This window comes from Candidatus Tumulicola sp., assembly GCA_035601835.1.
In the GTDB taxonomy this organism is placed as follows: domain Bacteria; phylum Vulcanimicrobiota; class Vulcanimicrobiia; order Eremiobacterales; family Eremiobacteraceae; genus DATNNM01.
Map to the genome: position 1 here is coordinate 56,869 of DATNNM010000003.1, position 57,671 is coordinate 114,539.

At 64.3% G+C, this 57,671-nt stretch carries 50 protein-coding genes (2 of these 50 only partly in view); 11 read left to right on the plus strand and 39 right to left on the minus strand.

Annotated elements, in window-relative coordinates:
• Nucleotides 1-174 carry the 5' portion of a type IV pilus twitching motility protein PilT gene (locus tag VN934_00680; protein HXM17306.1) on the minus strand. 960 nt of this gene lie to the left of the window's left edge, so the window shows 174 of its 1,134 coding nt (coding positions 1-174); it begins with the start codon at nt 172-174; the stop codon falls past the left edge of the window.
• A 153-nt stretch (nt 175-327) separates the two neighbouring features.
• On the opposite strand from VN934_00680, the gene ispE reads away from it, so the two are divergent.
• The 6 genes from ispE to VN934_00710 all read left to right on the plus strand — a co-directional run bounded on the left by ispE (nt 328) and on the right by VN934_00710 (nt 6,186).
• Complete coding sequence (gene ispE, locus VN934_00685; protein HXM17307.1) at nt 328-1,218, plus strand: 4-(cytidine 5'-diphospho)-2-C-methyl-D-erythritol kinase; 891 nt, start codon at nt 328-330, stop codon at nt 1,216-1,218.
• A 3-nt stretch (nt 1,219-1,221) separates the two neighbouring features.
• Nucleotides 1,222-2,010: a nucleotidyltransferase family protein gene (locus VN934_00690; protein ID HXM17308.1), complete on the plus strand. Its 789-nt coding sequence runs from the start codon at nt 1,222-1,224 to the stop codon at nt 2,008-2,010.
• A 35-nt stretch (nt 2,011-2,045) separates the two neighbouring features.
• Entirely contained in the window at nt 2,046-2,561 is a 516-nt protein-coding gene (locus VN934_00695; GenBank protein ID HXM17309.1) for a hypothetical protein, read from the plus strand.
• A 108-nt stretch (nt 2,562-2,669) separates the two neighbouring features.
• Nucleotides 2,670-4,355, plus strand: a complete 1,686-nt coding sequence (locus tag VN934_00700) for a methylmalonyl-CoA mutase family protein (GenBank protein HXM17310.1) — start codon at nt 2,670-2,672, stop codon at nt 4,353-4,355.
• 3 nt (nt 4,356-4,358) lie between these two features.
• On the plus strand, nt 4,359-4,772 hold the full coding sequence (locus VN934_00705; protein ID HXM17311.1) for a cobalamin B12-binding domain-containing protein: 414 nt from the start codon (nt 4,359-4,361) through the stop codon (nt 4,770-4,772).
• A gap of 4 nt (nt 4,773-4,776) precedes the next feature.
• Nucleotides 4,777-6,186 (plus strand): AMP-binding protein, encoded by a 1,410-nt coding sequence (locus VN934_00710; GenBank protein HXM17312.1) that lies wholly within the window; start codon nt 4,777-4,779, stop codon nt 6,184-6,186.
• 10 nt (nt 6,187-6,196) lie between these two features.
• Here the strand turns inward: VN934_00710 and VN934_00715 are convergent, their stop codons facing one another.
• The 8 genes from VN934_00715 to minC form a co-directional block, all read right to left on the minus strand.
• Nucleotides 6,197-6,739 carry a gamma carbonic anhydrase family protein gene (locus VN934_00715; protein HXM17313.1) on the minus strand — a complete coding sequence of 181 codons (543 nt, stop codon included), beginning with the start codon at nt 6,737-6,739 and terminating at the stop codon, nt 6,197-6,199.
• An 11-nt stretch (nt 6,740-6,750) separates the two neighbouring features.
• Nucleotides 6,751-10,110, minus strand: coding sequence for an Rne/Rng family ribonuclease (locus VN934_00720; protein HXM17314.1), 3,360 nt, complete (start codon nt 10,108-10,110; stop codon nt 6,751-6,753).
• Between the two features lie 302 nt (nt 10,111-10,412).
• The gene (locus VN934_00725) at nt 10,413-10,925 is read right to left on the minus strand and encodes a hypothetical protein (protein ID HXM17315.1); all 513 of its coding nucleotides are present in this window, start codon (nt 10,923-10,925) and stop codon (nt 10,413-10,415) included.
• Nucleotides 10,925-12,043, minus strand: coding sequence for a rod shape-determining protein RodA (rodA, locus tag VN934_00730; GenBank protein HXM17316.1), 1,119 nt, complete (start codon nt 12,041-12,043; stop codon nt 10,925-10,927). The genes VN934_00725 and rodA overlap by 1 nt, the downstream gene beginning before the upstream one ends.
• 42 nt (nt 12,044-12,085) lie before the next feature.
• Nucleotides 12,086-12,487: a cell division topological specificity factor MinE gene (gene minE / locus VN934_00735; GenBank protein HXM17317.1), complete on the minus strand. Its 402-nt coding sequence runs from the start codon at nt 12,485-12,487 to the stop codon at nt 12,086-12,088.
• A gap of 5 nt (nt 12,488-12,492) precedes the next feature.
• On the minus strand, nt 12,493-13,419 hold the full coding sequence (gene minD / locus VN934_00740; protein HXM17318.1) for a septum site-determining protein MinD: 927 nt from the start codon (nt 13,417-13,419) through the stop codon (nt 12,493-12,495).
• On the minus strand, nt 13,416-14,207 hold the full coding sequence (minD, locus tag VN934_00745; GenBank protein ID HXM17319.1) for a septum site-determining protein MinD: 792 nt from the start codon (nt 14,205-14,207) through the stop codon (nt 13,416-13,418). The genes minD (VN934_00740) and minD (VN934_00745) overlap by 4 nt, the downstream gene beginning before the upstream one ends.
• Nucleotides 14,208-14,217: 10 nt before the next feature.
• Entirely contained in the window at nt 14,218-14,958 is a 741-nt protein-coding gene (gene minC, locus VN934_00750; GenBank protein ID HXM17320.1) for a septum site-determining protein MinC, read from the minus strand.
• Nucleotides 14,959-15,147: 189 nt separating this feature from the next.
• Here minC and VN934_00755 point away from each other — a divergent pair, with 189 nt between their 5' ends.
• Both VN934_00755 and VN934_00760 read left to right on the plus strand, forming a co-directional pair.
• Complete coding sequence (locus VN934_00755; protein ID HXM17321.1) at nt 15,148-17,127, plus strand: M48 family metallopeptidase; 1,980 nt, start codon at nt 15,148-15,150, stop codon at nt 17,125-17,127.
• A gap of 133 nt (nt 17,128-17,260) precedes the next feature.
• Nucleotides 17,261-18,298: a hypothetical protein gene (locus VN934_00760; GenBank protein HXM17322.1), complete on the plus strand. Its 1,038-nt coding sequence runs from the start codon at nt 17,261-17,263 to the stop codon at nt 18,296-18,298.
• Nucleotides 18,299-18,330: 32 nt separating this feature from the next.
• Here VN934_00760 and recR read toward each other — a convergent pair whose 3' ends face one another.
• From recR to dnaX, 3 genes are read right to left on the minus strand one after another with little or no spacing between them, the layout of a single operon-like run.
• A complete protein-coding gene (recR, locus tag VN934_00765; protein HXM17323.1) occupies nt 18,331-18,930 on the minus strand; it encodes a recombination mediator RecR in 600 nt (199 codons plus the stop codon).
• A 16-nt stretch (nt 18,931-18,946) separates the two neighbouring features.
• Nucleotides 18,947-19,249, minus strand: coding sequence for a YbaB/EbfC family nucleoid-associated protein (locus VN934_00770; protein HXM17324.1), 303 nt, complete (start codon nt 19,247-19,249; stop codon nt 18,947-18,949).
• An 8-nt stretch (nt 19,250-19,257) separates the two neighbouring features.
• Nucleotides 19,258-20,886 (minus strand): DNA polymerase III subunit gamma/tau, encoded by a 1,629-nt coding sequence (gene dnaX / locus VN934_00775; protein HXM17325.1) that lies wholly within the window; start codon nt 20,884-20,886, stop codon nt 19,258-19,260.
• Between the two features lie 93 nt (nt 20,887-20,979).
• Between dnaX and VN934_00780 the strand changes: the two genes are divergently transcribed.
• A complete protein-coding gene (locus tag VN934_00780) occupies nt 20,980-21,111 on the plus strand; it encodes a hypothetical protein (protein HXM17326.1) in 132 nt (43 codons plus the stop codon).
• A gap of 72 nt (nt 21,112-21,183) precedes the next feature.
• On the opposite strand, the gene VN934_00785 is transcribed toward VN934_00780, so the two are convergent.
• The 4 genes from VN934_00785 to VN934_00800 are packed head-to-tail and all read right to left on the minus strand — an operon-like array spanning nt 21,184 to nt 23,661.
• A complete protein-coding gene (locus VN934_00785; GenBank protein HXM17327.1) occupies nt 21,184-21,816 on the minus strand; it encodes a zf-HC2 domain-containing protein in 633 nt (210 codons plus the stop codon).
• On the minus strand, nt 21,813-22,355 hold the full coding sequence (locus VN934_00790) for a sigma-70 family RNA polymerase sigma factor (protein ID HXM17328.1): 543 nt from the start codon (nt 22,353-22,355) through the stop codon (nt 21,813-21,815). The genes VN934_00785 and VN934_00790 overlap by 4 nt, the downstream gene beginning before the upstream one ends.
• 47 nt (nt 22,356-22,402) lie before the next feature.
• Nucleotides 22,403-23,311 carry a metallophosphoesterase gene (locus VN934_00795; GenBank protein ID HXM17329.1) on the minus strand — a complete coding sequence of 303 codons (909 nt, stop codon included), beginning with the start codon at nt 23,309-23,311 and terminating at the stop codon, nt 22,403-22,405.
• Nucleotides 23,308-23,661, minus strand: coding sequence for a cupredoxin family copper-binding protein (locus tag VN934_00800; GenBank protein HXM17330.1), 354 nt, complete (start codon nt 23,659-23,661; stop codon nt 23,308-23,310). Before VN934_00800 ends, VN934_00795 begins: the two co-directional genes overlap by 4 nt.
• Before the next feature lie 261 nt (nt 23,662-23,922).
• Here VN934_00800 and VN934_00805 point away from each other — a divergent pair, with 261 nt between their 5' ends.
• Both VN934_00805 and VN934_00810 read left to right on the plus strand, forming a co-directional pair.
• Nucleotides 23,923-25,587, plus strand: a complete 1,665-nt coding sequence (locus tag VN934_00805; protein ID HXM17331.1) for an ATP-dependent DNA helicase RecQ — start codon at nt 23,923-23,925, stop codon at nt 25,585-25,587.
• On the plus strand, nt 25,587-27,350 hold the full coding sequence (locus VN934_00810) for a hypothetical protein (GenBank protein ID HXM17332.1): 1,764 nt from the start codon (nt 25,587-25,589) through the stop codon (nt 27,348-27,350). Before VN934_00805 ends, VN934_00810 begins: the two co-directional genes overlap by 1 nt.
• A 205-nt stretch (nt 27,351-27,555) precedes the next feature.
• On the opposite strand, the gene VN934_00815 is transcribed toward VN934_00810, so the two are convergent.
• From VN934_00815 to VN934_00925, 23 genes are all read right to left on the minus strand, one after another.
• Nucleotides 27,556-28,593 carry a glycosyltransferase family 1 protein gene (locus tag VN934_00815; protein HXM17333.1) on the minus strand — a complete coding sequence of 346 codons (1,038 nt, stop codon included), beginning with the start codon at nt 28,591-28,593 and terminating at the stop codon, nt 27,556-27,558.
• Entirely contained in the window at nt 28,590-29,381 is a 792-nt protein-coding gene (locus tag VN934_00820; GenBank protein ID HXM17334.1) for a hypothetical protein, read from the minus strand. The genes VN934_00815 and VN934_00820 overlap by 4 nt, the downstream gene beginning before the upstream one ends.
• 67 nt (nt 29,382-29,448) lie before the next feature.
• On the minus strand, nt 29,449-32,070 hold the full coding sequence (locus tag VN934_00825; protein HXM17335.1) for an S-layer homology domain-containing protein: 2,622 nt from the start codon (nt 32,068-32,070) through the stop codon (nt 29,449-29,451).
• A 279-nt stretch (nt 32,071-32,349) separates the two neighbouring features.
• Complete coding sequence (locus VN934_00830; GenBank protein HXM17336.1) at nt 32,350-32,754, minus strand: hypothetical protein; 405 nt, start codon at nt 32,752-32,754, stop codon at nt 32,350-32,352.
• Entirely contained in the window at nt 32,751-33,680 is a 930-nt protein-coding gene (locus VN934_00835; GenBank protein HXM17337.1) for a DUF3084 domain-containing protein, read from the minus strand. The genes VN934_00830 and VN934_00835 overlap by 4 nt, the downstream gene beginning before the upstream one ends.
• 1 nt (nt 33,681) lies before the next feature.
• On the minus strand, nt 33,682-34,767 hold the full coding sequence (locus VN934_00840) for an LptF/LptG family permease (GenBank protein HXM17338.1): 1,086 nt from the start codon (nt 34,765-34,767) through the stop codon (nt 33,682-33,684).
• Nucleotides 34,764-35,516 carry an LPS export ABC transporter ATP-binding protein gene (lptB, locus tag VN934_00845; protein HXM17339.1) on the minus strand — a complete coding sequence of 251 codons (753 nt, stop codon included), beginning with the start codon at nt 35,514-35,516 and terminating at the stop codon, nt 34,764-34,766. Before lptB ends, VN934_00840 begins: the two co-directional genes overlap by 4 nt.
• A 10-nt stretch (nt 35,517-35,526) precedes the next feature.
• A complete protein-coding gene (gene lptC, locus VN934_00850; protein ID HXM17340.1) occupies nt 35,527-37,377 on the minus strand; it encodes an LPS export ABC transporter periplasmic protein LptC in 1,851 nt (616 codons plus the stop codon).
• Nucleotides 37,377-38,570, minus strand: coding sequence for a lipid-A-disaccharide synthase-related protein (locus tag VN934_00855; GenBank protein HXM17341.1), 1,194 nt, complete (start codon nt 38,568-38,570; stop codon nt 37,377-37,379). Before VN934_00855 ends, lptC begins: the two co-directional genes overlap by 1 nt.
• The gene (locus tag VN934_00860) at nt 38,567-39,298 is read right to left on the minus strand and encodes a hypothetical protein (GenBank protein HXM17342.1); all 732 of its coding nucleotides are present in this window, start codon (nt 39,296-39,298) and stop codon (nt 38,567-38,569) included. Before VN934_00860 ends, VN934_00855 begins: the two co-directional genes overlap by 4 nt.
• Nucleotides 39,295-40,437, minus strand: coding sequence for a hypothetical protein (locus VN934_00865; GenBank protein HXM17343.1), 1,143 nt, complete (start codon nt 40,435-40,437; stop codon nt 39,295-39,297). The genes VN934_00860 and VN934_00865 overlap by 4 nt, the downstream gene beginning before the upstream one ends.
• A 1-nt stretch (nt 40,438) precedes the next feature.
• A complete protein-coding gene (gene lpxA / locus VN934_00870) occupies nt 40,439-41,311 on the minus strand; it encodes an acyl-ACP--UDP-N-acetylglucosamine O-acyltransferase (protein HXM17344.1) in 873 nt (290 codons plus the stop codon).
• The gene (fabZ, locus tag VN934_00875) at nt 41,311-41,784 is read right to left on the minus strand and encodes a 3-hydroxyacyl-ACP dehydratase FabZ (GenBank protein ID HXM17345.1); all 474 of its coding nucleotides are present in this window, start codon (nt 41,782-41,784) and stop codon (nt 41,311-41,313) included. Before fabZ ends, lpxA begins: the two co-directional genes overlap by 1 nt.
• A 170-nt stretch (nt 41,785-41,954) precedes the next feature.
• The gene (locus tag VN934_00880) at nt 41,955-42,215 is read right to left on the minus strand and encodes a hypothetical protein (protein HXM17346.1); all 261 of its coding nucleotides are present in this window, start codon (nt 42,213-42,215) and stop codon (nt 41,955-41,957) included.
• Nucleotides 42,216-42,236: 21 nt separating this feature from the next.
• Nucleotides 42,237-43,070: a UDP-3-O-acyl-N-acetylglucosamine deacetylase gene (gene lpxC / locus VN934_00885; protein HXM17347.1), complete on the minus strand. Its 834-nt coding sequence runs from the start codon at nt 43,068-43,070 to the stop codon at nt 42,237-42,239.
• 11 nt (nt 43,071-43,081) lie between these two features.
• Nucleotides 43,082-44,119 carry a UDP-3-O-(3-hydroxymyristoyl)glucosamine N-acyltransferase gene (lpxD, locus tag VN934_00890; protein ID HXM17348.1) on the minus strand — a complete coding sequence of 346 codons (1,038 nt, stop codon included), beginning with the start codon at nt 44,117-44,119 and terminating at the stop codon, nt 43,082-43,084.
• An 11-nt stretch (nt 44,120-44,130) separates the two neighbouring features.
• Nucleotides 44,131-44,571 (minus strand): OmpH family outer membrane protein, encoded by a 441-nt coding sequence (locus tag VN934_00895; GenBank protein HXM17349.1) that lies wholly within the window; start codon nt 44,569-44,571, stop codon nt 44,131-44,133.
• Nucleotides 44,572-45,951 carry a hypothetical protein gene (locus tag VN934_00900; GenBank protein HXM17350.1) on the minus strand — a complete coding sequence of 460 codons (1,380 nt, stop codon included), beginning with the start codon at nt 45,949-45,951 and terminating at the stop codon, nt 44,572-44,574. It lies immediately after the preceding gene.
• Nucleotide 45,952: 1 nt separating this feature from the next.
• The gene (locus tag VN934_00905; GenBank protein ID HXM17351.1) at nt 45,953-46,747 is read right to left on the minus strand and encodes an OmpH family outer membrane protein; all 795 of its coding nucleotides are present in this window, start codon (nt 46,745-46,747) and stop codon (nt 45,953-45,955) included.
• Nucleotides 46,748-46,849: 102 nt separating this feature from the next.
• Nucleotides 46,850-49,066 (minus strand): POTRA domain-containing protein, encoded by a 2,217-nt coding sequence (locus VN934_00910; GenBank protein ID HXM17352.1) that lies wholly within the window; start codon nt 49,064-49,066, stop codon nt 46,850-46,852.
• Between the two features lie 252 nt (nt 49,067-49,318).
• Nucleotides 49,319-54,577, minus strand: a complete 5,259-nt coding sequence (locus tag VN934_00915) for a translocation/assembly module TamB domain-containing protein (GenBank protein ID HXM17353.1) — start codon at nt 54,575-54,577, stop codon at nt 49,319-49,321.
• Nucleotides 54,578-54,829: 252 nt separating this feature from the next.
• Entirely contained in the window at nt 54,830-56,746 is a 1,917-nt protein-coding gene (gyrB, locus tag VN934_00920; GenBank protein ID HXM17354.1) for a DNA topoisomerase (ATP-hydrolyzing) subunit B, read from the minus strand.
• A gap of 39 nt (nt 56,747-56,785) precedes the next feature.
• A protein-coding gene (locus VN934_00925) for a DUF721 domain-containing protein (protein ID HXM17355.1) crosses the window boundary here: on the minus strand, nt 56,786-57,671 show its 3' portion. The gene runs 38 nt beyond the window's last position; the window shows 886 of its 924 coding nt (coding positions 39-924); its start codon lies beyond the right edge, outside the window; its stop codon occupies nt 56,786-56,788.

The window sequence follows — 57,671 nt, forward strand, 5'->3', positions numbered from 1 at the left end:
CTCCGGCAGGGAGAGCGGCCGTTCGCTCAACGGCGTCAGTTTGCCGTGCACGCGCGCGATCGGCGGCGCTGCTGCTTTGAGGTGCAAGTCGGAAGCGCCCATGGCCAACATTTGGCGCAACAAGCTGTCGAGGTCCAGCGACTTCGCCGGACGGCCGTTAGGATTGTCAACCATGTCGAGATTTAGCTCCGAGGGTGGTGCTGAACCGGACCATAAGGGCCCAGCCTTACATCAATTATATCGGCCTTTTTCGCGGCTTTCGGGAGGACCATCTTAATTCTCCAGAGCGCCAAAGGACGCCCTTTTCGCCCGTGCGAAGGCCTCGCGGTGACTTCGCCGCTTGAGACCTTGACGCTCGCCGCGCGGGCCAAACTGAACCTGCGCCTCAAGATCTTCGGGCGCCGCCCCGGCGGGCTGCACGAGTTGTGTTCGCTCATGGCAGACTTGGCGCTGTCGGACGAAATGTCGGTCTTGCCGTCGACCGGCGGCCCCTTCTCTTTCGAATGCGAAGGCGCGCTCATCCCACAGCAAGAGAACCTGGCGTGGCGGGCCGCCAAGGCCCTTGGGGCGGACCTGTCCGGCTTACGAGTACGTCTGCGCAAGCGCATTCCGACGCAGGCCGGTCTCGGCGGCGGCAGCGCCGACGCGGCGGCGATGTTGCGCATCGTCGCGGAGCGGGCGCGAGAGCAGCAGCATGCGATCTCCGATGATGCGCTCGTGCGATTCGCCGCCCAACTCGGCTCTGACGTGGCCGCGTGTCTGTTCCCGGGCTTCAAGGTCGTCGAGGGGGCAGGCGAGCGCGTGCGTCCGCTCACAGTTCCGCCGCCGCCGTGGGGAATCGTGCTGCTCCAACCCGGCGTGCGGATAGCGACATCCAACGCCTACCGTCTCCTCGACGAGTCTCGCGGGGTCGACGTTCCCGGCCGCGAGGACGACGGCATCGATGCGCTCGCCTCGGCCCTGCGCGCCGCCGACTTCTCCCAGGCCTGCGCGTTGTTGCATAACGATTTTCAAACGGTGATCGCGGGAGCCTTTGCGCCGATCGCCGGCGCCGCCGATCGGCTGCGCGCCGCAGGCGCCGCTGCCACGTTGCTGTGCGGCAGCGGATCGTGCGTCGCCGGCTTCTTCGAAACGATAGAGGCGGCCCAGCGCGCGCACGCGACGCTGAGCCTCACACCGCAAGAGTGGTCCTGCGCGACGACCTTCGCCGATGCATAACGTGTGCTGACCGCGGTCGCGCTAGCGGGCGGCGTTCTCGAACCCGACTTCCGCGGCGCCGGTTACGACGTTCCCAATAAGGCGTACCTGCGCATAGGTGAAGAGACGATGCTTGAGCGCGTCTTGTCAGCGCTGCGCGGCGCGTCCTCGGTCCGTCGCATCCGATGCGTGACGCCGCCTGAAGCGTACGATGCGGAATTCGGCGAGCTTGGCTGGGAGCTGTGCGACGAGGTCGTCGAGCCGGGCGCGGGCTTGATCGACAGCTTGCTCGCCGGCTTTGCGGGTCTTGCGGACGATGAGCTCGTCCTCGTCGCTGCGACCGACATCCCGCTCGTCACGTCTAGCGCGATCGACGCGTTTGCCGAATCCGCGCTCGCGAAGGATTGCGACGTCGGCTACGGCTTCGTGAGCCGGGCATCGCACGAGCGAAAATATCCGCAGGTACGCCATACCTGGGTGCGGCTGCGCGAAGGCGTCTTTTGCGGTGCAGGGGTGAGCTTGCTTCGAGCCGGCTCGGCGTCGCGCATCGCAGCGATTCTGCAAAAGGTCGTGGCGTATCGCAAGTCGCCGTTGCGGCTTGCATCGCTGTTCTCTGTGGGACTCGTGCTGAAGGTGGCTCTGGGCTACGCGCACGTCGCCGACATCGAGCGCCGTGCGGACGAACTGACCGGGCTGCGCTGCCGCGGCGTGCTCTCGGATGACCCGGAGCTAGGCGTGAACGTCGACGAACTGTCCGACTTGCGCGCAGTCGAGGCTATCCTGGCCGGTTCCGATCAGCCCGCCCACCGATGAAGACCCGGCCTGCTTCCAAGCGATTTACAATAGCGGTGTGGGTCGCCATTATCGTTTTTCTTTCGGCCATCTATCTGCCCATTTTGCTTGTTTTTTCGCCGTTTGGAGATCAACGGTTAACCAAGGGTTTAGCCCTTTACTACATGATCATCTTGGTCATGTATTTCACCTATAGGGTCGTCACCGCGATTGTCTTCTCGGCAGCCGGCTTGGTTGGCTACACGCGCGATGTTCGGAAGTTTCGAGCATTGGGGGAAGTGCCGCCCACACGCACCGCCGATCAACGGTCCGACGCTCAACTCGACCCAGGTCACGTCCAGTCGGCGCTTCGAGACCTCAATGTGGTTTGTGGCACGTGTCCTCGTTGGGTCAGTGAGGGCGTCGATGCGGTACTGGCACTTGCACCTGGTCCAGACCGTCGTGAAAAGCGTGCCGAGCTTCTTTCGCGACTCTACTGGCAGGCCGGGTTTTCTTCGGACCCTTTTGAGGTCCGCAGGGCATACAACCGCTTGCGCATCGCGATCAACCCAAACGTGGACTCGCCGGACTAAAGTCCGGCATACCACATTAGCCTAGGACCGCCTAGCGAGTCCCTATAATAGCTGGGACCCGGGCACGTCGCCCCGTGCTCGTTTCAAAAGGGTCAAGGAGTTCGGCTGATGAGCGCACAGACTCTCAAGCACGTTCCCCTTTCAGACGCGACGCGCGCTTGGGAGCAGATGACGCTGCTCCCCTTCATCGAAAAGCGTCCGGAGCGACGACAAGTCTTCCGCTCCTTCAGCGGCGTTGAGATGAAGCGCCTGTATACGCCTGAGGACCTCGGCGATCACGACTACCTCGCAGATGCGGGCTTCCCGGGTCAGTATCCGTTCACGCGTGGTCCATATCCCACGATGTATCGCGCGCAGCCGTGGACGATGCGTCAGATCGCAGGCTTCGGCACCGCTGAAGATACCAACGCGCGTTTCCGCTACCTCATCGCGCAGGGCCAGACGGGCATCTCGACCGACTTCGACATGCCCACCCTCATGGGCTACGACAGCGACGACCCGCTCAGCGAGGGCGAAGTGGGGCGCGAGGGCGTCGCCGTCGACACCGTCGACGATGTGCTCGAGCTCTACCGCGATATCGACCTCGAGAAGATCTCCGTCTCGCTGACCATCAATCCGACCGCTTGGATCCTTCTCGCGATGTATCTCGTGGCTGCGCAAGAGCGCGGCTTCGATTGGAAAAAACTTTCAGGCACGACGCAAAACGACATCATCAAGGAGTACGTCTCGCAAAAGGAATGGGTCTACCCGCCCAAGCCCGCGATCCGCATCGTGCGCGACACGATCGTGTTCGGCGCACGCCACCTCCCTCACTATAATCCCGTGAACATCAGCGGCTACCACACGCGCGAGGCCGGCAGCACCGCCGTCCAAGAGGTCGCGTTCACGCTTGCGGCCGGGATCGCATACGTCGAGGAAGTGCTCAAACTGGGCATCGACGTCGACAGCTTCGCGCCACGCCTATCGTTCTATTTCGTCTCGCAGATCGATTTCTTAGAAGAGGTCGCGAAGTTCCGCGCAGCGCGGCGCCTTTGGGCGCGCATCATGAAGGATAGATTCGGAGCGAAAAGATCCGAATCCATGAGGTTGCGCTTTCACTGCCAAACCGCGGGCGCCTCGTGCACGGCGCGCGAACCGCTGAACAACATCTCGCGCACGGCGCTCGAGGCGCTCGCGGCCGTGCTCGGCGGGGCGCAATCGTTGCACACCAACGGCTACGATGAGGCCCTATCCATTCCCAGCGAGGCTGCGATGAAGATCGCGCTGCGCACGCAGCAGATCATCGCGGAAGAGAGCGGCGTCGTCGGCACCATCGATCCGCTTGCCGGATCCTATGCCGTCGAGCGGCTGACTTCAGACATCGAACGCGCCTGCCGCGATTATTTCGAGGAGATCGATCGGCGCGGCGGTGTGGTCGCTTGCCTCGACGCCAATTTCTTCCAGACCGAAGTGGCCAACGCCGCATACGAGCTGTATGGGCGAAAGGAGCGGCACGAATTCGAGTTCGTCGGCGTGACGAAGTATCGCGACGATAGCCCTAGCCCCGCGCTCGAAGTGCACCGCGTCGACGAGTCCGCGGCGAATCGTCAGCTGCAGCGGTTGGCCGCCACCAAAAAGCGGCGCCGGCAGCCGGCGGTCGACGCGGCGCTCGCAGAGCTCGTGCGCGTCGCCGCCACGGATGAGAACATCATGCCGGCGACGATCGACGCTGTGAGGGCACGTGCCAGCATCGGCGAGATCGTCCGTGCGTTAAAGCCGCTTTTCGGCGTCTATGTCGAGAAGCCGGTCTTCTGACCGATGCCGATCAGAGTTCTCGTCGCCAAGCCCGGACTTGACGGTCATGACCGCGGCGCGCGCATCGTGGCCCGCGCGCTGCGCGATGCTGGCATGGAAGTCATCTACACGGGGCTCCACCAGACGCCGGAGATGATCGTCAACGCGGCTATGCAGGAAGACGTCGACGTCATCGGCGTCAGCATCCTGTCCGGTGCGCATATGACCGTGTTCCCCAAAGTGATGGGCCTTCTCAAGGAGCATGGCGCGGACGACATGATCGTGATCGGCGGCGGCGTCATCCAAGCCGAGGACATGCCGAAACTCCAGGCGCTGGGCGTGCGCGCGCTCTTCGACGCAGAAGCCACGACGCAGGATCTCGTCGACGGCATCACGCGATTGGTCGCCGAGCGAGAGTCGACACGGGAGAAGACGTAAGAACGTGACCGAAGCGGGATCCGCGCCGCTAACCGCGGCCTGGCCGCCCGTCTACGACTCCGGCTATCGTCCTCAAGCCAAGGAGCCTTATTGGGATCGGCGCCGAGAGACGATGTCGGCAGACGAGCGCGCATCGGTCGTCCTTTCGAAAATCCAGGCCGTTATGCGCTGGGCGTACGATCGAGCCCCCTTCTATCGCCGCCGTTGGTCCGAAGCCGGGTTGCAGCCGGGCGACATCCGCTCGCTCGCCGACTTTGAGCGCGTGCCGACGATCAACAAGGCCGATCTGCGCGCTGACCAGTCGGAGCACCCGCCCTACGGTTCGTATCTCTGCATCGAACCGCTTGAGATCGCGCGCATCCACGGCACCTCTGGGACGAGCGGCCGGCCGACAGCATTCGCCTGGACGGCGGATGATATGGACCGCATCGCGGAGGCGCATGCTCGCATCATGTGGAGTTTCGGTCTGCGGCCGAGCGACACGGTGTTCGTCGGCTCGATCTTCTCGCTCTACGTCGGGTCCTGGGGGACGTTGCTCGGCGCGGAGCGCCTGGGTGCGGCGGTGTTTCCGTTCGGGGCCGGCGTCGCAGGCCAAACATCGCAGGCGATCCAGTGGATGAGGCAGCTGCGTCCGACCGCATTCTACGGAACACCGTCCTATGCGCTGCGGTTGGCGGAGGTCGCTCGCGCTGAAGGCATCGACCCGCGCTCGCTCGGCTTGCGCATCATGTTCTTCTCAGGTGAACCGGGAGCCGGAATCCCGTCCATGAAGCGCTTGATCGAATCGACGTTCGGCGCGAGTTGCATCGACTCGGGCAGCATGGGTGAAGCGACGCCTTGGATGAACATCGCCGAATGCGCTCAGCGGACCGGCATGCATCTTTGGCAGGATCTCGTCTACACGGAATTGCTCGATCCGCGAACCTGGCAACGCGTGCCATACGGCGGCACGGGTACGCCCGTCTATACCCAACTCGAGCGGCGTTGCCAACCGATGATCCGGCTCGTCTCCGGTGATCTCGCCGAATGGACCGACGCGCCGTGCGCGTGCGGCCGGACCTACCCGCGTTTTCCGCGGGGCATCATCGGCCGGATCGACGACATGCTCACGATCCGAGGCGAAAATGTCTATCCGAGCGCCATCGAGGATGTGCTGCGCAGCTTCACCGGGCTCGGATCAGAGTTCGAGATCGTCGTCACGCGCGAAAACCAACTCGATGATCTGCGCGTTCGCGTCGAAACCACGCCAATCGGCGGTGCGCCCGACGATCTGGCGGGACGCGTAACCGCGGCGCTGCGCCGGGTGCTTGGCATCCGGCCGACGGTCGAGCTCTGCGAACCGAATTCACTCAAACGAACAGACCTGAAATCGCGCCGCGTCCGCGATGAACGTCGGCTCAATACACGGACCTAAGGGTCCGTGGCTACACTAACGTCTCGTCGACGATGCCGATGCCTTGCTCGCGATAGTCCTTTGAAAGCCGGACGTACGCGTCGGCCGCGATCTCGATCCAGTGAGCCGCGCTGCCTTCGAGTTTCTTCTTCACCTTGGCCGGCGCGCCGGCAGCCAAACATGCCGGGGGTATTTCTTGGTCCTCCAGCACGACCGAGCCCGCGGCGATCAACGCACGTTCACCGATCTTGGCGCGGTCGAGGACGACCGCGTTCATGCCGATGAGCGCACCGCGCCCGACATGGCAGGCTTCCAAGATAGCGCCGTGCCCGATCGTGACATGGTCTTCGATCACGGTGTCGTGACCTTCGTACACGTGGATGACGACATTATCCTGAACCGAGGTCTTCGCGCCGATGCGGATGCCGGCTTCATCGCCGCGCAGCACGGCGCCGAACCAGACGCTCGCGCCATCGCCGATCTCCACGTCGCCGATCAAGGCGGCCGTGGGCGCGATGAACGCGCCCTTGCCGATCTTGGGCGTCTTGCCGTTGAACGTCAGAATGCACGCCATTGCGTTTAGCCCTACTCCTCGGTCTCGTCGATGAACGGCTCGCCAATAGGCGCCCGGAAGTGCGGCGCACCCTCGGGTGGTCCTCCGTCGGGGGCGTCCTCGCGTCGGCGTTCCTCCGCGCGTTCGCGCGCGCGCAGGCGGCGCTCGTCGAGATCGTCTTCATCCGTGACGAAAAGCGAGCTATCCGGGGTATGCGCTTCTGGCCTCTGCGATGCCATCGGCGTTTCGAATTCGTCATCGGGCGGCGGTGGATACAGCTGCCGGATCTTGCCCTTGGGCGGCGGCGCCGCTCCCGGCTGCCGCTTCATGGCGCCATGCGAAGGCCTGCGACGCCCCATGGGCGGGTTCTTGGGCGCGGTTCCGCCCTCCACGACCGGTTCCGGCTCGCTTCCGGGCGGCGGATAGAGTTGCTTGACGGTGCGCGGCGTGCCGTCGCTCCGTCCGCGTCCTCGACCGCGACCGCCCCGATCCTCGCGGCCGCCTCGCCCGCCTGGCGGGCGTTCCGGACGATCGCCTGGCCCACGCCCGTCGCGCGGTTCGCGCGGTCCGCGATCTTCGCGTGGTTCGCGCGGTCCGCGATCTTCGCGCGGTTCGCGCGGTCCGCGATCTTCGCGCGGTTCGCGAGGCCGCATGCGCGGCGGCGGCGCTTCCTGGAATTCGACATCGATCGCGGCCGGCTGTGATGGGCCGATGACGACGTCGAGTTCGTCTTCGTCGAATTCGTCTTGCGGTGGCCGCGGTGCACGCGGCGCGGGCGCCGTTCGCTCGCGCTGATCGCGCGCGCGTGGTTCGCGCACGCGCGGTTCGCGCTCGCCCTCGCGGCGCGGTCGCTCGCGTATCGGCGCATTTGCTGATTCCAGGTCCACCGGTGCGCCATACAATTGTTTCACCGGCCCGAAGAATCGGCGTGGGCGGCGCGGTTCGGGCGCGTCCGAATCTCTCGGACGAGCTTCCTCTTCGTCGTCGATCGCCGGGGTATCCGCCACAACCAACTCGTCTTCGGTCTCTTCGTCGCCCGCAGCCGTCTCGTGCGACGGCGCAGCCCTGCCTCCGCGTCCGCGACGACGGCGACGGCGACGGCGCGCGGCTTCTGCGCTCTCTTCGGTTTCTTGCGCCGCAGCCGGCGCGGGAAGTCCGCTTTGGCGCTTCTCCGGCACGATCACGACCGCCGAGTCGTCATCGTCATCGTAATCGATGTCGGATTCGCCGCCGACGATCAACGGTTGGAATCCACCGCGCGTTTCAGGGGCACGGCCGGGCCGGCCGCCGCGCGCAGAACCTGGTCGTCCTCCGCGCGCCGGCGGGCGTGTGCCGGTGCGCCGGCTCTCGTCGCGGCGTCCTTCATCGCGCTTGGCTTCATCGCGACGGGGTGCTTCACGGCGCGCATCATCGCGCCGGGGTGCTTCGCGGCGCGCATCATCGCGCCGGCCCGTTCCGGCCGCTCCGGCGCGCGCGACCGGACGATCGCGCCGCGCGCTGCCGCGCCCGGCACCGCCGGCCTGACGGCCGCCGCGCAGCGTATAATCCTCTTCTTCTTCGTCCTCTTCCAAACCGAACACGTTGCGCGGCATCGCTATCCGGTCGACGCGAGCCGGTGCCGGAGTCGCCGGCGGACGCGGCATCTCCTTGGTCTCCTCGCCCTCTGCGGCGGCACGGCCGCTGCGACCGCGCCTGCGGCGCCGTTTTGCGACCTGCAGCGGTTCTGCCAACTCGGCGTGCGCGATGTTCGCGTCAACCGATGTGATCTTCAACTTCGCCGTAAGACCCGCGCCGCTCGCAGCATCCTTGACTTCGATGAGCATGCCGTCCACCACGGCGATACCGGAGGACGGATCGGGCATGCGCACGGGCAGCAGGTCGGCCTCGATGTCTTTGCCGACCAGCACCGGGCGGCGCTGACGATGCGCCGGCTCGAAGACGATCTGCTCGCGATGGCGATGCGGCTGCACGAACAGGCGCAGCTCCGCGTTCATGCTCTTGGCCAGCTTGTCGAACTCTTCGCGATACCAGCCCATCAACTGCGTGGCGACCGAAGGATCGATCACGATGTCGTAGTTCTTGTTGTTGCCCCCGTCGATGCCGGTTTGGCGGATCTGGCGCAGCAGCGCGATCGCCAGCGTCTCGCTCGACATCACGGTGCCGAGCCCGGCGCAGTACGGGCACTCCGAGCGCAACTGACCTGCCAGGTCCTTGCCCACGCGCTTGCGCGTGAACTCGAGCAACCCGAGATTTGAGAATTCTTGGATGGTGCTGCGCGTGCGATCGCGCCGCAAGGCATCGGACAGCGTGGCGATCACCTGCGCGCGGCTCCGCTCGTGCGCCATGTCGATGAAGTCGACCACGATGATGCCGCCGATGTCGCGCAGCCGCACTTGACGTGCGACCTCTGCCGCAGCCTCGATATTGGTGCGCACGAGCGTGTCTTCAAGGTTCTTGCCGCCGGTGAACTTGCCGGTGTTGACGTCCACCACGGTCAGCGCTTCGGTGGATTCGAGCACCAAATGCCCGCCCGAGGGCAAGAAGATCTTGGGCTTCAGCAGTTTTTGCAGCTCTTCATCGATGCCGCGCACCGCGAATAGGTTGCCCGGCCCCTGCCACAGCTTGAGCCGGCTCAGATATTGTGGGCCGAAGAGCGCCATGGTATTGCGGATCTCTTCGTACTGCTCTTTGGAGTCGATGAGGACTTCTTCCACGTCGCTCGTGAGGAAGTCGCGCACGGCCTTGAAGACCAGGTTCAGATCTTTGTGCAGCAGCGAGGGCGCGCTAGCGCGCTTGTACGATTCGAGGATGCTGTGCCACAGGCGCAGCTGCACGCCGAGGTCGGCGATGAGTTCGGCTTCGCTGACGTTCGTCGCGGCGGTGCGCACGATCGTGGCCATGCCCTCGGGACGCACGCGGCGCATGATCTGTTTGAGCCGGTTGCGCTCCTGCTCGTCTTCGATGCGCGACGACACGCCCGAGTAGCGGCCGGTCGGCATGAGCACGAGGTAGCGCCCCGGCAGCGAGATGTTCGTGGAGACGCGGGCGCCTTTGAGCCCGCGCGGTTCTTTGACGATCTGGACGAGGATCTCGTCGCCGACCCTGAGCAGTTCGCCGACCGTGCTGCCGCGGCGGCGGTCGGTGATCTCGGTCTCCCCGATGTTGATCGGGTCGCGGCGGATGTCGTCTACATAGAGGAACGCATTGCGGCCGAGCCCGATGTTGACGAAGCACGCCCCCATGCCCGGGAGGACGTTCTCGACGCGGCCCTTATAGATCGAGCCGATGACCTTTTCTTCGCGTTCGAAATAGATCTCAGCAAGGGCGCCTTCTTCGAGCACTGCGACGCGGTTCTCCCAATCGTCGCATGAAATGAGTATCTCGGTTTTCAAAAAAGTGTACCTGTTCTAAAGGAAAGCAAAAACGAGCGCTTTGCATAGTAGCAAAGAGCTCCGGCGCAGCGTCAATCGAAGCTGCGCGCTTTGTTCTGGGGAAGGATTGTAGAATCTGTACGTTGCTCCGGATCGTAGTCCACCGGGTTGTTCCGCGAGCCGCGGCGGCCCTAGTCTAGTGCTGCCTGCTCAAGCGGGGCCCGATGAGTCGAAAAAACTTTCTCAGATGGCGGCGTCCGTTTTATCGTGTGGACTGCGGCGCCAACATCCATGGTATTCGCCGAACCGCCCTCATCCGCCCTTTATCGCGGGACAAGCAGTATGGCTGCGGACGTCAGCCAGAGCACCATCCCGCACGCCAGGCACGTCACAGCCTGCCGCTGCCGGCGCTCTCGCAAAGCAAGCGCTGCTAGCGACGCGGCGGCGATCACCCCGCCGGTCAAATAGTACAGCTTCGCGCCAAAGATCCAGGCCAACGGCAAGAAGTGCAACCCCACGATGAGCGCGATGAGCGACACGATGAGATCGCGCCTGCCTTGGCGAGCGACGAGAATGATGGCGCCGATGATGAGGATCCATTCGAGGCTCACGATGGTCCAAAACCAGGCGCTCGTTGCCGAGGTCGCCGCAGCCGGGACCTGAGGCAGATGCTGTGCGATCAGCATCTGTTTGACTGCGCCGGCTGCGAGCGCCGCCGTGCCCAGGCCGACCCCGAGCCAGGCGCGCCAATCGAGGACGCTTGCAAAGTTCGCCGCCATCAGCAACCAGAGCGCGCCGAATCCAGTAAGCAGGAGGATGCCGATCGCCTCAACCATCAGCCTGATTCTGAAAAGGACATCTTGTCGCGTTGCAGATGGATGTTCAGCAAGATGCCGACCGCCATGAGAGACGTGATCAGGCTGGAACCGCCATAGGAGATGAAGGGCAGCGGGATGCCCGTCACCGGCATGATGCCGATCGTCATGCCGATGTTCACCAGCATGTGGAAGGTGAACATAGCGATGATGCCCACCGCCACGAGCAAGCCGTACTTGTCGCGTGCCGCCGTGACCGCGAACATGGCGGACCCGAGCAGCAGCGCGTAGAGCCCGAGCAGCGCCAGCGCGCCGAGGAAGCCGAGTTCCTCGCCGATGACCGAGAAGATGAAATCGGTCGCGTGCTCCGGCACGAAGCCCAACTGCGTTTGCGTGCCCTGATACAGACCTTTGCCTGCGAGACTGCCGGAACCGACCGCGATTTTGGACTGGATGAGGCTCCAACCCGCGCCCTGGGGGTCGTGTTTGGGATCGAGAAACACGAGCAGCCGCTGGCGCTGGTAGCCCTTGAGGAAATACGGCGTCGCCACCGCGATGAAGCCTCCGAGCGTCACGGTTACGGCGTACGCCGCGAAATGAAGAATCTTCGGCAGCGCAAAGAAGAGCATGACGGTGAGAATCGCCATGAGAACGAGCGCGGTGCCGAGATCCGGCTGCTTCATCACGAGCGCCGCCGGCACGACCACCGCCGCGATCGGCAGCCACATCTCCCAAATGTGCTGGTACGAGCGCTTGGGGCTTGCCAGGATCGCCGCGAGCGAGAGTATCATGAACAATTTGGCCGGCTCTGACGGCTGGAAGACGAAGGGCCCGATGCCGATCCAGCGCTGAGCGCCAAGCGCTTGATGCCCCGCGACCGCCACCGCTCCCAGCATCAGGATGTTCAGAAGGTACAGCGGCCATGCCAAACGCTGCCAGAGATGATAATCGACGAAGGCGAACGCGAGCATGAGCGCCGCGCCGACGATGAGGAATGCAAGCTGGTGGGTGAAATCGCTACGGCCCCCCGGGATGTGCAGCGCGGCGCTCTTGATGACGATCAAGCCGAAGACCGAAAGCGCAATAGCCGCTGCGAGCAGCGGATAGTTCAGCGATTGATACCAGGGCCGTTCCAGCATGGGGTTAGGGTAGGTTGGACAACCGGGGCTAAAGCCCCGGCACTACAAGGACGTGTCCGGCTCCACGGGCGCGTCCGGCTCTACCGATGGCGTTTCCGCGTCAGGCGCGACCTGCGGCTTGCGGCGCCGGCGGCGGCGCCGAGGCATCTTCTCTGAGACGAGCGCTGCGTGTCCATCCCCATTGGGTTTCGGACGGATGCTGAGCACCGGGATGTTGGCCAGCAGCATGAAGCGCCGCTCGGCGCTTTCAAAATGCACGTCCAAGCCGCCCTCATCGATATCCAGGTAGCGGCGCACGACCGAGATCATCTCACCCTTCATCGCGTCGAAGATCTCCGGAGCCAGGGACACGCGGTCCGACATCAGCACCAAACGCAGCCGCTCCTTGGCCTGGCTGCCGCTGGCTTCTTCGCGCCGGAAGAACCTCGTGATGAAATCCAACATGCTTTCTATCCTCCGCGCGTGTCCGGCCGCTGCAGGCCGAGCGTCATTTTCAGACGTGTCAGGAATCCGTCCGCCGCTTGGAACGTCGGAATCGGTATGGATTCCCCAAGCAGCCGTTGCACGATGCGCCGAAAAGCCGCGCCGGTCTCCGAGCCTGGGATGTCGATGACCGGCGTGCCGCGATTCGCCGCGATGATGATATCCTTTTCGTCGGGCACGACGCCGATGAGCTCGAGCCGCAAGATGTCCACGACATCGCTGACGCTCATCATCGTGCCTTTCTTGACGAGCGCCGGCCGCACGCGATTGACGATCAGCCGGGACTCGACGTCGGGCGGCAGCAGCCCGATGATGCGATCGGCGTCGCGCACCGCTGAGACCTCGGGCGTCGTGACGATGATAGCTTCCTTCGCGCCCACCACCGCGTTCCGAAAGCCTTGCTCGATGCCCGCCGGGCTGTCGATCAACACGAAATCGAACCGCTCGGCGAGCGTGCGCACGAGCGCGGCCATCTTGTCCTGCGGCACGTCGTCCTTTTCGCGATCCTGCGCCGCCGGCAGCAAGAACAACGTGCGCCGCGCGCGATCGCGCACGAGCGCTTCGTCGAGCGAGCATTTCTCTTCGATGACGTCGAGGAGATGTTTTCGGACGCGGTTCTCAAGCCCGAGCGTGACGTCAAGATTGCGCAAGCCGACGTCCGCGTCCACGACGACGACGTTCTTGCCCGCTTCGGCCAGCCCGCTGCCCAGATTCGCGGTCGTCGTCGTCTTGCCGACGCCGCCTTTGCCCGACGTGACGACGATGGTGCGGCCCAACGAGACCTTCTTGTCGGGGCGTGCGATGGCTTCGCGGGCGGTTTCCGCCGGCGCCTCTTGATTCGAAAGGCTCAGCGCTTCTTCGACGGTCATCTCTTCGCGATTGATATCCGTCATTGGCCGGTTCCGGTCACGAGGCGCCGCAGCCGGCCCCACAGACCGTCTTCGGAGAGATTGGTGAGCGGCACGTTTTCGCCGAGCAGGCGCCTGGCGATCGCGTTATAGATGCGCGCGAGCCGGCGGCTCGCATCCAACACGATTGGTTCGCCGCGGTTGGTGGTGTCGATGATCTCTTCGTCGTCCGGCACCACGCCGACCACATCGCGGCCCAAGATCTCGACGACGTCGTCCACGCTGAGCATGTCACCGGTGCGCACCATCTCGACGCGCACGCGATTGATGATGAGACGGCAGCGCCGATTGCCGAGCATGCCCAAGATGCGGTCTGCGTCGCGGATGGCCGCTACTTCGGGAGTCGTGACGATGAGCGCCTGGTCGGCGCCGGCGACGGCATTGCGAAAACCGTGCTCGATGCCCGCAGGACAGTCGATGAGCACGTCATCGAAGTCAGCCGCCAGCTTGCGCATGACGATGCGCATCTGATCTTCCGTGACCGATTCCTTGTCCTTGACTTGCGATGCGGGCAGCAGGTAGAGGTTGTCGAAACGCCGGTCCTTGATGAGCGCCTGGCGGGTCTGGCAGCGTTCTTCCACCAGATCCACCAAGTCGTATACGATGCGCTTTTCGAGCCCAAGCACCAGATCGAGGTTGCGCAAACCGATGTCCGCGTCGACCAAGGCCACTTGGCGGCCCAGTTTGGCCAGCGCGCCGCCTAGGTTGGCCGTGGTGGTGGTCTTGCCGACCCCTCCCTTGCCCGAGGTGATCACATAAACTGTGCCTGGCATGTCTCTCCCGTTACAACGTCGCCGGTTCGGTTGTTATTCGCCCATCGCGCAGGCGCGCTATTTCCGGTTGCGCGGGCTTTTTGCGCCGCCGCTCGTCGGGCGCGACGGCGATGGCCCGGGATATGCGCAGTTGCATCGCCTCCAGCCGCAGCGCCGCAACGCTCGCGCTGTCGTCTCCTTCTGCGCCGGCATGCGCCACGCCCCGCAGCGCGCCCCAGACCACGATGTCGCCGGTGGCCACCAATTCAGCTCCCGCGTTGACGTCGCCGATCACCACGATGTGGCCTACTGAGGAAAGCGACTGACCCGAGCGCACCGTGCCTTTGTAATAGAGCGTAGCGCTGCCGTCAGGGGCGGCGCCGGCGCGTCCGTTGCGGGCGCTCTTGCGCGAACGCCCGCCGTCTCGCTCGCGGCGCCGTTCGGGCACATCGGTCCGATCGTCGCGGATGCGCGGCGCCGCCGCGATGCTCGCACCCACGAGGCGCAGCCCGGCGGAGCGGGCAAGCGCGGCCAGTTGCGCGTCGTCGCACACAGCGCCGTCTGCGACGATCCCGAATTGCTCCAACGTGGCGATGACCGCGCTTACTTCCGACTGCTCGGCCGGCAGCGAACCGAGCATGAGCACCGCTCGGCTGCCTTTGTAGAAGCCCGGCAGTGAGGTCAGCCGCTCGCGCAGCTCCGCTACGGCGCCCGAGAGAGGCCGCTCTTGGAGGTGCAATAGCAGACCCGACTTGGTTCCTTTAATCTGCACGGTCATTCCACCAAGGCGTTAATCGGAAAATGTGCCGATTACGGACTCGGTTACGTTTCCCTTGTGGAAAAGCTGTGAAAGAACTGTGAAAGAAATGTGGATTGGATGGCATCGTTTGCGAGCGCGTCCGCAGGGAGTTCCCCGCAAGCCGTCGCAAAGTAAAGGACCTTGACCCTCGGGAGAGCAGCCATGAACGTGTGGAAACGCGCCCTCGCAGCGCTGGTGCTGCTTGCATTGCTCGCCTCGAGCATGCCGTCGCCGGCAGGCGCCGTGTCGACCGGCACCGAGATCCGCATCGGGCAAGACGCCGTGAAACAGGTCGAGGCCGAAAACGCCCTCGTCAACGACCCCGTGCTCAACAACTGGGTCAATAATCTGGCCGAGAACCTCAAGCGCTACCGCGCGCGGCCGGACATCAACTACACGTTCAAGATCATCGACACGAACAGCATCAACGCGTTCTCGCTGCCCGGCGGTTTCGTGTATGTGAATTTCGGACTGCTCAACTTCGTCAACTCGGACGACGAATTGGCCGGCGTCATGGGCCACGAGATGGGTCACGTGGAGCGGCGCCACCAGATCACGCTGCAGGCGAAGGCTCAGGCTATCAACCTGATCATCGGCATCCTGTCGATCTTCTCGCCTTTCGCATACCGCTTCGGAAATCTGATCGGCGGGTTGTCCCTGTACAAGTTGTCGCGCATCGACGAGCTGCAGGCCGACCAATACGGCTTGCTGTTGATGACGCGCGCCGGCTACGATCCCATGGCCATGGTGTCGTTCATGGATCGCCTCCAGCACGAATACGGGCCGAATGCATCGGGGCTCGAGAAATACTTCGAGACGCACCCGGACCCCAAAGCGCGCATCGGGCACCTGATGGGCTATCCGGAACTCGCAAAGACCAATACGCAGCAGCTCCTCGCGCAGGCGATCCACGACGAGGAAGAGGGCCGCTACGCGTTCGCAAACAACAAGCTGGATCAAGTCCTGAAGGCCGATCCTGCGAACCAGCTCGCGCTGCTGCACAAGGGGCAGGTCGAATTGGCGCTTGGCAGCTTTGACAAGAGTCAAACGGCGCTCGCGCAGGTCGCAAGCTCCTCCAAGAACACCGATCCGGCCGGTGCCGCGGCCGCCCGCATGCTCGCGATGCTGCCACGAGATCCTCAACCGGCCAAGGCGCTGCTGAATCCGAATCTCGACCCGCTGCGCCAGCAGGTCGCAGCCGCGCTTGCAGGTGCGAAGAACAATCAGGCGGCGATCGACGAGCGCGTCAAGCTCGGCAAAGACGATCTGAAGCAGCTCAACCAGCGTCTCGACGATCTTTCGTACGAAGTGCCCAATTTCGGCAACGTCGACATCAGGCCCGGAAGCCGCATCGAAGCCGTGTTCCAGGACCTGGAGCACATGTCCAAAGATCTCAACGTCCTGCTCGACAAGGTCGACTTCATCACGCAGGAAGCGCCCAGTCTGCAAAAGGACGATCTCGGCGTGCTGAACGAGATGCAAGCGCCGCTGCGCGAAAAGGCGCTGACCGGCGACACCTTGCGCCGCTTGCCCTATTACAAGGACTTGCTTTCGCAGATGAACACGTCGGCGGGCGATATCGTGAACTCGCTGACGGCGGCGCGCGGCGCGATGGCCTTGGCTTGGCAGTCATCGCCTGCGCTCGATGCCTATTTCCGTGAGCTGTCGCGCAGTTCGCTCGATTTCGGCGGCGATATCTCGCCGCGCACGGCGCAAAAACTCAAACCGCTCGCGATCGCGGCAGAGCAGCAGCTCGACACCGCCGCCAACGCGGCTGAGGAAGCGAACCGGCGCTACTTCTCCGCGCAGGCGCGCCAGCTGCAAGCCCGCATCACGCTGCTCGGGGTCAACTTCCCCGAGGCACGCTACGAATCGCTCGCCCGCTCGATCCACGCTCGCCTCGGCATCGACGCGCCGAGCTACGACGAGGCGCTCGCCTTGAATCTGTCGCCGGGCGACGTCGCAGTCGCCTCGTGGTTCGCGGCCGAGGAAAAAGTGCCGGTGAGCACGGTCATCAACGAGCAGCGCGCCAGCAAGAAGACGTGGATCGACCTAGCGCTTGACAAGCACCTCTCGCAGGAGTCGCTGGAAGTGACGCTTGGGATGTGGTTCTTAGGCTACGCCGAAACGCCGGCAATGTAGGCCTGAGGCTTTAGCCCCGGTAATGTAGTGCCGGGGCTTTAGCCCCGGGGACATGGTAGCGGGACCCTTGTGGTCCCGCTTCTCTTGTAACAAGGGCGCCGTTCGATGGGTAAGGTACATTACACAAGACGCTATGGCTACTGACGTTCCCGCACTCCCTCGCTCCGAAGACTCCGGCAGCCCGTTTGTCCGCTGGCTCGAGCAATTCCGCGACCGCATCAATCTGGGCATGATCGACTCGCACGCTGCGAAGCGCATCCGCTTGCTCGTGACCGGTACCGGCGCCGACGAATTGCTCGACGTGTTGGACCCGGATGGGTCCGCGCGCAGCGCCGTGTTCGACCATCTGGAGACCGCGCCGGGCTGGTCGATCGCCGACAGCGCGACGCGCGCCATTTTGGTCTGCGGCGACGCAGGCGTCGTGGATCGACCTGCACCCGAACATCTCGAGTCCTCGGCGCTCCCCGTTTTCCTCATCGATCGGCCGATCGGCGACGACGAGAACCCCGCCGTCACGACGCACGCGGTGCCGCATCGTCCGTCTCCCGGCCAGCCTGCTCGCTATCGCGTCAGCGAACTCACGCTCGCGCAGTTGCGCAGGCACGTCCTGCCCGACGTCGTCGAGGCGTGCCGCGGCCTCGAGGTGTCGCTCGGTGCCCAGGTGCCCGCATTTCGCCCGACCGTTGCAGCCAAACTGTCGGTCGATTGCGCCATGAACAGCCTCAAGGTCGCGGGGGCATCGGCTCTCGTCGACCACGTGCCGGTGCTCGGCCTCGTCTTGGGGAGCATCGCTTCGGCCGGCGACACGATCGCGATCACCGGCATGCAGGTCGCCATGCTGCTCAATTTGGCAGCCACGTATGGCAAAAAGGCGGAGATGGCCCGCATCATCGAGCTGCTGCCGGTGATCGGGGGCGGGTATGGCTGGCGCGCGCTGGCGCGCGAGTTATCCGGCTTCATCCCGATCGCGGGGCCGGTGATCAAGGCCGGCATCGCGTACGCAGGATCGCTGGTCATCGGTCAGGCTGCTTCATTCTACTACGAGACGGGCGACCGCATGGCGCCTGACAAGTTGAGCGCGCTCTATCGCGAGGCCATCGACCGGGCTAGAACGCTGGCAAGAGAGCTCGTCGACAAGCTCAAGAAAAAACCCGACAGCAAAACCCCCTAGAAGCCCTTGTAGTGCCGGGGCTTTAGCCCCGGTTAGATCGCCCGGCGGCCCTCGAGCGCGCGCGCCAGCGTCGTCTCGTCTGCGTAATCGAGTTCGCCGCCGATCGGCAGGCCGTAGGCGAGGCGCGTCACTTTGGCGCCGAGCGGCGCGAGGAGCCGCGAGAGATACAGCGCGGTCGACTCGCCCTCGGCGTTCGGATTGGTGGCGATGATGACTTCCTTGATGCCTTCGGCGCCGATCCGGTCGACGAGTTCTTTGACCTTGAGCTGTCCGACGCCGATGCCTTCCATCGGCGAGATCAGCCCGCCGAGCACGTGGTACAGCCCGTTGTACGTCATCGCCCGTTCGATGGCGTAGACGTCTTTGGCTTCGCCGACCACGCACAGCATGTGCGCATCTCGGCGCGGATCGTCGCAGATCGAGCACACCTCGCCCTCGCTCAAACCGAAGCAGCGCTTACAGAAGCGGATCTTATCTTTCACGGCGACGATCGCTTCGGCGAGAGCCTGCGCGTCCTCGCGGCTCGCGGACAGCAAGTAAAACGCGAGGCGCGCCGCGGTCTTGGGCCCGACCGTCGGCAGTTTTTCCAGTTCGCCGATCAGGGCCCCAAGCGGGCCGGCGAGAGAATCCACAGTCGGAATGGGCGCCCTACAAGCCCGGTATGCCGAGGCCGCCGGCGAGCGGGCCCATGCGCGAACGCGAAAGATCCGAGACCTTTTCCTGCGCGTCTTTGAAGGCCAACATGAGAAGGTCTTCGAGCGTGCCGATGTCTTCCGGATCGCATGCCGCTTTGTCGATCTTCACCGCAAGGATGCCGCCGTGGCCGTTGAGCGTGACGGTCACCACGCCTGAGCCGGCGACGCCGGTCACCGTTTCGTTGGCCAGTTCTTCTTGGATCCGCGCGAGCTGCTCTTGGAGCTGGCGGGCTTGTTTCAGCAGGTTTTGATTCATGCTCTCCTCTACAAAAGGTCAGCGCCGAGGACCGATTCTGCCACGGCGAAACTCGAAGCCGGCCTCCGCGCTTCGCCGATCACGAACTCCACGCGCGGCCTCACGTCGGCGACCGCCGCGATCGCGTCTGCTACTACGGCTTTCATCGCGGCCGTGTTCAGCTCTTCGAGAAAGTGCTTCTTCGCCACGCCGAGCGTCACCATTTCTCCGGACGCCTCGACGACCGAAGCATGTTGGACGTACGCGAAACAGGTCTTGGACCGCTCCTGCACAGCGCTCAAGAACAGCGGCCATTTGCCGTCGAGTTTGGCGCGGTTCAACGCACCTGTGCCGGCCCGTTGCGAGACCTCCGGGACCTCCGCTCGAGCCGCCGCCCTTGTGGGCGCTTTGCCGGCCTGCGTTTTATTGCCGCCGCCGACGCCGGATTCGGCTCTGCCGCCTGCGCGCTCTTCCAACGTGCGGACGCGATCCGTGAGCGTCGCAAGCGTGAGTTCGTCCGAGGGCACGATCAGGCGGGCCAGCGCAAGTTCGAGGTCGATGCGCGGCTGGGTGGAGAAACGCTGCGCGACGCTCTCGGAAAGGTAGCGCAACGCGGCCATCACGCGCGCCTTGCCCAGCTTTTCGGCGACGGCCGCGATGCGCTCTGCGGTTTCCGGCGGCGCTTCGGCTTCCAGCACGTCGCGGCTGGCACGCGCCAGCAGCGCGAGCCGGAACCAGCGCAGCAGTTCCTTGGCGAGCCAGCCGGGATCCACGCCCTGGGCTGAGGCGTCGGCCACGGCGTTCAACGCCGCGGCGATATCCGCGTCCGCGACGGCGTCCACGATTCGATCGATGATGTCACGGTGCGATTCGCCGAACGCCACGTCAAGAACGGCGTCGGTTATGGCGCCTCCGTCTGCGAACCCGCGCGCCTGCTCGAGCAGCACCAAGGCGTCGCGCAGCGCGCCATCAGCGAGATGCGCGATGCGCCGGGCCGCGAGGTCGTCGATTTTCACGCCCTCTTTCTTGGCGACGTCGAGCACGCGGTCGGTGATGACCGCCGGCGACATGCGGCGGAACTCGTAGCGCTGGCAGCGCGACATGATGGTGGCCGGCACTTTGTGCAGTTCGGTGGTGGCCAGAATGAAGACGACGTAGTCCGGCGGCTCCTCGAGGGTTTTCAGCAGTGCATTGAACGCCTCGGGCGTGAGCATGTGGACTTCGTCGACGATGTAGACCTTCTTGCGGAAGCGCGATGGCGGGAATTGCACGCGATCGCGCAGCTCCCGGATCTCGTTGATGCCGCGGTTGCTCGCCGCGTCGATCTCGATGACGTCGAAGGCGGTGCCGGCGGCGATGGACACACAAGCCTCGCAGTGCCCGCACGGATCCGGACGGGGGCCGTTGGTCATGCAGTTCAAGCACTTCGCGAAGATGCGCGCAGCGGAGGTCTTGCCCGTGCCGCGCGGACCGGCGAACAGGTACGCGTGCACGACGTGATTGGTCTTCACCGCGCTTTGGAGGCCTTGCACGACGGCCGGCTGGCCGACCAGTTCGTCGAAGCCGCCGGGGCGGTGCTTGCGGTAGAGGGTCACTGAATCTGATGCCGTCTTTTGCGCCACCCTGACGCCTTCGGCGGCGCGTTCGTCATTCCTCATGCCGCTGGGATGAAGTCCGCGTGAAAGTGGGCCTTCGCTTTGCGTGAACCGCGGCTCTCTCCGTGCGCTACTACTAGCGAAAGGAGAACACAAATGTTCTTAACTCTCGCAGCCGTCGCGGCAGCCACCGTCATCTCGAGCCACGACACGTCATACTTCCCCCACGATTACCAAACAGAGATCGTCGCGCGTGTGGACGCGCTTACCGGCGACGCAGGGGCGTAAAGCCGAAGCAACCCGGGGCTAAAGCCTCAGGCCTACAAACCAGCCCGGCGTCGAACGACGCCGGGCATTCTCTTATTTTTGCGACCAGTTGAGCGATTGCGGGCTCGTCGGATCCTCGCCGATACTCGTGACGGAGAAACCGTCGATCGATCCGGGCGCCTGCTCGAAGTACCTCGCGGCGCGGCCGGCGCCATCGGCTGCGAATTCGCCCACTTTCGTCGGCGCACTTCCGCGCTTTTCCCACAGCACATACCGGGCGCGCGGAGTCAAGCCGTCAGCGACGACGTAGACCCAGCGCCCATCCGTTGCTTGAAGCACTTTCGCGCTGCCGCTCGGTCCGAGCAGTTCGTGGTGTTGGAAATGGCTATGCACGATGGCCGCGATCGGCAGCGTCGGTAGGCCTTGCTGAAGGTTGACGTTCCAGATCAGCAGGCCGATGCTCGCCGCCATCGCCGCCGTAGCGACAGCCCAGGACGGCGGGACGACGAAGCGCCGTGGCCGGCGAGCCAGCGGCGCCACGAGCGAGCGCCGCACGTCTTTCTCGCCGTCGAGTTGAGCGAGCGCGTCGACACCGGTCATCGCTTCCGTGATGAGCACCGCGCATGTCGGGCAGCTGTCGGCGTGACGCAGCAATTCATTCGCCTCGGCCGGCGTCAAGCTGCCGAGCGCGAACGCGTCGATGTCATCGTATGGATGCTGTGTCACGATACTTGCGGCCTCAGCACGCGGGCGAGACGCTGCAGTCCGAGCTGCGCGCGGCGTTTGACGGTGCCGAGCGGCGCGCCCGTCTGCTCGGCGATCTCCCGCATTGTTTTGAACTTGTAGTATGCCAGTGCGATCACGTTGCGTTGCTCCTCGGGCAATTCGGCGAGCGCCGCGCGCACCTGCGTGCTTGCGGCTTTGGCGCTCACGCTATCAAAGGGTTCGGCAACCGCCGGACTCTCTTGTTCGAAGACGCGTTCCTCTCGGCGGCCGCGGCGCTGATCGCTGCGCAGCGCCGCAAGCGCGGCGTTGCGCGTGACCGTGACGAGCCATGGACTGATGCCCGCGGTGCGTACCACCAAGCCTTTCCGATGCAGCCACAAGGCTAGGAAGGCTTCCTGCACGGCGTCCTCGGCGCGCGCGTCGTCTTGCGACACGCGGTATGCGACGGCTTTGCAGCGCCGCGCGTATCGCGAAAACGCATCCTCTAAGGCAGCCGGGTCGTCGTCGCCCAGGCGGCGGATGAGATCGGTATCGTCCATCGTTCTCAGGGTTAAAGCCATTCTCCGAGGCTAAAGCCCCGGCACTACTACCCGAGCGTCTCGTCCGCTATCGCGATCGGATGCGAGCCGGTCTGCACGGTGACCGTGCGAATCCCGAGGTGCTTGCCGAGCTCGCCGGCCGCGACCTTCAGCGGCCCCGGTTTGGGCGCAGTCCCGGGCGCGGGTTGTGGAAACGCGGTGGATGCGGCCGTGTAAAACGTCACTTTGCCGTCCACTTTGGTGAACACCTGATGGATGTGGCCGTTCAGCACCGTCACCGAATCGAAACGTCCGAGCATCGACAGCAGTTCCATGTAGTCATCGGTGCTCCAACCCCAATCCGGGTACACCGCGGCGAGCGGGATGTGCGCGAAGACCACGATCGGCGTGCCGTTGCGCTGCCCGGCGAGATCTTGGCGCGCCCATTCGAGCTGGTCCCGCCCGAGGATGCCGCCTTTTTTGATGTCGAGGACATTGGTGAGGGCGAGCGAGTGCACGCCCGCGGCGTCAAAACTGTACCAGGGTTTCATCACGTTGCCACGCGACGCGAACATCTTCCAGAACGTCTCGCCGCGATCGTTGATCACGTCGTGCTCACCCGGCACGGCATAGAACGCGCCGGCCTTGATCGTGCCGAGCATCTGCTTGACCGTGTCGAACTCACTCGGCTTGGAGAGGTGTGAGAGATCGCCGGTATGCATGACGAAGTCCGGCCGCACCGGCAGCGCGTTGATCATGTCGATGGAGCGCTGGAACGTGCCGATGACGTCGTGGTTGGCCTCGCCCGGGAAGCCGATGTGCGTGTCGCTGATCTGCACGAACGTGCCCGTCGCGGGCGTGACCATCGCGTCTGCCAGCGTCTTGCCCACCAGGCCGGCAGGCGTCAGCGTGTACAGCACGCCTGTGCCGCACCACGCCATGCATTCGAGGAACTCGCTGCGGTTGAGGTCATTCATTGCCCACACTCCTTGACGATGATAACGCCTCTCATAAAAGGATGCACTTTGCAGTAGTACTCATATTTGCCGGGTTTGTCGAAAACGTGCTTGTAGGTATCGCCCAGGCCGAGGCCCTTCGAATCCCACGACCCGTCCAAGCCGGTGACGGTGTGCGGATCGTCGTCGTTGTTCTTCCAGACGAGCGTTTTGCCGGTGCAGACGGTGAACGTCGGCGGCTTGAACGCGTAATTGTCGATCGCGAGGTCGGTATCGGCGGCGCTTCCAGCCGTGCCCGAAGCGACGCCGGTCAGCAATGCGGCGACCGCGAGCGCGATCGTCAGGCCGACTCTTTTGGCGAAGTCTTTCATGACCCATATATGCCGCCGGGGGCAGGCCGGTTCACCCGGAGCCGGCTGGATACTTACCGGGTGGAAAGCGCCGGCAGGAGCAGTCAAGCGGAAACAAAACGTTTAGCCGTTAAGTATCTGGGAATAGGAAACGCGTAGGGCTGAAACTACGGCGGACGGTCCCTTATGAGCGAGGCCGTTTTCGTCATCCTACCACTATCAATCAACTATCAATCAACCGAACGTACGCTCGTCCCGTCCCTGAGAAAGGGTCATTTAGGCATGAAGGTCGATGTCGACCTGACCGAAGCGCTCCGCACGCATTTCGGCTACGAACAATTCTATCCGGGCCAAGAAGAGGTCATCCAGCGCATCCTGGGCGGCAAAGATACGCTTGCCATTCTCGCGACCGGAGCCGGCAAGTCCCTGTGTTACCAGCTGCCGGCGCTGCTGCTGCCCGGCACGACCGTGGTCGTGTCGCCCCTGATCGCGCTCATGAAGGACCAGATCGACATGCTGGCCGAGGCCGGCATCTCGAGCACCATCGCGCTCAACAGCACGCTCTCCGACGAGGAAGAGGTTTCGTATCTCGAACGGGTCGCGCGCGGCGGCTTGAAACTCATCTACGTCACGCCCGAGCGCCTCGAGGACGAGAGTTTCGTCGACGTGATCAAGCGTCTGCACATACCGCTTTTCGTCGTGGATGAGGCCCACTGCATCTCGCAGTGGGGGCACGATTTCCGGCCGGCCTACCTCAATCTCGGGCGCGTGATATCGGCGCTGGGACACCCGACCGTGCTCGCGCTCACCGCAACGGCGACGCCGGCGGTCCGCGAAGATATCGTCACCCAGCTCGGCATACCGCTCACCAAGCCGATCGTGCGCGGATTCGACCGACCGAACCTCGTCTATGAAGTGGCGCGCACCGCCAGCGAGGCCGAGAAATTGCGCGCTCTGCGCGGCAAGTTCGGCGACTCGCTCAAGAATGCGCTGGGCATCATCTACACGGCCACCATCAAGAACACCTATGCCGTGTCGGAGTACTGCCGCGACGAGCTGGGCATCGACGCGGAAGTGTACCACAGCAAGCTGCAAAAAGCCGAGCGGGAACGCATCCACGACCGCTTCATGAGCGAAAACGTGAAGATCGTCGTGGCCACCAACGCATTCGGCCTCGGCATCGACAAGCCGAACATCCGCTTCGTCATCCATTACGATCTTCCGGGCAGCGTCGAGGCGTACACCCAGGAGGCCGGCCGCGCCGGGCGCGACGGCGAGGAATCGCTGTGCATGCTGCTGTACCGCCAAAGCGACACGCGCGTGCAGAACTACTTCCTGACCGGCAAGTACCCGGACGTGGAAGAGGTCCAAAAGGTCTTCGGCACGCTGCAGTACTTCGAATCGCAGGAGAACGGCGTTTCGCTTTCCGACTTGCGCAAGATCTCCCAGCTGCCGCTCACCAAGCTCAAAGTCATCTTGGCGCTGCTCAAGAAGGGCGGCTTCATCGTGAACGTCACCAAGGCGACGTACGGGCTGGCGCCGCTCGTCAAATCCGCCAAGGGGTTGCAGCTCAACCTGGCGAGCTACGAGACGAAGCGTTCCTACGATCAGAGCAAGCTTGCCATGATGCTGCAGTATTGCGAGACGCGCGGCTGCCGGCGCAAGTTCATCTTGAACTACTTCGGCGAGGACTACGACTTGCCGAATTGCGGCGCATGCGATAATTGCCGCGCGAGGCTTGCCAAGGGGATGACGGTCGAGGTGAGCGACGAGCCGTTCGGCGTCTCAGGAGAATTCCGCATCGGCGATGTCGTGCTCCACACCAAGTTCGGTCAAGGAACCGTCGAGCGGTCCGAGTCCGATTTGGTCACCGTGCTCTTCCCGGCGCATGGATATAAGACGCTCCTCGCGACTGCAGTGAGTCGCCAAGAGCAACAAATCGCCTAGTGGCTCGTTCGGGCGCCGGTGTGCTCGCGTTGTGCGCGGCCGTCGCTCTCAGCGCGGCAGCGGCCGTGATAGGCGGCATGCCGGACTTTCGTCCGGCCCTAGCATCGCCGCCGCAGTATCTCGCCGACCCCTCGCCGCTGCCGACGCTTTCCGCAACACCGTCCCCGGCGATCGTGCCATCGCTGGCGCCGCCACAACCCATCTACCCGCCCAGCCCGTGTCCATCCGAGGGCTGCCCATCGCCGTCGCCGTGTCCTTCGGGCTGCAGCCCCGCGCCTGAAGCATCGCCCGCGGTGCCGCCGTCGCCGGTCCCGGTGCAAGTGAACCCGGACTCGCTTCTCATCCTGCTCGGGCACAGCCAGACTGCGCGGCTGCTCTCTCCGCCGAGCGGGCTCGTCACGTTCTCGGGCTACGACGATGCCATCGTGCGCCCGGTCTTCAATCCGCTCAATCGAAGCGTTGAGGTCTTCGGCCTCCACACCGGTGCTACGAAAATCGTCGTCACCGACATGTACGGCCTCAACGCCACGCTGTCGGCAAAGGTGGAGGTTTCCGCAGGCAAGGCCTACGATTGGACCTCGATCAGCATCACCGGTCATCCGGCGACGGCGGACTTCGTCGCGGAGATGGCGGCCTCGGCGGCCAGGCGTGTCGCGTATCCGCTCGCGGGAGCGGTCGTGTCGGCCGACCCGAGCGGCGTGCAGGACGCACTCGAGCTCCAGCCAGACCAGACCTCGATCGTGCGTGTGCCGCTGGAGATCACCGGCTTCGGCTACTTCAACTTCAGCACGACCGTGCGCGTGCGAGTCACCAATCTCGCGCAGCCGCGCGTGGCGCCCAAATACATGCTGGTGTCGGATTTTCCGGAGACCATCACTGAGGACGGCACGCTCTTCTACGGCCAAGTGAACTTCGGGGAACCGGCTCGGCTCCTCTATTACCATTACGCGCCGCCCGGTGCGCCGAAGCGCCGCATCCTCGTGAAAGTCCAGAACAACGGTACCGATTCCGTGCTGCTCGATCTCACCACGGGCCTCGCGGGCCCGTACACCGATATCCTCGGCGTGGGCCACGAGTGCACGCGGCGCTATCTCGTGCACGACGCCCTCGGTGAGGGCGAGATCTATGAAGTGCCCCCGCAAGCGACCATCAACGTCGTGGATCAGCCGCTTCCGGCCGACAACCTGATAGCCGGGTTGATGCAGATGCGCGTGATCTCGGGCAACGGCGTGCGCATCGCGGTCGTCGTCCAAGCCGCAGACGCGTCGCCGGTGGACCCGATATCTGAGACGCTTCTTTCGAGCGCCGTGAAGCATTCGCGCGGCATCTATCAGGTGCCGGAGTTCTTCTACGACGAGGCCTACACGGTGGGCGACCAACCGACGTACCTGGAGATCGGCAAGCTGCCTCTTCCCAACTTGGTGCAGGGCGAGGTGCTTGGCGGCGATTACGGCGTCAAGCAAAGCGCAGACGTCAGTTTGTTGAATCCGACCGGCCAAGCGGCCGACGTCGGGCTATGGTTCGAGCCGCGCGGCGGGCGAGCCACCGGCACGCTGCTCGTGGATGATGCCGTGGTCCAACTCCATCCCGTTGAAGCTCGGAAAATGGCGCTGGTGCGGCGCTTTAACGTGCCTGCGCACGGCTACCGGCACGTCTCGATCGTGACGATGCCCGAGGGCGGTTCGAGCTACCCCGTCAACCTGCTGTTCGCCTCAGACCCGCCGCCCGGCGCGGGCTGGAACATCTCGCCCGCGGTGCACTGACCCTAAAGACTATTTACAGTTCGGGTGCCCGCACTCGCATTTATGCGGTTCCGCGTGCTCGGCGTGTTTCGCGCAGTGCCCGCTGCAGAAACGACTCGATGTGACCTGGCACGTGCAATGAGCGTGCTCGCATTTCTTTTCGTCTGCCATGAGTCATCCTCTCTCTTAGTAGAGCGCGACTTGGTGTGGCACTTCTCAGATGATCTTACACCAACCTCCGATACACCTCGACCATGCTGCCGGCGACCGCCGGCCACGTGAACGTGCGTGCGCGCTCGATGCCGCGCTCGATGAGCGCGCTCGGTCCGCTCAACGCGCCGTGCAACGCCCCGGCAAACGCGCTAGCATCGCCCGGGGGCGCGAACAGGGCGCAATCGCCAAGCACTTCTTCCAGCACCGGAATGCGTGCGGCGACCACCGGTACTCCAGCCGCGAGCGCCTGCAGCGGCGGCAGTCCGAACCCCTCGTAGCGCGACGGGAAGACGAAAGCCGCCGCGCCGGCATAGAGCGACAACAGCTCCGCGTCGTCGACGAAGCCTTTCAGCTCGACTCTTGCCTCAACGCCCAGCGATTCGATCTCGCGCATGACCTCGCGCGCGTAGGGCGTGAGGTGCCCAGCCGAGATCAGGCGCACGTCCGGCATCTGCGCGACCGCGCGCACGGCCGTGATCAGATCTTTGCGTTCTTCAACCGTGCCGACGCTGAGGATGTAGGGGTCCGGGGCTAAAGCCCCGGCACTACGTTGGTTTTTCAAGTCGAAGAAGCTGGGGTCGACGCCGGCGCCGCACACGCTGATCCGTGCGGGGTCGATCCGTAATCCCTCGGCGATGTCCCAGCGCGCGGCTTCGGTGTCCGCGACGATCGCGTCGGCGCGGCGCGCCAGTCGAGGCTGCACGTCTCCGAAGTACCAGCGCACGTAGGGCCTGCCGCGGTTCGCTCCGCGCAGCCACACCAGATCGTGCAGCGTAAGCACGACCGGGTGCGGCGTGCGCCACGGGAGCGTGCCGCCGGTGCAGTGCACCACGTCGGCACGCGCTGCGCGCAGCAGGCGCGGCGCGCGCAGTTGATCCCAATAGAGCCTACGGTCGAAGCGCCACACATCAAATGAGGGATCCGCGATCTCGACCACGTCCACATCGTCGCGCTTCTTCAACGCCTCGCAAAGCCGGCGCGCATAGACGCCGAGTCCGGTCGCGGGGCCGTACGCGTATTGCGTCTCGAGAGCGACGCGGAGACGCTTCACCTGGGGCGCGGCCAAGCCGATTCGCCGGCCCCGAGCCGCGCCAACGCTTGTTCCGCGTCGGACTGATGGGGATGCAGGGCCAGCACGCGGCGAAACGCCGAACGAGCTTCGCGCTTGTCGCCCCACTGCATCTGCGAGAAGCCGTACGAAAGAAGGTAGCCCTCGTTGAAGGGAGCGACTGCGCCGGCTTTTCCGAAGGACAGGATCGCGTCGCGGCGATAGGCCGCCGCCGCGCGCAGGCGCTTCTGTTGCTCCGCCTTCTTTGCCGCGTCGACGTCGAGCTTGCCGATCGTGCTGTACGCGGCGCCCAGGTCCGCTCGCTCGAGCAGGCTGCCTTCAAGCCGAGCCGCCAGCGCCCGCTCCAGACGGATGGCTTCGTCAAAGCGGCCGCGCGCCGCGATTTGGGTGACGGCCGCGGCAAGCCGGCCGGCCGCGCGCGCATCGAGGTAATCCGCAACCGCGGCGTCGGCGTTGCCGAGCCTGCTCTCTGCGTCGCCGCTCTCCGCGATGCATGGCGCGCCGCATCCCGCTGCCTGAAAGTCGCTCAGCGCGCCGGCTGGGTCCGCGTCGAGGCGCGCGCGGCCGCGATCTTCCAACAGCAGACGCGACGTCGAGAATCGCAGTCCACGCTCGAACCACGCCTGCGCGCCTTGCGGATCGCCGCGCGCGAGCGCGACGTTGCCCATGTCATCGCACCACCACGATGCCAGTGGACGCCATGAGAGGGCGAGGATGGCGACGACGGCGAGCACGAGCGCGAGGCGCTGCATCGCGGTGAGCTTGGGCATGCGCAAAAGATTCGGGGGTCGGGCTATGCCCGACCCCCTTTACCTTGTCCGAGCTTCGATCGGAACGCTAGAACTTGACCGTGAAGTACAGGTTCTGGCGGTTCTGCGTCCAGTTGTACGACGGCAACACGTCATCTTTATACTCGTAGCGAGTGAAGAACGTGTTGATCGACGAGTTCGTGTTCGGGATGTTGTAGAGCACGCCGACGCTCAGCGCGGTCTTCTTCTCGCTGATGTTCTGCGACAGCGTGCTGGAGAGAGCGTCGCCGCCGTAGCGCTGATCGACGTAGGATGCGTTGGCGGTCAGCGCGGCCGTGATCGGCAGCGCGACTGAACCCGAGCCCACCAAGTGCCTGAGGTTCACGTGGTTCGGGTAGAAGAACACGACCGAACCGGTGCCGGTCAGCTCTGCGCTGCCAAGCGGATTGAACGCGGCAAGCCCGAGCAGCGGATCCGCTGCATAGACGAACTTGGTGCTGTCCGGCCGCTGCAAGCGCTCGAACAGGGCGTCGAAGTTCACCGTCGCCTTGCGATCGAAGACCGGGAGGTCGACCGTGAAGCCGCCCGTGAGTGCGTCGTACCGCTCCGCCACCGTCGACACGAACGCCGGGCCGAGGATGGCCGTGGTCAGCGAGTTCGGCCGAATCTCACGAAGCGACTGGCCGCTGAGGCGCAGCTTCGCGCCGAGCGTGCCGACCTTTAGCGGGAAGTTCAGCTGCGCCGAGGCGCCGCGCGTGTTCGGCGCGTACGTGCTGTACCAGTACGGCCCCTGCGCCTTGAACTGGCTGAACAACGGAAACGCGAACGTGCCGTTCGGGAACGAGCCGTTGGCTGCCAGCGTGCCGGGATTGCCGCCGGCGATGGCAGCGGCGTCAACCTGACTGTTCAGGATGAAGTTGTTGCCGATGCCGAACGGGCCTGGCAGCTGCGGGTAGTTGTAGAAGGCGAACAGCGCCGGCGCCTGGCCGGACCACATGAACTGCGCGCCGTCGATCCAGAACGGCCCGACGCTCTGGTAGGTGAAGGTCTGGTCGCCGCCCAGCAACTTGAAGCGTATCCCGATCACGCCGGCGCTATCGCTGGCCGCCGGGATGCGCTGGAAGTCGCGCGTGTACTTGCTCTGCGATATCTCGCCGAACAGCACCGGTGTTTGGACCGGACCCCACGCGTAGGCCAGCGGCAGCGTGAAGTCCATGCCGAAGACGGTGTCGCTCACGATCTGGTTCGGGATCGAGGCCGTCTGGAAGAACACCGTGTTGCCGGCGGCTGCCGAATCGCCGCGCAGGTCGAAGATGCGATTGAACGACAGCCCGATCGTTCCGGACGGGATGCCCGGAACGCGCCACACAGCGCGGCCGCCCACGTCATAGCGTTTCGGGAACGTATTGGCGGACACCGAGAAGCCCTGATACGTGATCGCGACGGTCGAGCCGGCGGGCAGCACCGAGCCGAAGACGACTTGGTTGGCCGTCTGCACGTATGTGAACGACGGCTCGCCTGCCTGGTTCGCAGCGGTGAAGAAGCAACCCGACACGCAGCCAGGACCCAAGAAGTACGAGATGAAGATCGTGCCCGGCTGCGCGTTCGACGTGAGACTCACCGACGCCAGCGGCGATGTCCCGGCGTTGAACGTGTCGGTCGTCGGCGCCGAGCCGTAGCTGTTGGAGGTCTGCTGGAAGTAATACGGGCCGAGGAAGATGTTCGACGTGATGCCCGTGTTCGGTCCGAAGGGTCCCGAGTTGACGCCGACCGGATCGAGGCGATAACCATAGACTTGCACATCGAGATAATTGAACAAGGTCCCCGTCACGTCCACGCCCTGCGGGAACGGCCGGTACGGGTCGGTGTATGCGATGTGGAAGTTGTCCGGCGGGCTGAAGGTGAGGCCGGTCAGCGAGCCTTTCAGGTTCTCGAGCTGGCCGATGCGGATATCCAGACCTTTGACGCCGTTGAAGTTCGGCACGCTGACGTCGATTGTCGGGTTGATGCCGATGCCGGTCTGCTGTTGGCGATAGCCGCCGTAGTTGTAATCGAGGATCTTGACGGGCATCGAAACGACGACGTTGGGCGTGACCGCATACGACGCGGTGAACTCCCACTGCGAGCGCGGCAGGATCACGTCGGGACCGAGTCTGCCGTAGTACGGATCGTTGCTCGCATCGGTCTCGATGAACGAGTCGGTGAAATTCTGGACCGCATCGGCGCGGGCGAACGCACCGGCCACGGTGATCGGGTTCACCGGCTGGTTGCGCTGTGAATACGCGGAATACAACGTGCCGTGAATCGCGAAGCGCTGCGCGAACTGCGTGGCCTTGTCGAGCGCGCTGATCTTGTCTTCGAGCGCGGTGACGCGGACGCCCATGCCGTCGAGCTCATCTTTGTACGCGTCCATGAGCTTGGAGAGTTTGTCGAGATCGGCTCTGCTTGCTCCGCCTTCTGCTTGGATCTTGGCGATGGCGCGAGCGATGATGACGGCCATCTCGTTGCGCGTCATCGATCGATTGCCCAAGAACTTCCCATTGGGATAGCCGGCAATGATGCCGTCGGCAGCAAGCGTTTGAATCGCGTCGGCCGCCCAGTGGCTGGCCGGCACGTCCGAAAACGGCGTTGCTGACGCGGGTAGCGGCCGCGCCGCCACAATTGCGACCAATGCGATCGCGCATACCGCGAGGTAGGCGAATCTGTTCAAAGTGGTCCTCCTCAAGCGTAGAGGCACAAGTCTTCGGGGGCCGTCTCGAACGTCACGCATGCAGAATCTTCGTTCCCTGCTGTGCGATGAGCCGCCGACGGCACAAATACCCGTCGCTGGTTCGCCCTGTTTCGCCGGCTCAAAACCGACCATGAAGGCGGACCAAACGCCGGTAACCTGCACGCCTCAGTTATGCGCCAAAAATGCCCTTTCCTCCCCTTGCTTGATATGCCCAACTGGCTTAGCGGTTCCCGATGGGTGGGACCGTTTTAAGACCCCTTAACGCGACGCAAGAAAGCGCTCAACGATGAGCAATGCGGCGTAGCCGTCGAGCGGCTCTTTTGGCACCAAGAGACCGCGGGGTACAAGGCGCAAGAGCCCGCGGGGGGGATGATCTTGGTAGTAGCGCTGGCGCGCTTGAAGGGTGGTATTGCGCTCGTCCACCAACGCGACCGGAATCGCCGGCCAGCGCGACCTGCACAACTCCAGCATGGACTTCGAGGTCGTCGCATCGCCGACGCAAATCCCCGCGATGTCGCCCATTCGGACGTCGGATTCGATCCGTCCGGCGATGGATCCCGTCGGTACCACCTCAAGCGCAGTGCGTTCGCCGTCTTCGAAAACCGTCGCATAGCCGCACTTGGAATGGCCCGGATCGATGCCGACGAAGCGCTTGCGGGTCAATGCACGGACGGCAGCCTGCTCGGCTCCACCACGATCTCCGTCGTCAACGGTCCGTGCGCGTACGTGTCGTTCGCCGCGACCGCTTGCACGACCGTCCGTCCTTTGATGGACGACAGTTCGCGCGCGACCCTGTCGACCGCGTCGGGCGTGATGGTCGGATTGGCGATCGAGTCGGGCATGCCGTGCTGGATCGCGTTGCTTCGGATCGACGCCGCCAGCTGGTTCAGCGCGACGGTCTCGAGCTGGCGGTTCGCCGTGTTGACCAAATCGATGTGCGCGATGATCTCGCCTTTGCGATAGAGCAGACGATCCTCGTAGACGCGGAACGAGATCTTCATAGCGCCGTGCCTGAAGATGTTCTCGCCGGCGACCGGCACGATGATCGCGGCGGTCGGCGCAAAACCCTTGACCGTTTTCGCAAGGGCGACCAGATTGGCGCGCGCCGCGGGCGTCAACGTTTTCGGATACGGGCGCACGTCGGGGATATTGCTGTAGTAGCCGGCGACGCCGAGGAAGAGCTGCTCGAGGCCGCGCTCGATGACGGGCTCGGGGTCGGTCGATGCGATGACCACCGGCGAGAAGATCGGCTCGCCGTTGCGGAACACGACCGGCTCTTGCAGCAGTTGATCGCGCTCCGCGCTGAGCGTTTTGATCTGATCGTTCAGCGTATTGATCGAGAACAGGGCTTGGCGAGCCTCCTGGTTGACCAGCGACACGAACACGATGACCGCCAGCGCGATGAACATGCCGAAGCCGACGGCGAAAATCGTGCTCGTGTAGCGTGGGCGCAGTCCGAACAGGGTCATGCGCCTGCGCCCGACGTTGTGGCCCACGCGGTCGCCCACGAATGCGATCGCCCCGGCGATGATCACGATCACCAGCACCGTGATGCCGCTGCGCACGTCGATGGCCATCAGCGCGTACATCTCACACCTTGGCGGCCAGCTGCAGCAGCCAGACGCCGGTCGCGCAGAACATGACGTTCGGCAGCCATGCCATGGTGAAGCTGAGTTCAGGGGTGGTGCGCCCGATCGCCAGACAAATCGTGGTCACGACGTAGAACGCGAACACGATCGCGATGCTTATGCCGAAACCGGCGCCGGATGACGAGCGCTGGCGCCGGATGCCCAGCGGGATGGCGAGCAGCGTGAACACCAGACTCGCAAAAGGCCGAGCCAGCTTGCTGTCGTAGGTGACGAGTAAGAGCGCATAGCGCGAGATGTCGCCGTTCTTCTTGGCGTTGTTCATGAGCGGGCGTATCTGCGCCCGGGAGAGATCCTCGGGTTGCTTGCGCAATTCGAGCAGCTGGGTTGGATCGGCGCCGATGTCGACGTCCAGCAGCGGGTACTTGCTGACCAGGCAGCACGTCGGAGACATGGCGTAGGCGACGGCGTTTTGGAATTCCCACGAAGAGTTGCGGTAGCTCGCCCGCGGCGCGACCAACAGCGAGGTCAGCGCTTCTCCGCGATACAACTGCACCGAGACCTGCACGAGCTGCTGCGTGGCCGGGTCGTAGCCCTCCGCGTACGTCACCTGAGAGTCTTGGTTCGGCAGCACCGTCCTGACTACTTCATTCTGCAAGATGTCCACGCCGCCGGACTGAATCTCGCGTTTGAGGATTTCGGTTGCGCGCTGCGTGGCTTCAGGCACGACGAATTCTTGGAACAAGAGCGCGACGATCGACGCGGTCAGGCCGATCGCGACGACCGGCGCGGCGATGCGATAGAGGCTGACACCGCCGGCGCGCATGGCCGTGATCTCGGAGTCGGCGGACAGGCGGCTCATGGCGAGCAGCACGGACAGCAACATCGACATCGGGAACGTCAACACGAGCGTCTGCGGCAGGGTGTATACGAAGTATTTGGCGGCGGCGAAGAGGCTGGCGTGCTCTTCCGACACCAGCCGCGCGATGTTGAGCAGCTGGCCCGCTACGAAGATCAGCGTGAAGGCAGCGAGTCCGAAGAGAAAGGAACCGCCGAGCTCCGTGACCATGTAGCGGTCGAGGATCTTCACAGACGGAAGCTCTCTCCCAGGTAAAAGCGCCGCGCCACCGGCGATTCGGCGACCTCTTGCGCCGTGCCCGACACTTCGATCCGCCCATTGTTGAGGATATAGGCGCGGTCGACGATCGCGAGCGTTTCGCGCACTGCGTGGTCGGTGATGAGAATGCCGAGACCCTTGGCCTTGAGCAGCCGGATGATCTCTTGGATGTCCGCGACGGCGATCGGGTCGATGCCCGTGAACGGCTCGTCCAGCAACAGGAACGCAGGATCGGTGGCGAGAGCCCGCGCGATCTCGACGCGGCGGCGCTCGCCGCCGGAGAGCGTTTCCGCCTTGTCGTGGCTGAGGCGCTGCAAGTCGAACTCGCCGAGCAGTTTAGGCAGCCGTTCGTCTTGCTCGTGCCGCGAGACGCCGCGCTGCTCCCAGATGAGCCGGATGTTGTCTTCGACGTTGAGCCGCCGGAACACCGAGTTCTCCTGGGCGAGATAGCCGAGACCTTCGCGCGCGCGCACGTGCATGGGCTGGTGCGTGATATCGACCGTGCGCCCGTTCTGCCCGACCAACTCGACGACGCCGTCGTTGGGCCGCACGAGTCCGACCACCATATAGAACGTGGTGGTCTTGCCGGCGCCGTTGGGGCCGAGCAACCCGACGACCTCGCCGGTATGGACGCCAAGGCTGATGTGGTCGACGACCGTACGCGCTCCGTAGGTCTTGGTCAGGTTGCGGACGTCGATCTCGGTGGCTATGGTCTTCTGCACGCTATTTCCGTCATTTACCGATGCTCATGGATTGGGATCCATTGCTGCCGAACACGCGAATGGTCTGCAGGTCGAGGTCCGCTTCGGCGCGATTGCCGGAGAACGAGTTGCCTTTTTCGTCGGTCGCCTTCACGTGACCGGTGGCGGTCAGCAAGTGGCTCTTAGCATCGTACGCCATGCGGTCGGCGAGCAAAGCTGCGCCGTTGGTGCCGTAAGCTTCGACACCCCCTGCCAAACCGACATTGCGGGACGATGGATCCACGAACGCTGCCGGGGCGGTTAGTCGTGCCCGCACCGTTCTTCCTTTGAAGAAGAACAGCTTGATGTTGGAAAGCGAGCCCTTGGAGCGGCTGGTGAGATAACCGACACGACTCGCCTGGAGCAGATATATCGTCTGGCCGTGCTGGGTGTCGCTGATCTCGACTTGCTGGTCTCCGCGACTGCGTGCCACGACGTAATACGCCGGCTGCGGCGGTATCACGGTCGCCGTCGGGCTCGGCGGACGCGGCCCGTTGGCGGAGAGCCAACTGCACCCGGCGAGCAGCAGGCCGAGGACTACCGGAGTGGCGAGAGCGAGCGGAGCGAGTTGTGGCTGTGCGACCGGTGCTCGCGCTTGATCCGCGCCGGCTTCTTGCTTTTCGGTCGCTGCTTCGGGCGCGAGCGCCGTCATGAGCCCCAGCATGGGCCACCACAGCAAGAACACGAAGGTCGAAACGACGTCGACCGCGTTTTGCACGGCGGATGCGACGAAGGCCGCCGAGAGTCCATAGAAGAGCAGCACGCGCTCGCGATCGGTCGGTGGTATGCGCTTGCCGGTGGCGCGCGCAGCTCGGATCGCGGCGACGACCGTCCACACGAACGCGGCGAACCCTAAGATGCCGTTTTCCACCAGGACGTTGAGCGGCAGGTCGTGCGCGTGGACCTCATCGACCGCGGCGTCTGGTTCTTTGAGCATCGGGTAGACGCGACTAAACGCGATCGGTCCGACGCCGGTGAGCGCGAAGCGTTCCACCATGCGCAGCGCTCCGCGCCAGACCGCGATGCGCGAAGTGTTCTCACTCGGGTCGTGCTGCACGTCGCGAAACGTCGTCGTGCCGAGGATCAGCGCAAGGGCAGCCGCGCCGATATACAGCAGCATGGCGCGCCGCCCGAAACGCACGATGAGCAGCGGCAAGCCCACGATCGAGCCCAGCCACGCCGCGCGAGAAACGCATAGCGCGAGCCCGATGATGCCGACGACCGCAGCGGAGAGGCCCAAGCGCCGCAGCAGCGGCGTCGCGCCCAGCTGCGCGAGCCCGAGCGGCACAAGGAAGAGCAGATATCCGCCGAACTCGTTGGGTTGCAAGAACGTGCCGGCGGCGCGGCCGTGCTGGTAGGCGAACGCTGCGGGAGGGTGGCGCGTGAGCGTCAGCGCGATCGCGAAAACCGTCGCGATGATTCCCGAAGCGAAATACAAGGCGAGCCAGCGGCGACGCATGTGCTCGTCGGACATCGTCCACCAGAAGATCACGAGCGCGATCAGATCGCCGAACTCGCAGACGATCTCGAACGAGCTCGTGCGCAAAGAAACGCCGGCCACGCCGGCGAGCATGGCGGTCGCTACCATCGCGGCGAGGGGCAGAGCAAGCGGCGGCCGCGCGAGCGCGCGCCAACCGCGCTCCGCGATGAGCCCGCAAACAGAGGTGAGGGCGGCGATCGTCACGATGATCGCCAGAGCCACGGCGTAGGCGCGACCGCCGATCGCCACCCCGCGCGGCAGCACGTCGGCCAGCAGCACGAGCATCGGCATGACCGGCAGCAGGATGCCGCAGGTCAATGGCAGCGCGGCTTGCGCGGCTCTGGCGAGCGACGTCGATTGCATCAGGCGGTGTTCTGCGACGCCTGCGCCAGCACGGCCTTTGCGACTGCGGCTGCGCCGCCGGGCTGCCCCATGCGCTCTTGACCCAGGCGGGCCATCGCGGCTTTGCGGGCCGGGTCGTCCAGCAGCGCCACGACGCTCGCCGCAAATTCGATCTCGTCGCCGCCGACGACGAGCAGGGCGTCGCCAAGCAGACGCTGCTGGCGCATCCGATACCAGCCGATTCTCCCGGGGCGTTCGCCGCTTTCGGCCGATGCGACGACCGGGCGGCCGAGGCCGGCCGCCTGCTCGTTTCCGGTGCCGGCTTGTCCGAGCACGATTTGCGAGGCGCGCAACAAATCGCCGAACGCTCCCGAGACGGCGAGCACTTCAAGATTCTCCGCCTCTCCTCTGGCGATGACGCCGTCGCGCGCACCGGTCGGCGCCATGCTGATCCCCGCGGCCGCGCTGGCTTCGAGCACTGCTTCAATCTCCACGCTCGGCGCGATGGACATGAACGCCTGAACCGCAGCCCCGCGCGTTTTCAACAACCGCGCGATGGCCAGCAGGCGCCGCGTCGCGGTGCCCGCGTTCGCCGCCGCGTCAGCCCGGCTGCCCGGCAGCACGCCCAAGCGAATCGCATCGTCCCTGACCGGGAGCGGCGTCCGGCCGGGCTCAAGCCCGTCCATCATGAGGTTGCCCGCATACTCTGCGCGCACGCCGCGGCTGAGCAGCGCTTGCGCCGTGGCCGCGTCGCGCGCGAAGACGATGTTGGCTCGGCGCGCGATGCCGATCTCGAGCGGCGAATGCGGCGCCACGTGTTGGGACTTGGCCGTCGCCACGAACACGGTCGGACGCCGCGCGAAGAAAAGACACGCTGCCAGACAATAGACATCGCCGACCGCGACCACCACGCTGCGCTTGCGCTGGCGGCCCAGGAATGCATACTGACGCAGCGTCAGGCCGATGAGTCCGGCGCGAACGTCGCGGATCAGGTTTGCGAAATTCCAATAAGCAATGAGCCCCCCGCTCGGCATCGCGGCGAGCGGTCCGACGTTTGTGGTGTGCCAGGCCTGATTCTGGTTCGTATTGCCGACCAGCGGCATGTGTTCGATTTTCGCATCCGGCGCGCTGCGCGCGATCTCACGCGCGAGGTACCCCGCGATGGCAGCCTCGCCAAAACCATTGCTCACGAGCAGGATGTCGGGTGCGCTCATCGCGCGGCGGCTTCCAGCAACGGCACCAACCGGTATGATGCCAGTCGCAAGCGGCCGGCTCCGTCCGGCGCGAGTTCCAAGCGCCCGGCGAAGCGCGCATAAGGACCGGCGTGCGCGATCGGCACGCCGTTCACGACCTCCGGAAGCTCGAGCGTTTCGTGGCTGTGACCGCCGATGATCGCGGACAATGAGGGATAGCGCGAAGCTATCTCCCGATCGGCAGCCAGTCCCAGATGCGAGAGCAAGATAGTGGCGTCGGCCGGCTCCGGCAGCGCGAGCATCTCGTCGAGCGCCGCGTGCGTGCTCAGAAATCGCCAGCCGAATATCGCTTCCCAGCCGCTGCCCGTGCGGTACTGCGGCGCGAGAAGCGCCACGAGACGTATGTCGGTATCACCGGCGCTGAGGCGCAGCGACCGGACGAACGGGGGCGTGCGCCCCCAAAGATCGAGCAGGTTCGAGCAGATCATAGGCATGGGCATCGCCCGCGCGCGCGCCGAGAAGCAGGCGTGCAGATAATGGAACTCCCGGTTGCCGACGGCTTGGGCGCTATACCTCGCGGCAGCGAACTCTTGCATGACCGGCTCGTTCCGGCGGTAGATGGTCGACGATCCGCGCAGGCTGTCGCCGCAATCGACGCGCAGCGCGTCCGGTTCCACGATCTTGGCCAGCCGCTCGCCGAAACCGCGCCGGTCGTGCACGTCGGACGTGTGATAGATGAGGACGCTCACGCAGGCATTTGCTCGAGCATGAATCGGGCGATTCGTCGCAGCGCGTCGGGCGGACCGAGCGCGGCGCGCAGTTCGGCGTAGACGGCCGCTTGTTCGGCTCGCGGACGCGGGTCGTCCAAGTAGCGCTCGGTCAGTTCGTGGAGGCGTTCGGGCGTGAAATCGCCTTGCAGCAGCTCGGGCACCACCGGTCGCCCCAACACGAGGTTCGGCAGCGTGATCGGTCCGTGCACGAATTGCGGCACGCGACGCTGTGCGATGCGATATTGCGCCGCCGAGATCTTATAGAACGCGATTTGTGGGATCGCTCGCAGTGCGACCTCGAGCACCGCGGTGCCCGACGCGACCCACGCCAGATGTGCGCTATCGCGCGAGGTCTCGATCGCATCGCCGCGCACGATGGTTGCAGCGGCCGGGCCGTCCGCGCGCGCCCAGAGCGTTTCGATCTGTTTCGCGCGCGCCCTCGACGAGGCGGCTATCGTGAACGTCGCGCCGCGCTCTGAGGCGAGCTGCTTGGCCGTGCGAGCGATGACGGGCAGGAGCAGGTCGACCTCTTCTTTGCGGCTGCCTGGGTAGGCGATGATGTTCGTGCCGCCGGACGGCGGCTGCAGGCTGCGCGGGGCGATGGCCGACACGAGAGGGTGCCCGAAATACTCCACCGGCAAGGAAAGGCTGCGGTAGAAATCGCGCTGCTGCGGGAACGTCGCGACCGGTGTGGCCGCCGCCGCCACGTCGCGCGCCTGTCGTTCGTTGAACAGCCACGCGCCCGGCGGGAAGTAGTAGATGATCCTGCCGCGATATTGGCCGCGGCGCAAACGCATGATGAGGCGCAGATTGAAAGCGCCGAAGTCGATCGGCACGAGCAACCTCGGCGGCTGCTTCGCGAAGCGCCGGGCCATCCACAGCATGGTGAGATAGAGCACGGGGATCTTGCCGAGCGCGGAGATCGGCCCGATGCTGGCCCATTCGCTTGAATCAGCGAGCAGCGCTGCGCCCGCATCGAGCAGCCGCTGCGCGCCGATCGCCTCGCAGCGCAAATCCGGTCGCAACGCGCGCATCTCGCGCAGCAGCAGGGCGCCTAGCAGATCGCCCGACGCCTCGCCGGCCAGTAGCACGAGGTCGGCCGGAGCGAGGGCCGTCACTTTAGGCCGCGCCCGGGTCTTCCTCCGTGGCGTGTTCGCGCGCGCGGCCGCCGCGCCGGCCGGCGTTGCTCGTGATGCCGCGTTCCGAAGCTGTTTCGAAAAACGTGAGCAGCTCTTTGCCTTCGGACGTGACCATGGATGCGCGCAGCCGTTCGATCACGGTGGACTGGCGATCGTCCCCCATATACAGCAGCCGATACGCTTCCTTGAGCTCGGAGATCGCCTCGGGCGCGATGGCGTTTCGTTTGAGTCCGACGCGGTTGAGCCCGCGCACCGACGCCGGATTGCCCTCGATGAGGAAAAAAGGCGGCACATCTTTCAAGATCTTGCTGCGGCCGCCGAGAAACGACAGGCGACCGATGCGCACGAATTGGTGGACGCCGACCATGCCGCCGAGATTGGCGCCGTCGCCCACGCTGACGTGCCCTGCGAGCTGCGAGAGATTCGACATCACGACGTTGTTGCCGATGCGGCAGTCGTGCGCGATGTGCGCGTAGGCAAGCAAGTGGTTGTCGGAGCCGATGACGGTCTCGGATTCGGGGTCAGTGCCGCGATTGATGGTGACGTATTCTCGGAGGATATTACGATCGCCGATACGGACGTACGATACTTCGCCGCGATGCTTCTTGTCCTGCGACGCGCCGCCGATCACCGAAAAAGGATACACCGTATTGTCGCACCCGATCCTGGTGTGGCCCAGCACGACGACGTTGGCGAGCAGGCGCGTGCCATCACCGATCGTGACGTTCTCGCCGATCAAACAGTACGGGCCGATCTCCGTGCCTCGGCCTAGCTTCGCACTTGGATGCACCACCGCGGTCGGGTGCACGTTCAATGAGTAGACGTTGACCGAAGGCACTCGCGCGGTCCCCATCACATGTGCAGCACGGACGCGTCGAGCTTGAAGAGCCGCGCATCCGTGACGACCGAAAAGGTCAGCTCACCACTGCATACGAGTTGGTCGCCTACGCGCGTTTCGGCGGCGAGGCGTCCATAATTCATCTTCGTCCACAGCAGGTTCACCTCCATGCGGAGCGTGTCGCCGGGAATGACGGGCCGACGGAACTTGAATTTGTCGACGCCGACGAGATACGGCACCGTCGTCGCCGAACTGTTCGGCTCCATAATGACGGTGCCCCCGAGCTGCGCCATCGCCTCGATGATGATCACGCCCGGCATGACCGGGTTGTTCGGGAAGTGCCCGGTGAAGAACGGTTCGTTGAAGGTGACGTTCTTGAAACCGACCGCGCGCTTGAGGTGTTCGAGTTCGGTTATGCGGTCGATGAGGAGCATCGGATAGCGATGCGGTAGGATCTCCATAATGGAGCGGATATCGACATATGCCACGTGCGTAGCCTCCAGAGGCCGGCGCTATGCGCCGGCATGCCTGTCCAATTCGCCGTGAGGTGACCGCGTCCCGTCATTGGAATGTAGCGTTCCGAGCGAAGACTTTAGCGTAGCCACGGACCTTTAGGTCCGTGCCAATCCTCCGCCCTTGCGTCACGGGGTCGCCGCGCCTATTTGGACGTATCGTCGAGTCTGCGAAGGCGACTTTCAGCCCTGGTGACGGCCTCTTGGAAAGCGACTAGCTCAAATGTCCATATCGAGCCGTCCTTCTTGGGCCAGATCTCTAGGTCGAAGACAGCCTCGCCCCGCTCTTCACTAACTATTGCGACAATTTCGTCGTTGAAGTATACTTCGGCAATCAGTTTTTCGAACAACGGATCCGATGCGACGACAATGCGAAAACCAGGAACTCGTTCAACCTGCAAGGTCAAATGCTCGCATGAAGTCGTCGTTTACAATGCGGCGGCGAGGGGGGCGCGCAGCGATTGCGCGGCTGCGACGTGCAGCGCGTGACCTGATTTCAGCGCGATCACCTCGCCGCGCAAACGCGCGCCGATCAGTCCGAAATCTCCGATGAGATCGAGGGCCTTGTGACGCACGATCTCATCCGGGAAACGCAGCGGTCCCGCGTAGCCGTCACGCTCGATGACGACTGCGTTGTCCAGCGCGCCCCCGAGCGCCAGGCCTTGTGCGTGCAGCGCTTCGACTTCGGCGCGGAATCCGAACGTCCGATTCGGCGCGATCTCGCGCAGGAAATAGTCGGGCGTCAGTGGCGGCGTCTGCAAGAACTGTATGCCGACCGGCTCCGGAAACGCGACGAAGAAATTGATGGTGAGGTCGCGCGCGGGTACGATGACCAGCAGCTTATCGCCATCGCGATGCCAGGACGGCGAGCGCACGATCATCTCGCGACGCGGAACTTTCTGCTCGAGCGAGCCCCCGTCGGCGAGCGCTTGCGCGAAGGGCAGCGCGCTGCCGTCGAGTATGGGCACTTCGGGCCCAGCCACGGCGATGATCGCGTTGTCGATCTCCATGCCGACCAGCGCGGCAAGCACGTGTTCGACGGTATGCAGTTCAGCGGTCGCAGAGGCGACCGTCGTGCAGCGCGTGGTCGAGCGGACCACCTCCGGCGTCGCTGCGATTCGCGAGCCGTCGGCGAGGACAAAAGAAATGCCGGCGTTGGCCGGCGCGGGTGATATGGTGACGCGGGATTGAGACCCGGTGTGCAGGCCCACGCCCGACACCGTGAACTCGTTTGCGAGCGTATGCTGGAGGTGTGCGTCCATCCCGTTCGGCTCTAGCGTTGTTTGCGCAACTCGTCCACGAGTGCTGACAGCGCCGCGACCTGTTCGGCGAGCTTAGGCAGTTTTCGAAGCATGACCTTCTGCTGCATCTCTTCACGATACGCGACTGCCGGCGTGCCCCAGTACGTGCCTGCGTTCTTGATCGAACCGACGATGCCTGATTGGCCTCCGAAAATCGCGCCGTCGCAGATCTCGATGTGCCCGTTCACGCCGACCTGTCCGGCCATGGTCACGACTGCGCCGACCTTCGTCGATCCCGCGATGCCGACTTGCGCGCACAGCGTGCCGTCTTCGCCGATCTGAACATTGTGTCCGATCTGCACGAGATTGTCGATTTTGGTCCCGCTGCCCACCACGGTCGATCCAGTCACCGCCCGATCGATGGTCGAGCAAGCGCCGATCTCCACGCGGTCGCCGATGACCACGTTGCCGATCTGCGGGATCTTGATCTGTTCTTTGCCCACGCGCACGAAGCCGAAACCGTCGCTGCCGATCACGCAATTCGAGTGCAGGATGCAGTCGTCACCGATGACGCACGCATCGAGCACGCACGCGCGCGGATGGAGCAGGGTGCGCGCGCCGATGCGCGCGTTCACACCGACATAGGCCCCGGGAAGCAGGATCGCGCCGTCGCCCAGCGTCGCGCCGCTGCGAACGATCGCGCCCGCGCCGATCCAGACTTGCGCGCCGCGCTGCACGTCTGCCTCGATGATCGCCGAGGGATGCGTGAAATCAGCGTGCGGCAGCGGCGGCGCAAAGGATGCCAGGATGGAGGCGAGCGCCGCGCGCACATCCGCTGCGACGATCAACGTCTTGCCGCGCGCGTCGGAGACGGTCACCGCTGCGGGCACGATGACGGCCGACGCTTTTGAAGCAAGCGCTCTGTCGATCCACTTCGCGTCGACCGCGAAGGTCAGCGTGCCTGCGACGGCTTCATCGACGGCGCTGACGCGTTCGACCGGCAGCCCCGCGTCGCCCGACACGGTCGCGCCGGCAAGCGCCGCAAGTTCGCCGACGGTGCGCGCTATCAAGGCGAGCCGGTCTATTTACCCGGCGACGGAGATACCGGCGTGATCTTCAGCGCCTTTTCGACGTCGTCCGTGATGTCGTCGCCACCGTAGGCCACGCCCTGGCGCGTCACCACCAGCTCGTAGTGACGCTGTGCGGCGATGTCCTTGACGACGCCGCGCACTTCATCGGTCACTTCGTTCTGCCAGCGATGCTCTTGTTGCTGGAACTGCAGTATTTGCCGCTGTCGCTCCGACGGGCTCATCTTCGCCGTGATGATGCTATTGTAGTTCGCCTGCAACTGGTTGGCGTAGTTGATGAATTTCGGCCAATGCTGCTCGATGCTCGTGACGTTGACGACCGCGACTTTCGAGTGCGCATGCGCGCAGCCGCCTAGCATGACCGCGACGAGCAGCACCAGCAGCATGGACGCGAGCTTCGCTCGCAGCGCGCTATGAAAGAGAGTATTATTCATTCATCCCCCGGATTGCGTTGGTGAAGGCGCGGGCGACGGCAGCGCCGCGACCGCTTGGGTCACTTGGTCCGTCAGGTCAACGGCCGAGCCCGCTCCGCGCACGGATGTGAGGACGACACCCACGCCTTGCTTCTGAGCGATGACGGCGATCTGCTGCCGCACCTGCTCGACGATCTTGTCGAGCAGATCACGGCGCTGCTGCGCGAGCCGGTTCACCTCGTCAGCGAGCGCGGCGTTGTCTTGGAACTGCATGTGCGCGATAGCGCTGTACTTCGCGACGAGCGATTTGCGCGTGTCCGCGTACGACGCCATCGACTTGTTGAATTCGGCGGTATACTTGGCTTGCTGTTCCGAGTGGATGCGGTCGATGTCCGCCTTCACTTTCGGATTCTTCGCCAGCGTCTCGTTCGCGCTCTTGAGCTGCTCCTGGAACTTCGAGCCGATGCCGGTCACCTGCGTCTTGAGCTGGTCGTTCATCTGCTGTTGACGGCCTTGAAGTTTTGCCTGGGTCGCAGCGGCGGTGGCGTTGCGCTCAGAGTCGAAGCTCTTGGCCGCATCGCGCTGCAGACCGTCCTCGTACTTCTTGAGCTCGGTGTTGTCTTGGGATTTCATCCGGTTGATCAGCGCATCCTCACGCGTCTGGATGTTCTGCAGCTGGCCGGCGTACTGCGCGCGCTCTTCGGGCGTGAGGTTGCTCGAGTCGAGTTTGAGTTTGAGGTTCAGCTTCTGGTCTTGATCCTCGCGCGACAATTTGAGCTGGTATGCCGTCTCCGCCGTCTCGAGCTTGTTGCGCTTGTCTTGGATCTTGGCGAACACGTCGGCGTGGAGCCGCTGCGACACTTCCGCCAGGTGCTGATTGTCTTGCTTGTACAGCGATTTCTGATATTCGACGAAGGCCTTGCCCGCCTCGGTTTGGATCTGTTTCACTTGTTCGCCGAATTGCTGCTGGACGTTGCCCGAGATCTGCGTCGAGCTCGTGCCGGCGAGCGCGCGGTTTTGCACCGCGGCGATCGCTTGGGCTTCTTGCTGTTCGTAGAAGCTGCGCCGCCGTGCGACCTCTTCTTGGAATTGCGCCTGTGCCGCGGCGAGCTCGCGCTGCATCGCGGCCTCGGCGGCGCGCTGCTCTGGCGTCTGCGCCTGCGGCGCTTGTTGCTGCTGCGCATTGAGCGCCACGATCTGCGTCTGCAGCGAATCGATCTCGTTATGCAGCGGATGCGCGGTGACGATCTTGCTCATGTCGACGTAGCCGGCCTGACCGCCGCCCGCCGGCATCGTGAACAGCGACGCTGAGGGATAGCTCAGACCGCCTGAACTGCTCTGCTTGTTGCACCCGGTCAGGCACGCGGCGATAACCAGCGCGACAAAACAGAAGCTTCGCAAGCTATTTGAGCGCTGCGACGACATCCGCCGTGACGTCCGTCCCGCCGTATACGCGATCGGCCATATCGATCACGAGCATCAAGTTCTTCTTCCGCGCGACGTCGGAGATGGCTTTCTGCGTCTGATCGATGATGGGCTGGATTACTTTCTTCTGCTCGTCCGCGAGCTGCTTGTTGAACGAATCCACGATCTGCTGCTTTTGCGAATCCGTCTTGCCGGCGCTCTGCTTGGTGAGATCCACGCCCAGCTTCTGGCGGTACTGGATGAATTCGTCGTTGGCAGCCTTGAACTTCGGCAGCGCGTCGAGCTGGCTCTGATCCACATAACCGACCTCGGAGGCCGGCGGCGTGTTGACCGGCGGCACGACCTGGCCTGGTTGGTTGAACAGCGCGATGACATCGCCCGTGATCTCTTGCCCGCCGAAGACGACGATCTGCTTGTCCACGACGACGCCGAGACTCTTGTTGGCCGCGACCGCCGCGATGGCGGTCTGGGCTCGGGCGAGCAGTTGATCGAAGAGCTCGTGCTGTTTGGCCGCCAGCTTCTGGTTGAAGTCATTGAAGATCTTCTGCTTGTCCGCGTCGCTTTTGCCCTTGACGGCCGCCATGAATTGGCCGTTCATGCCCCCGCGGTACTGCGCGAATTGCCGCTGCGCGTCGACGAACGGTTTGAGACTCCCCAGGGCCTGCTGGTCGACGAAGCCGATATCGACGATGTCCGTCGCCAGTGCCTGGGGCGCCAGCGCTATGAAGAGCGCGAGTACGAGGCCGGCCGCCACGGCGCCTGAAGCGGGCATGCGCCCAGTCCAAAAAGCGGTATGAGTGCTTTGCATGTTCGTCCGTTTTCTATCCTTATATAGTAGCGTTTGTCTGACCTTGGGGAGCGGCCTGGTCCGGCGTTAGAACGCTTGGCCGAAGCCGAACGAGATGTGCGACCCTTGTTTCCCCGTGGCCAGATCGATGCGCACCTGCTGCGGCAGCAGCGGCGTCGTGAGGCGTATGCCGATGCCGAAGTCGGTCTTAAGGCGGAACGGCGCACGCACGTACGTCACCTGCGGGAGCGCCGCCGGTTGGAACGGCGCGTGCGGCCCGGATGGCGGCGTGGGCGTGGGCGCAGGCGTCGCTCCCACGATGGGGGTGACGTACGGAGCATCGCCGGTGTCCGCGAAGAAGACCACGCCGACTTTGCGATCCTGCGTGATCGGCAGTCGCAATTCCACTTGGCCGAGGATCTGGCGATCGCCGTAGTAGACGAATTTCGTGCCGCGCAGCTGTTGGTCTGAAAGACTGAAGAGGTCGTTGTACGGCAGGCCTGCGCCGGTCGACGGATCGTAGCTGCTCGAGAAGCCGAAGTTGAGATGGACGCCCAAGGTCGAATGCCGGCGCACCGGCCAAAAGCGCGTCGCATCCAGGTCGGTCTTGGAGAAGCGATAGTTGGAGCCGAATGCCTTGATCGATACCTCTTCTGCGACCGAACCCGTGCTGCCGGAACGCGGGTTGACCACGTCGTCGCGGCTGTCTCGGATCAGCCCCGCATTGACGCTGCGCAGGTTGGAAGCGCCGGACTGCTGCGCGACGCCGCCGCTGGTCGTGCTCGTCGGCTGCAACACGGCGCCGCGGAGATCCAGCAAGTCCTGAGAGAAGCCCTGCGCGGTGAACTGTTGGAAGAGCCGCGTCGCGGAAACGCCGTAGCTCAGGCGCGTGTAGTCGGCGACCGGATGACCAAGTGACAGCGCGATGCCCGCCTGGCGTGAAGAGTAATTGGCGAACTCGTTGTTGCACGGCGTGCTGCCGGCGACGCACGGACCGCTGAACGTTCCCGGCGCAGGCGTCGCCACGAGCGGCGTCGTGGGCGAGCCGCCGACCGGCGACAGCGTGAAGAACGGATTGTTGCCCGGCTCCTTGTACACCGGATACGGCTGGTTGATCACCACGTTGTTGAAGAGCTGCACCTGGACCGAACTCGGCTTGAACTTCTTGATGTACGGCACGGTGAACGACAGACTGACATCGCTGACGTGCGAGCCGCGCTGCGCGCTGATCGAGCCGCCGTTGCCGGTGCCGTTGATATTGCTTTCGGAGTATGAAATGCTGCCGGACAGACCTTGGCCGTATTGACCGCCGCCGCCGTAGCTGACGCCCACGCTCGCCGTTCCGGTGCGCTGTTCGACGACGGTCCAGACCAGCGTGATGTAACCGCACTTGTCGGCGAACGGTTTCGTGCCGAGGTCGACCGACTTGAAGAATTGCGTGTTGTTGATCGCCTCGTAGTCGCGGCGCACCCGCGAGTCGGTGACGAGCTCGCCGGGTTTCATGCGCAGCAGGCGCCGGATCACGTAGTCTTTGGTCTTCGAATTGCCCTGGATCTCGACGGCGCCGACACGCGCCTCGCAGATCGCCACGTTCAGCACGCCGGGATTCTTTTCGTCCGGATCGCCGCTGACCACGGCTTGCAGTCCGAGATCTTTGTACAGATTCCCGATCGCGAGCAGATCATCGCCGAAGGCTTGCTGCGAGAACACGGTGCCCGGTTTTATCTTCATCACCGCGAGAATCGCCGGGGTGCGCACGACGGTGTTGCCGGTCACGTCGATCTTCGTGATCGTCACGCCTTCCTTGACGTCCAATGCGAGCGTGCCTTCTTTGTCGATGTGGATGTTGGCGACGTGCCGCGTGCCGGTGTAGCCGAGCTTGTCGTAATACGAGTTGATCTTCGCGACGTCATCGCGCAAAGTGTTCGTGTTCAGCACCGAGCCTGCGGTGGTGTCCATCAGCGCGGTGAGGATCTCCGTGGTGACGTGCGTATTGCCGTCGAACAAGATCTTCGACACGACCGGGTTCTCGATGACGATGAACGTGACGGCCACGCCGCCGGGCGTCGCACGGATGTCGGTGCGCACGTCTGAGAAGTAACCGAGATTCACAATGGCCGCTTGATCGGCCGCCAATTGCTTCGTGTCGAGGGGCCGGCCGGCTTGGGAATGGATGACGACGGCGATCTTGTCCGTCGGTACGTGGGCGTTGCCGCGCACGTTGATCGCGGTGACGATCGGCTGGCTTGCGGCTGGTGTGGCTAGCGGGTTCGCCGCGATCGCGAGGGCCGCGACTAGGCACACTACCACCGCCAAACGCATCACTAAGGCCACAGGCAGGGGGCTCCTCATCTACTGCGGGACCGGCTACAAGACGCGCGCGTGGTTTCTCCGCGCATCGGGTCGCTCGTCTGGGCTATGGGATGTGCTCGCCGGAACGCACAAGCAGCGGCCCGGTTCGCCGCTGCCTCGGGTAAGCCCGTTGGCCGCTGTCGCCGTTCGTACGATGCTTCCGTGACTTCCCGGATTTGAGGGACATTCCTGCACGGCGGCGCTTTAGCGGAACGTCACACGTATGTCGAGCTTGTAGCTTTGTAAGCCGGTCGGGCCTTGCGTCTGCAAGAATTCTAGCGACGCATAATCGCGCAACGCATACGCGAAACCGTAGGCTTGCGATTGATATGTAGAATAGAGCGACGACCGGTAGATCGCCGCCACCGTCGGCGTCACGAACTTGCGCACTTCGAGGTTCAGGTTTCCGCGTTCGTCGAAATTGAAGGCGACTTCTTCGATGTTCAGCGATTGAGCGAGTGCGGATTCGAACGGGAACAACACGCTGCGCTGCAGTTCAGCGGTGAAATAATTCTGCGCGAGGTTCACGAATTGCGACTGCGCATCCGCCGGACCATTGAGCACGGATTCGATCTGCGTGCCGTGCAGCAGCGCCGCGATGATCTGATCGCGGCTTTGCGGCGGTTCCGAAGAAACATCGGTGTTGAGGTTGTCCAGGCGTCCCGTCACCACGACTGCGATGCGCTGTCCGGAGGCGTTGGTCACAGCTTTGACGTCCAGGGTCGGCAGCAAGCCTTCTTCCGGCGTGAACGTGACGACGCCGCGCTCCAGGCGGAAGACCGTATCGAAGTAGCTCACTTGCCCGCGCCGTGCTTCGAGCGTGCCCGCCAGCGTCGGCGCACCGATGCTGCCGCCGATCACGAGCGTACCGCCGCCGGTGAGATCGATCGCGCCGCCGCGCACGCGCAAGTTCTGCGCCGTGGTGGTCAGTCCGAGATCAATGGATGGAAGGGCGAAGAGCGGCGCAGGCAGCGCTTGCGGCGTCTCACCGGTGATGAGATGCTCGCCGGGCGGATACAGCGGGCCGCCATAGGCCACCATCTGTCCGGGCTTGAGCGTAGGGATTCCGGGTATGAGCGTATGCTCGGGCGGCGCGCTCGTCTGACCAAACCCTTGCGCGAGCGCGAAGATCGCCGAGGTCGGGATGGTCGCGTTGCGCATGGTCAGGTTTCCGGAGAGATACGGCGTCGCGCCGGATTTCGTGAAACTCAAATCGCCGTCGAAGGTGCCGGAGACCCAGCGCGGCACGTCGATCGACGCGTTGTGCAGGGTGACGTGCGACCAGTACGACAATCCGGCGACGGAACGCACGCCCACTGCGGGGACGACGTGCGCCGCGCCGCGAGCGTCAACGGTGCCGGACCCAAGCGCACCGTGGAACTTCTGGAGCGTCAGCGTGTCTTGGGCGAGGGCGACGTCGGCGTTGACGCCGGTGAGCGCCTGCGCACTGGTCTTGACGGATCCGTTGCGCAGCGTCGCGCTGCCCGCGAGGTCGGGCGCCCCGGCGCTTCCGGCTGCCGACACGCGCACATCCAAAATCCCGCCGAGCGAGTTGTTCTTGCCGACGAGCGGATCAAAGGCGGCGAGGTCGATACCCGCGGCGGTGAAACGCATGTTGACGGCCTTGCGCGCGGGGCCCAGTGCGAGCGGCTGCAGCTTCAGCGGCAGGCTTCCGGAGAGCGCGAGCGTTCCATGGCGATGCGCCAGCACCAATTCGGTGTCGCCGATGCTCAGTTCGCCCGGGGCATACGACGCGCTGCCATTGAGGCTGTCGAACGCGACCCCGTACGCCGTCCCCGCGCCTGCCCGGAGGCCTGCGCTGACGTATGGGCGCGCTACGGTTCCGGAAAACGCGAGGGTTGCGGCGGCGCTGCCGGTCAACGCACCGGGTTGTTGCACGAGCATTGCGATGCGACTGAGGTCTTTGGCGTTGATCTTCGCGGTGCCCGCGATGCGCGCACCCGGCCCGAAGGTCACGTCGCCGCCGGCATCCGCGTACGGCACTGATAGCTGCGCACCCGACAGACGCGTGATGACGCCGTTGGAGTCGACTCGTCCGGATGCGACGAGGATCTGCAGCTTTTGGACGTAGCCGTCGTGCAGGGTGAAGTTCGCGTGCGCCGATGGGTGCTTCAATGATCCTTGCATCGAGCCGGCCGCATCGAGTTTGCCGCTGAGCCCGAGATCCTCACGGCGCACCAGCGGCGCGATGATGCCGAGGTCGAGGCGGCTCACGCGGCCGCTCACGTCGAATGTCGCCTGCGAGAAATCGGGAAGCAGCGTGGCGGCGTTCGCAAAGCGGACGCTCCCGTTCAGCGACGATGATCCGATCGCGCCGTCTTGACTCACGTTCGCGAGAACGGAACCGCGGCGGCCCCCGAACACGACGTTGACCGAGCCCAGCGGAACGCCGGCGATCTCCGTGGCGGTGATGCCGATCGAACCGCTCGCGCGCGCGCGACCGGGTGACACCGCGAACTCGACGTTGCCCCGGCCGGTGCCTTCGAGCGTATCATACCCGTTGAAAAAGTCGTTGAAATCCGAAAGATCGACAGCCTTGCTGGCCGCGCGAACGTCGATCTGACCGGGCGAGAGGCTGCCGCCGAACGAAAACGCCGAGGAGCCCAAACGCACGCGGCCATTGTCGAGGCGCGCGACGCGGCCGTTCACCGAGACGTCCGTTTGCAAATCGCCGAACGCGACGCCCCGCAGGGTGCCTTCACTCGTGGCAAGCGATCCGGAAAGCGAAGGGCGCGCGAGCGTGCCGCGAATCGCGAAGTCCGAGGCGACGCTGCCGGTCATGGCGGCCGAAGCCGGCAGAAAATGATCCACCAACCGCCCGAGATCGCCTTCGTGTAGGGACCCGTTAAAGTCGAGCGTCGCGCCGGACAGATCTTTTCCAAACGTGAAACCTAGCGCGTTGCCGCTCACGACCGCCCGGCTGCCTGCAAGATCGACGCGTCCGGTGGCTGCCAGGTTCGCAGGCGCGTAGTTGACGTCGAGTTCGGCGGCGAGCGGCAGGCCTTGAATGGACGAATCGCTCAATGCCACTGCGCCGGTAAAGCCTGGCCCGCGCCGGCCGGCCTGAATCGCGCCGAGCACGGTCGCTTGGCCGCGATCGAGCCGCACGCCGAGCGATTGCAAGTCGGCGACGTTGACGCCGCTCGCCCACAATCCGACGGTGTCATTCCCCGACGCCGGGCTCGAGCCGGCGAGTGCCACGTCGCCTCCCGCGGCGCTGAGGGCGGCAGCGATCGTAGTTTTTCCACCGCTGCGCGCGGCGACGGCATTCGCCGCGCCAATCGGGATGCCGGCGATCGAGGCATTTGAGTTGGACGAGCGGGCCGCCACGGCCCACCGGTCGCCGTCGAGCAATGCATCGAAGCGCAGCTGTGTCCGCCCGGTTACGCGGGCCGCGGAGACAAGGGGAATGCGCGCCAGATCCGCGCTGACCACTCCCTCGAGCGCCGCTGCGTACGCGCCTCGCGCCGGCTCGAGGTCGACCGTGCCGCTCGCAACGATGGTCGCGTCGCGGCCGTGAACGCTCGCCTCGCGGATGTCGAATCGGCTTCCTTTGCCAACGGCGCGCAGTTTTGCGTCACCGAGGTCGGCGCCGGCCACCTGGACGCCGCGAGCGCGCAGATCGAGCACACTTGCATTGGTCTGTTGCGTGCCCGGCTTTGGTCTGACTAAGCCGTCCGCCGCGCCGAGATCGAAACCTGATCGCACGACGCTGACGCCGTCGAGCGTGCCTGCCATCGCCGGCGTGCGCACGGGCGCGTCGCCGAACAATCCGGGCAGGCGCACGTCCGATGCGTCGACGCTCACCGGTGCGTGCGTCGCGACGAGCTCGGCGCTGAGCACGCGCCCTGTGTGCAATCGATCGACCGTCGTCGCAAAAGCGATCTCACCGTTGGGCCAGCGCGCGATCGCCGGCCCGATGACGTACGCAGAACGGGCGACGTCGTACATCGTGCGTACGCTCGTGCGTTTGTCGCTGACTTGCGCGTATCCCCAGCCGCGCAGCGAGTTTGAGGTCACCTCGATCAGGGCGAGCGTTTCGGCGCGTCCGTGGTGCACCAAGCCCGCGACCACCGGCACTTGTGATGACGGCAAACTCCCGACGGCGACAAAGGTCCCCACAGGCACGGCCTGAGCAAGATCGACGTCTCCTTCTAAGTATGCCTGGCCGGCGCCATAGCCCGCGTTCAAGCTTTGAATCGCGAGGTGGCCATTGTTGTAGAAGAACGCGCCCGCGATGCGGCGCAGCGGAATGCCGGCAAGCGTGGCGATGCCTGGGCATTCAAACGAGCCGCTCACGTCGATGCCGTCGATCGGGCCGTCGAGACGCACGTGCGCTCGGATGCGCCCGCGCGCGTCCTTGTGGATCGAAAAGGCGAATAGCTTAGCCGCGCGCTCGAGCGCGCCGTCCGCATCGACCGCGAGCGCGAAGCGGAAACCGCTCAAAAGACGCATGCCGCCGGAACCCCGGAGCGGGATGCCCCCGGCGGTCCCATGCACGCCATCGAGCGTGAGGATATCGCCGCTATAGCGCAAGCGTCCGGAGATGTAGCGTACCGGCGCGATGAGAGGGATGAAGCGAATGCGACCGTCTCGGATCGGAGCGACGCCGCTCCATTGCCACTGCGGACCCTGGTTCGCGTCATAGCCGAGCGCGTAGCCGCGCAGCTCGACGTCGGCGAAACCGGTTTCGACCGCAAACGCGGAAGTCGACGCGATGTAATCGACGAGCGGCGCGACCGGGACTCCGCGCGCCGCGATGCGGATCTCCGCGTAACCAACCCGATCTTTTTCAACCAGCTTCGCAGTGATGGGCGTCGAGTTGGAACCGGCCACGAGGCGACCCGTCAGCGCGCCTAGGGATTGCTGCCCTTGCGCGATGCTCGCGAAGCTTTGCAACTCCGTGAGCGAGAAAGCGCGACCCGGCTTTGCGAACGCAGTCGGGTTGAGGAAATCGATTCTGCCGTTGACGATCCGCAGGCTCAAGTGCAGCAACGGACCTTTACTTCCGTTTTGCGGCAACGGACCTTTAGGTCCGTTATTGGTCTGCCCGAACAACGGCGACGTGTTGTAATCGCCGGAGGCCAGACGCACCACGCGCAGCACCGGCTCGATGAGTTCGATCCTGGAAACGCCAAAGCGGCGGTCGCCGCCGCCGAAGAGGCCGCGAGGATCGTAATCGACCGTGATGCGCTTCGCCGCGAAGAGGAGGCCGCCGAAGCGGTCGACGATCCTGACGTCGCCGGCTGTCAGACGGTGGGATCCTACGTCGATTACGCCGCGTTCTAGATGAAAGCCGCCGCGCAGGAAGAGCGTCGTCTGGAGCGCCGCGCCCACGAAAGCGGAGCGCGGCCCCTGGAAGGTGACCACGACAGCAGCAAGCACGCAGACGACCGCCGCGACGATCGCCACAGCCCAGAGGAACCGCCGCAGCCTGGCCATATTGTCCTTGTACCCGGAACGGCCCTCAGATTGACCATTCCCAGGTATTCCAAAATTCGCTCACTGCGTAAACGTACTTATACCCTTTAGAGTCGGTGTCGAACACGGCCAGCCGCCGGGTGTACCACAGCACGATGACCGGCGTTGGCAAATCCAATAGCCACGTTAGCTCGGTTGGATCCTCATCAGGCCGGTCCAGGTCGTTCGCGAAAGCGGATCTCGTCTATCGCCTTCCAACGAGGGAAGAGGGCCCTAAATATCTAGGTTGCGCACGTATCGTGCATTCTCTGCGATGAAGTGCTTCCGCGGTTCCACCTTTTCGCCCATAAGCTGTGAGAAAATGTCATTCGCCCCGAACTCATCCTCAAGAAGCACCTTGCGCACTATCCTGCTATCGGGGTCCATGGTTGTCTCCCAGAGCTGCTCCGGGTCCATCTCGCCCAAACCTTTGTATTGCTGGATCGTGTAGCCGTCGCCCGCTTGCGCTATGACCGCATCGCGCTCCTCATCCGAGTAGCAGTAGACGACTTTCTTGCCCTTTTTTACCTGATATAGAGGCGGCTGCGCGATGAACAGGTTTCCGTCCTTGATGAGCTTCGGCATATAGCGGAAGAAAAAGGTGAGTAGGAGCGTCCGAATATGGGAGCCATCAACATCGGCGTCGGTCATGATATATATTCGGTGGTAGCGCAGCTTGGAGGAGTCGAAATCTTCTTTGAACCCAGTACCTAGTGCTGTAATCAGGGCGCGTATCTCTTCATGACCTATGATCTTGTCATCGCGGGCTTTTTCAACGTTGAGGATCTTGCCCTTGAGCGGCAAGATCGCTTGGAAGTGGCGATCGCGGCCCTGTTTGGCGCTGCCTCCTGCCGACTCGCCCTCAACGATGAAAATCTCGCTTTTGGCCGGATCGCGCTCCGAGCAATCGGCGAGTTTCCCCGGCAACGAGCCGCCGTCTAGTGCGCTCTTACGGCGTGCCAAGTCGCGCGCCTTGTGCGCCGCCTCCCGAGCGCGCTGCGCGTTGAGGCATTTCTCGATGATGCGGCGCGCCGGACCGGGATTCTCTTCTAAATAGTACGTGAGCGCTTCGGCCACCACGTCATCGACAGCGCTACGCGCCTCGGCACTCCCAAGTTTGGCTTTGGTCTGACCTTCGAATTCCGGGTTGGGCAACTTGACAGAGATGACCGCTGTCAAGCCTTCGCGGACGTCCTCGCCTGCGAGGTTTCCTTCGGACTCCTTGAGGATGCCCATCTTCTTCGCATAGTTGTTGAGGACGCGCGTCATGGCGCTGCGAAAGCCGACCAGGTGCGTGCCGCCGTCGACGGTGTGGATGTTGTTCGCGTAGGCGAACTCGGTGGCGATGTAGCCATCGTTGAACTGAAAGGCGACCTCGACGGTGATCTTGCCGCGCTCTCCCGCGATGTAGCGCACATCGTGGAGCGGCTCTTTGTTCTTGTTGAGATGCTCGACATAGGCCTTGATGCCGCCCTCGTAGCAAAACGTCTGTTTCTTGTCGACCCTTTCATCCGTCAGGTTGATGCGCAGACCGCGGTTGAGGAACGCGAGCTCGCGCAGGCGCTGCTGCAGGATGTCGAGCGAGAAGTCGAGTGTTGAAAAAACTTGCGGGTCCGGTTTGAAGTGCTGGATCGTGCCGGTGCCTTCCGCCGGCCCGATCATCTTGAGCTTTGAGGTCGCCACGCCTCTCGAAAATTTCTGTTCGTACAGCTTGCCGTCGCGCTTCACGCGCGTGATCATCCATTCGGAAAGCGCGTTGGTCACCGAGATGCCGACGCCGTGCAGGCCGCCGGACACTTTATAGCCGAGTTGATCGAATTTGCCGCCGGCATGCAGCACCGTCATCACGACTTCGACCGCCGGCTTGCCCTCCGTGCGGATGACATCCACCGGAATGCCGCGGCCGTCGTCTTCTACCGAGAGCGAGCCATCCTTGTGGATCGTCACCTCGATGTTCTTGCAGTAGCCGGCGAGCGCTTCGTCGACCGCGTTGTCGACCGCCTCGAAGACGATCTGGTGCAGCCCGCGCGTGCTCGTGTCGCCGATATACATGCCCGGCCGCCTGCGCACGCCCTCGAGCCCCTTGAGCACTTTGATATGCTCCGCGCCATACTCGCCTTCGCGCGGCTTGCGCGGGGACTTGTCCGACAAGATCTGATTCCTTTCGGCGCGCTCTGGAACGAACGCGCGTTATCGCATACTTCTACTTATCTTTGTGTGTTCGTCGAATAACGCATTGGCCCATTCTCTACCGAGCAGATCCTCGACGACGGCGCGTCCGATTTCGGCTTGCGGCCGGTGCGCGACGAGCATCACGAAACTCCACGCCACGACGCGATCTCCCGGCTCCAGCGCGCCGCGGCGCATCCTCGCGCGGGCGTATGCCAAGTGCTGCTCCCATGCAGAGCGCAAGCGGCGGCACACGCGCTGGAAGGCGTGCTTCGTCGCTCCGGCCACCTGCTTGACGATGTCGTCGTGCGATAGCCAGGGCGCCGCGTTGAGGCTGTGCGCGATGCGCGCATCAGCTTTGCGGCGCGCCATGTCCGCGCACGGCTCGCAGCGTGAAGCCGGACCAGCGGGTCGGGCCGGCCCCGGGCGCCACACGCCGCACTCGGCGCAGCGCTGCCAGCCGGCGCGCGAGCGTTGGCGATCGAGCGCCTCTTGCTCCATCCGCAACGCGGCCATCACTTCTTCCAAGCTCCGTTCTTGCAGCGACGGACCTCGCTCATGTGGCAACGGACCTTGTGGAGCGGGACCTTTAGAGCCCGCTGACTCCCCTCGTTTCTCAATGCCGCGGTCCAAGAGTATCCTCGTGCGCCCGGTGGCGATCGTGAAACGCAAACGGCGCAGCGGTGCGCCGGGAACGCGCGCGCGCAAGCGCTCGATGATCGTCGGCGCCAAGAACGTGAGTTGATGGCTCCATGCGCTGCCCGCGGTCAGAACCGCAAGCGTTCCGTCGCGGTATTTCGCCGTGCGCGTGCGGCGCGCGATGTCGTTGCCGACCGCTTCGGCCCACGCGGCCGCGAGCATGTTCGCTTCGTCACCGCCGTCGGCGCGCCGCCCTGTGGGCTTCCAC

What these genes read in the sequence shown, in the direction of transcription:
- VN934_00700 (HXM17310.1), top strand. Translation starts at nt 2,670, where the DNA reads ATGAGCGCACAGACTCTCAAGCACGTTCCCCTTTCAGACGCGACGCGC.
- VN934_00705 (HXM17311.1), top strand. Translation starts at nt 4,359, where the DNA reads ATGCCGATCAGAGTTCTCGTCGCCAAGCCCGGACTTGACGGTCATGAC.
- VN934_00715 (HXM17313.1), bottom strand. Translation starts at nt 6,739, where the DNA reads ATGGCGTGCATTCTGACGTTCAACGGCAAGACGCCCAAGATCGGCAAG.
- VN934_00725 (HXM17315.1), bottom strand. Translation starts at nt 10,925, where the DNA reads ATGGTTGAGGCGATCGGCATCCTCCTGCTTACTGGATTCGGCGCGCTC.
- rodA (HXM17316.1), bottom strand. Translation starts at nt 12,043, where the DNA reads ATGCTGGAACGGCCCTGGTATCAATCGCTGAACTATCCGCTGCTCGCA.
- minE (HXM17317.1), bottom strand. Translation starts at nt 12,487, where the DNA reads ATGTTGGATTTCATCACGAGGTTCTTCCGGCGCGAAGAAGCCAGCGGC.
- minD (HXM17318.1), bottom strand. Translation starts at nt 13,419, where the DNA reads ATGACGGATATCAATCGCGAAGAGATGACCGTCGAAGAAGCGCTGAGC.
- minD (HXM17319.1), bottom strand. Translation starts at nt 14,207, where the DNA reads ATGCCAGGCACAGTTTATGTGATCACCTCGGGCAAGGGAGGGGTCGGC.
- VN934_00755 (HXM17321.1), top strand. Translation starts at nt 15,148, where the DNA reads ATGAACGTGTGGAAACGCGCCCTCGCAGCGCTGGTGCTGCTTGCATTG.
- VN934_00760 (HXM17322.1), top strand. Translation starts at nt 17,261, where the DNA reads ATGGCTACTGACGTTCCCGCACTCCCTCGCTCCGAAGACTCCGGCAGC.
- VN934_00770 (HXM17324.1), bottom strand. Translation starts at nt 19,249, where the DNA reads ATGAATCAAAACCTGCTGAAACAAGCCCGCCAGCTCCAAGAGCAGCTC.
- dnaX (HXM17325.1), bottom strand. Translation starts at nt 20,886, where the DNA reads ATGAGGAATGACGAACGCGCCGCCGAAGGCGTCAGGGTGGCGCAAAAG.
- VN934_00780 (HXM17326.1), top strand. Translation starts at nt 20,980, where the DNA reads ATGTTCTTAACTCTCGCAGCCGTCGCGGCAGCCACCGTCATCTCGAGC.
- VN934_00790 (HXM17328.1), bottom strand. Translation starts at nt 22,355, where the DNA reads ATGGACGATACCGATCTCATCCGCCGCCTGGGCGACGACGACCCGGCT.
- VN934_00795 (HXM17329.1), bottom strand. Translation starts at nt 23,311, where the DNA reads ATGAATGACCTCAACCGCAGCGAGTTCCTCGAATGCATGGCGTGGTGC.
- VN934_00800 (HXM17330.1), bottom strand. Translation starts at nt 23,661, where the DNA reads ATGAAAGACTTCGCCAAAAGAGTCGGCCTGACGATCGCGCTCGCGGTC.
- VN934_00805 (HXM17331.1), top strand. Translation starts at nt 23,923, where the DNA reads ATGAAGGTCGATGTCGACCTGACCGAAGCGCTCCGCACGCATTTCGGC.
- VN934_00820 (HXM17334.1), bottom strand. Translation starts at nt 29,381, where the DNA reads ATGCCCAAGCTCACCGCGATGCAGCGCCTCGCGCTCGTGCTCGCCGTC.
- VN934_00835 (HXM17337.1), bottom strand. Translation starts at nt 33,680, where the DNA reads ATGTACGCGCTGATGGCCATCGACGTGCGCAGCGGCATCACGGTGCTG.
- lptC (HXM17340.1), bottom strand. Translation starts at nt 37,377, where the DNA reads ATGCAATCGACGTCGCTCGCCAGAGCCGCGCAAGCCGCGCTGCCATTG.
- VN934_00855 (HXM17341.1), bottom strand. Translation starts at nt 38,570, where the DNA reads ATGAGCGCACCCGACATCCTGCTCGTGAGCAATGGTTTTGGCGAGGCT.
- lpxA (HXM17344.1), bottom strand. Translation starts at nt 41,311, where the DNA reads ATGGGGACCGCGCGAGTGCCTTCGGTCAACGTCTACTCATTGAACGTG.
- lpxC (HXM17347.1), bottom strand. Translation starts at nt 43,070, where the DNA reads ATGGACGCACACCTCCAGCATACGCTCGCAAACGAGTTCACGGTGTCG.
- VN934_00895 (HXM17349.1), bottom strand. Translation starts at nt 44,571, where the DNA reads ATGAATAATACTCTCTTTCATAGCGCGCTGCGAGCGAAGCTCGCGTCC.
- VN934_00905 (HXM17351.1), bottom strand. Translation starts at nt 46,747, where the DNA reads ATGCCCGCTTCAGGCGCCGTGGCGGCCGGCCTCGTACTCGCGCTCTTC.
- VN934_00915 (HXM17353.1), bottom strand. Translation starts at nt 54,577, where the DNA reads ATGGCCAGGCTGCGGCGGTTCCTCTGGGCTGTGGCGATCGTCGCGGCG.